The sequence below is a fragment of the Fodinibius salsisoli genome, from assembly GCF_026229185.1.
Classification (GTDB): Bacteria; Bacteroidota; Rhodothermia; order Balneolales; family Balneolaceae; genus Fodinibius; species Fodinibius salsisoli.
The window spans coordinates 457,142-514,812 of record NZ_JAGGJA010000001.1; the positions used below are offsets into that span (position 1 = coordinate 457,142).

The 57,671-nt window shown below is 46.4% G+C and carries 44 protein-coding genes and 1 pseudogene (2 of these 45 running past the window's edge); 18 read left to right on the forward strand and 27 right to left on the reverse strand.

All coding sequences use genetic code 11. The features are described from left to right. Positions 1-341, reverse strand: the 5' portion of a protein-coding gene (locus J6I44_RS01825) for a cupin domain-containing protein (protein ID WP_265764233.1). Its footprint begins 100 nt before the window's first position; the window shows 341 of its 441 coding nt (coding positions 1-341); its start codon is at positions 339-341; its stop codon lies beyond the left edge, outside the window. 35 nt (positions 342-376) lie between these two features. Then, positions 377-811, reverse strand: a complete 435-nt coding sequence (locus J6I44_RS01830) for a carboxymuconolactone decarboxylase family protein (RefSeq protein ID WP_265764234.1) — start codon at positions 809-811, stop codon at positions 377-379. A 96-nt stretch (positions 812-907) separates the two neighbouring features. Here J6I44_RS01830 and pdxR point away from each other — a divergent pair, with 96 nt between their 5' ends. After that, the gene (pdxR, locus tag J6I44_RS01835) at positions 908-2,380 is read left to right on the forward strand and encodes a MocR-like pyridoxine biosynthesis transcription factor PdxR (RefSeq protein WP_265764235.1); all 1,473 of its coding nucleotides are present in this window, start codon (positions 908-910) and stop codon (positions 2,378-2,380) included. Between the two features lie 54 nt (positions 2,381-2,434). Here the strand turns inward: pdxR and J6I44_RS01840 are convergent, their stop codons facing one another. The 4 genes from J6I44_RS01840 to J6I44_RS01855 form a co-directional block, all read right to left on the reverse strand. Then, positions 2,435-3,187, reverse strand: a complete 753-nt coding sequence (locus J6I44_RS01840; RefSeq protein ID WP_265764236.1) for a sulfite exporter TauE/SafE family protein — start codon at positions 3,185-3,187, stop codon at positions 2,435-2,437. 82 nt (positions 3,188-3,269) lie between these two features. Further along, complete coding sequence (locus J6I44_RS01845; RefSeq protein ID WP_265764237.1) at positions 3,270-4,661, reverse strand: MBL fold metallo-hydrolase; 1,392 nt, start codon at positions 4,659-4,661, stop codon at positions 3,270-3,272. 29 nt (positions 4,662-4,690) lie between these two features. Next, entirely contained in the window at positions 4,691-5,107 is a 417-nt protein-coding gene (locus J6I44_RS01850; protein WP_265764238.1) for a DUF6691 family protein, read from the reverse strand. A gap of 26 nt (positions 5,108-5,133) precedes the next feature. Further along, positions 5,134-5,694 carry a YeeE/YedE family protein gene (locus J6I44_RS01855; protein WP_265764239.1) on the reverse strand — a complete coding sequence of 187 codons (561 nt, stop codon included), beginning with the start codon at positions 5,692-5,694 and terminating at the stop codon, positions 5,134-5,136. Positions 5,695-5,908: 214 nt separating this feature from the next. On the opposite strand from J6I44_RS01855, the gene J6I44_RS01860 reads away from it, so the two are divergent. Further along, positions 5,909-6,694 (forward strand): GntR family transcriptional regulator, encoded by a 786-nt coding sequence (locus J6I44_RS01860; RefSeq protein ID WP_265764240.1) that lies wholly within the window; start codon positions 5,909-5,911, stop codon positions 6,692-6,694. A 72-nt stretch (positions 6,695-6,766) separates the two neighbouring features. Here J6I44_RS01860 and J6I44_RS01865 read toward each other — a convergent pair whose 3' ends face one another. Then, positions 6,767-7,906 (reverse strand): baeRF7 domain-containing protein, encoded by a 1,140-nt coding sequence (locus tag J6I44_RS01865; protein ID WP_265764241.1) that lies wholly within the window; start codon positions 7,904-7,906, stop codon positions 6,767-6,769. 169 nt (positions 7,907-8,075) lie between these two features. Here J6I44_RS01865 and J6I44_RS01870 point away from each other — a divergent pair, with 169 nt between their 5' ends. The 6 genes from J6I44_RS01870 (at position 8,076) to J6I44_RS01895 (ending at position 20,530) form a co-directional block, all read left to right on the forward strand. Then, entirely contained in the window at positions 8,076-9,359 is a 1,284-nt protein-coding gene (locus J6I44_RS01870; protein ID WP_265764242.1) for an Nramp family divalent metal transporter, read from the forward strand. Positions 9,360-9,411: 52 nt separating this feature from the next. Next, positions 9,412-9,954, forward strand: a complete 543-nt coding sequence (locus J6I44_RS01875) for a DUF1697 domain-containing protein (RefSeq protein ID WP_265764243.1) — start codon at positions 9,412-9,414, stop codon at positions 9,952-9,954. A 507-nt stretch (positions 9,955-10,461) separates the two neighbouring features. Then, positions 10,462-13,701: a SusC/RagA family TonB-linked outer membrane protein gene (locus J6I44_RS01880; protein ID WP_265764244.1), complete on the forward strand. Its 3,240-nt coding sequence runs from the start codon at positions 10,462-10,464 to the stop codon at positions 13,699-13,701. 35 nt (positions 13,702-13,736) lie between these two features. Beyond that, on the forward strand, positions 13,737-15,038 hold the full coding sequence (locus J6I44_RS01885) for a RagB/SusD family nutrient uptake outer membrane protein (protein ID WP_265764245.1): 1,302 nt from the start codon (positions 13,737-13,739) through the stop codon (positions 15,036-15,038). A 77-nt stretch (positions 15,039-15,115) separates the two neighbouring features. After that, on the forward strand, positions 15,116-17,716 hold the full coding sequence (locus J6I44_RS01890) for a M14 family zinc carboxypeptidase (RefSeq protein ID WP_265764246.1): 2,601 nt from the start codon (positions 15,116-15,118) through the stop codon (positions 17,714-17,716). A gap of 219 nt (positions 17,717-17,935) precedes the next feature. Continuing rightward, positions 17,936-20,530, forward strand: coding sequence for a M14 family metallopeptidase (locus J6I44_RS01895; RefSeq protein ID WP_265764247.1), 2,595 nt, complete (start codon positions 17,936-17,938; stop codon positions 20,528-20,530). 428 nt (positions 20,531-20,958) lie between these two features. Here J6I44_RS01895 and J6I44_RS01900 read toward each other — a convergent pair whose 3' ends face one another. The 5 genes from J6I44_RS01900 to J6I44_RS01920 all read right to left on the reverse strand — a co-directional run bounded on the left by J6I44_RS01900 (position 20,959) and on the right by J6I44_RS01920 (position 25,588). Continuing rightward, complete coding sequence (locus tag J6I44_RS01900; RefSeq protein WP_265764248.1) at positions 20,959-21,666, reverse strand: class I SAM-dependent methyltransferase; 708 nt, start codon at positions 21,664-21,666, stop codon at positions 20,959-20,961. An 81-nt stretch (positions 21,667-21,747) separates the two neighbouring features. Beyond that, positions 21,748-22,896 (reverse strand): methionine adenosyltransferase, encoded by a 1,149-nt coding sequence (gene metK / locus J6I44_RS01905; RefSeq protein WP_265764249.1) that lies wholly within the window; start codon positions 22,894-22,896, stop codon positions 21,748-21,750. Between the two features lie 121 nt (positions 22,897-23,017). Continuing rightward, entirely contained in the window at positions 23,018-24,013 is a 996-nt protein-coding gene (gene ruvB / locus J6I44_RS01910; RefSeq protein WP_265764250.1) for a Holliday junction branch migration DNA helicase RuvB, read from the reverse strand. A 130-nt stretch (positions 24,014-24,143) separates the two neighbouring features. Continuing rightward, on the reverse strand, positions 24,144-24,941 hold the full coding sequence (locus tag J6I44_RS01915) for a tetratricopeptide repeat protein (protein WP_265764251.1): 798 nt from the start codon (positions 24,939-24,941) through the stop codon (positions 24,144-24,146). A gap of 101 nt (positions 24,942-25,042) precedes the next feature. Continuing rightward, the gene (locus tag J6I44_RS01920; RefSeq protein WP_265764252.1) at positions 25,043-25,588 is read right to left on the reverse strand and encodes an RNA polymerase sigma factor; all 546 of its coding nucleotides are present in this window, start codon (positions 25,586-25,588) and stop codon (positions 25,043-25,045) included. A gap of 167 nt (positions 25,589-25,755) precedes the next feature. On the opposite strand from J6I44_RS01920, the gene J6I44_RS01925 reads away from it, so the two are divergent. Both J6I44_RS01925 and J6I44_RS01930 read left to right on the forward strand, forming a co-directional pair. Further along, positions 25,756-26,499 carry a segregation and condensation protein A gene (locus tag J6I44_RS01925; protein WP_265764253.1) on the forward strand — a complete coding sequence of 248 codons (744 nt, stop codon included), beginning with the start codon at positions 25,756-25,758 and terminating at the stop codon, positions 26,497-26,499. 38 nt (positions 26,500-26,537) lie between these two features. After that, on the forward strand, positions 26,538-28,241 hold the full coding sequence (locus J6I44_RS01930) for a M28 family peptidase (protein WP_265764254.1): 1,704 nt from the start codon (positions 26,538-26,540) through the stop codon (positions 28,239-28,241). A 111-nt stretch (positions 28,242-28,352) separates the two neighbouring features. Here the strand turns inward: J6I44_RS01930 and J6I44_RS01935 are convergent, their stop codons facing one another. Next, positions 28,353-29,522, reverse strand: a complete 1,170-nt coding sequence (locus tag J6I44_RS01935) for a glycoside hydrolase family 18 protein (protein WP_265764255.1) — start codon at positions 29,520-29,522, stop codon at positions 28,353-28,355. 379 nt (positions 29,523-29,901) lie between these two features. Here J6I44_RS01935 and J6I44_RS01940 point away from each other — a divergent pair, with 379 nt between their 5' ends. Next, positions 29,902-30,114: a hypothetical protein gene (locus tag J6I44_RS01940; protein ID WP_265764256.1), complete on the forward strand. Its 213-nt coding sequence runs from the start codon at positions 29,902-29,904 to the stop codon at positions 30,112-30,114. A 35-nt stretch (positions 30,115-30,149) separates the two neighbouring features. On the opposite strand, the gene J6I44_RS01945 is transcribed toward J6I44_RS01940, so the two are convergent. The 4 genes from J6I44_RS01945 to J6I44_RS01960 all read right to left on the reverse strand — a co-directional run bounded on the left by J6I44_RS01945 (position 30,150) and on the right by J6I44_RS01960 (position 38,446). Further along, the gene (locus J6I44_RS01945) at positions 30,150-33,068 is read right to left on the reverse strand and encodes a CHAT domain-containing protein (protein WP_265764257.1); all 2,919 of its coding nucleotides are present in this window, start codon (positions 33,066-33,068) and stop codon (positions 30,150-30,152) included. 580 nt (positions 33,069-33,648) lie between these two features. Beyond that, positions 33,649-36,717: a CHAT domain-containing protein gene (locus tag J6I44_RS01950; RefSeq protein WP_265764258.1), complete on the reverse strand. Its 3,069-nt coding sequence runs from the start codon at positions 36,715-36,717 to the stop codon at positions 33,649-33,651. A gap of 111 nt (positions 36,718-36,828) precedes the next feature. Further along, the gene (gene ftsY, locus J6I44_RS01955; protein ID WP_265764259.1) at positions 36,829-37,782 is read right to left on the reverse strand and encodes a signal recognition particle-docking protein FtsY; all 954 of its coding nucleotides are present in this window, start codon (positions 37,780-37,782) and stop codon (positions 36,829-36,831) included. Positions 37,783-37,855: 73 nt separating this feature from the next. Further along, a complete protein-coding gene (locus tag J6I44_RS01960; protein WP_265764260.1) occupies positions 37,856-38,446 on the reverse strand; it encodes a CDP-alcohol phosphatidyltransferase family protein in 591 nt (196 codons plus the stop codon). On the opposite strand from J6I44_RS01960, the gene J6I44_RS01965 reads away from it, so the two are divergent. After that, a complete protein-coding gene (locus tag J6I44_RS01965; protein ID WP_265764261.1) occupies positions 38,446-39,078 on the forward strand; it encodes an NUDIX domain-containing protein in 633 nt (210 codons plus the stop codon). The genes J6I44_RS01960 and J6I44_RS01965 overlap by 1 nt on opposite strands. A gap of 59 nt (positions 39,079-39,137) precedes the next feature. Here the strand turns inward: J6I44_RS01965 and J6I44_RS01970 are convergent, their stop codons facing one another. Both J6I44_RS01970 and J6I44_RS01975 read right to left on the reverse strand, forming a co-directional pair. Then, positions 39,138-39,440, reverse strand: a complete 303-nt coding sequence (locus tag J6I44_RS01970) for a hypothetical protein (protein WP_265764262.1) — start codon at positions 39,438-39,440, stop codon at positions 39,138-39,140. A gap of 53 nt (positions 39,441-39,493) precedes the next feature. Then, a complete protein-coding gene (locus J6I44_RS01975; protein WP_265764263.1) occupies positions 39,494-39,901 on the reverse strand; it encodes a helix-turn-helix domain-containing protein in 408 nt (135 codons plus the stop codon). 369 nt (positions 39,902-40,270) lie between these two features. On the opposite strand from J6I44_RS01975, the gene J6I44_RS01980 reads away from it, so the two are divergent. From J6I44_RS01980 to J6I44_RS01990, 3 genes are all read left to right on the forward strand, one after another. Continuing rightward, positions 40,271-40,744 (forward strand): DinB family protein, encoded by a 474-nt coding sequence (locus J6I44_RS01980; RefSeq protein ID WP_265764264.1) that lies wholly within the window; start codon positions 40,271-40,273, stop codon positions 40,742-40,744. Positions 40,745-41,032: 288 nt separating this feature from the next. After that, entirely contained in the window at positions 41,033-41,410 is a 378-nt protein-coding gene (locus tag J6I44_RS01985) for a DoxX family protein (protein ID WP_350356666.1), read from the forward strand. 189 nt (positions 41,411-41,599) lie between these two features. After that, positions 41,600-42,139 carry a carboxymuconolactone decarboxylase family protein gene (locus tag J6I44_RS01990; protein ID WP_265764266.1) on the forward strand — a complete coding sequence of 180 codons (540 nt, stop codon included), beginning with the start codon at positions 41,600-41,602 and terminating at the stop codon, positions 42,137-42,139. A 77-nt stretch (positions 42,140-42,216) separates the two neighbouring features. On the opposite strand, the gene J6I44_RS01995 is transcribed toward J6I44_RS01990, so the two are convergent. Next, positions 42,217-43,611, reverse strand: a complete 1,395-nt coding sequence (locus J6I44_RS01995; RefSeq protein ID WP_265764267.1) for an alkaline phosphatase PhoX — start codon at positions 43,609-43,611, stop codon at positions 42,217-42,219. Between the two features lie 340 nt (positions 43,612-43,951). On the opposite strand from J6I44_RS01995, the gene J6I44_RS02000 reads away from it, so the two are divergent. Then, positions 43,952-45,124: a 6-bladed beta-propeller gene (locus J6I44_RS02000; RefSeq protein ID WP_265764268.1), complete on the forward strand. Its 1,173-nt coding sequence runs from the start codon at positions 43,952-43,954 to the stop codon at positions 45,122-45,124. An 89-nt stretch (positions 45,125-45,213) separates the two neighbouring features. Here the strand turns inward: J6I44_RS02000 and J6I44_RS02005 are convergent, their stop codons facing one another. Then, positions 45,214-48,330 (reverse strand): efflux RND transporter permease subunit, encoded by a 3,117-nt coding sequence (locus J6I44_RS02005; protein ID WP_265764269.1) that lies wholly within the window; start codon positions 48,328-48,330, stop codon positions 45,214-45,216. A gap of 27 nt (positions 48,331-48,357) precedes the next feature. Next, entirely contained in the window at positions 48,358-49,677 is a 1,320-nt protein-coding gene (locus J6I44_RS02010) for an efflux RND transporter periplasmic adaptor subunit (RefSeq protein ID WP_265764270.1), read from the reverse strand. Between the two features lie 193 nt (positions 49,678-49,870). Between J6I44_RS02010 and J6I44_RS02015 the strand changes: the two genes are divergently transcribed. Next, entirely contained in the window at positions 49,871-50,899 is a 1,029-nt protein-coding gene (locus J6I44_RS02015) for a metal-dependent hydrolase (RefSeq protein ID WP_265764271.1), read from the forward strand. A gap of 771 nt (positions 50,900-51,670) precedes the next feature. Continuing rightward, positions 51,671-52,201: a ferritin gene (locus tag J6I44_RS02020; protein WP_265764272.1), complete on the forward strand. Its 531-nt coding sequence runs from the start codon at positions 51,671-51,673 to the stop codon at positions 52,199-52,201. Between the two features lie 147 nt (positions 52,202-52,348). Here the strand turns inward: J6I44_RS02020 and J6I44_RS20750 are convergent. The 5 genes and pseudogenes from J6I44_RS20750 to J6I44_RS02040 all read right to left on the reverse strand — a co-directional run. Next, positions 52,349-52,522: pseudogene (locus J6I44_RS20750) on the reverse strand (GNAT family N-acetyltransferase); the annotation flags it as partial. 150 nt (positions 52,523-52,672) lie between these two features. After that, on the reverse strand, positions 52,673-53,872 hold the full coding sequence (locus tag J6I44_RS02025; RefSeq protein WP_265764273.1) for a hypothetical protein: 1,200 nt from the start codon (positions 53,870-53,872) through the stop codon (positions 52,673-52,675). A 66-nt stretch (positions 53,873-53,938) separates the two neighbouring features. Then, on the reverse strand, positions 53,939-55,489 hold the full coding sequence (locus J6I44_RS02030; protein ID WP_265764274.1) for an RNA-directed DNA polymerase: 1,551 nt from the start codon (positions 55,487-55,489) through the stop codon (positions 53,939-53,941). 348 nt (positions 55,490-55,837) lie between these two features. After that, positions 55,838-56,539, reverse strand: a complete 702-nt coding sequence (locus tag J6I44_RS02035) for a DNA-binding domain-containing protein (protein ID WP_265764275.1) — start codon at positions 56,537-56,539, stop codon at positions 55,838-55,840. A gap of 896 nt (positions 56,540-57,435) precedes the next feature. Next, positions 57,436-57,671 carry the 3' portion of a hypothetical protein gene (locus J6I44_RS02040; RefSeq protein ID WP_265764277.1) on the reverse strand. It continues 37 nt past the right edge of the window, so 236 of the gene's 273 nt are visible here — the last part of the coding sequence; its start codon lies beyond the right edge, outside the window — the gene reads right to left on this strand; its stop codon occupies positions 57,436-57,438.

The window sequence follows — 57,671 nt, forward strand, 5'->3', positions numbered from 1 at the left end:
GTATGGAGGATGTTGCGTGGCTCATAAAACATTTCGCCCTGGCTAAACACCTCAGCCGGCCTGCCTTTCAACTTTATTTTTACACTGCCCTGCAGCACGTAGCCAAAGAGTTCCGCATCATGCCGGTGCGAGACGGTGTCTGTAAAAGCCGGCGGTACTTTAAGTATCTTACTGAACATTTCATATCCTTCAAGTTCGGGATCAGCAAGTGCCTGCCTCAAAACGGGAATATCTCCCAGCTTTTGATCGGATGATTGAGCGTTGCAGGAATCTGCAGTTAAGGTATCCAGGAAAATGACTGTAAATAATAGTAATAACAAAAAACGAGTATGTGCTCTCATAAACTCAGAGAATCTTTTTACCGGTGGATGGTTTTCTAATCTTCTTCTGGCATCAGGTGAGAAGAAATAGCAATACGATTCCAGCTGTTAATCGTATTTGTTATAAAAACGACTTGTGCAAATCCCCGCTCTCCCAACAGAGCTATGGCTTCTTCATACACCTCATCCGGCATACCTCCATTGGAAATATTCGTGACTTCTTCGGTTACTTTCAGCGCAATTTCTTCCTGCTCAGTAAAAAAAGGCGTCTCCCACCAGGCGCTGAGAGCATAGAGTCGCTGTTCGGTTTCTCCCAGCTCACGGGCGTCTTTGGTGTGCATATTGATACAATATCCACATCCGTTGATCTGCGATGCACGTATTTTGATTAGTTCCTTAAGCTTGGGATCAAGGTCAAATGCCTTTAACTGCTTTTCTGCTTCCGACATGGCCTCGTAAACCCGGGGTTCTGCTTCTTTAAAAAGACTCATTTCGTCTGTTGTTTTGATGCGTGGTTGATTTGCTTGAGTATATCCATTTGTTGGACTATCATGGTAGACCAGTATACATAAAACAGATAGACCAGTATGATTCCATTGAAGGAGCTGATTACTATTGACAAGACAGCTAATACCGCTGTTTACCTGCAGATATCGAATGCCGTGATTCACCATATCCGCAATGGGCGGTTGCGAAAGGGCGTCAAGCTGCCGGGCTCCCGGAAGTTGGCAAAGTCATTAAACATTCATCGCAACACGTTGCTCGCGGCTTATGATGAGCTGGAGGCCCAGGGATGGATAGAAATTGTTCCGCGCAAAGGGACGTTTGTAGCGCGGAATCTGCCGGACCTTCAGCCACGGGGACACGGTCATAAACCCACTACAGAAACGTATCCTGAGGAAACAGCTTTTGCTATTGATGAAGAGCAGTTAATTCGGTTTCCTGTTTCAAACTCAAAACAACCTAACCCAAAGTTAGTCATCGATGATGGTTTTCCCGATATTCGAGAAGCACCGATGGAGGAATTTACCCGCGAACTGCGAAGCCTTTCAAGGCGTAAGGTCTATCGCAAATATTATCAGTATCAGGATGCTAAGGGCATTGCTTATCTCCGAGAAGTATTAGCGGCCCATTTGAACGATACCAGAGGTCTTCCCATTTCTGCTGATAATATCATAATTACCACCGGCGCAAGTATGGGGATTTACTTAGCAGCACGACTGCTGCTCCGCCCGGGAGATAATGTTATCGTCAGTGATCCTTGTTTTTGGGGCGCTACCCACATCCTACAGCAAACGAATGCCCACATCAATAGAGTGCCGGTTGATAGTTCAGGTATGGATATTGACGCGGTAGAACAGCTCTGTGAAGAAAAAGAGATTCGACTGCTGTATGTTATCCCACATCATCAACATCCTACTACCGTTACATTACCTCCTCATCGAAGAATCCGGCTTTTAGAGCTGGCTGCCAAATATAAGTTTGCCATCATCGAGGATGATTATGATTACAGTTTTCATTATGCTAGTGCCCCTGTCTTGCCAATGGCCAGTCTCGATCAACACGGAAATGTTATTTACATCGGAACGCTGAGCAAAACCTTGGTACCCTCAATACGGATAGGGTTTATCGTTGCCCCACAAAATTTAACGGAAGCTGTCTCTCACCTTAGGAGATCGGTTGACTGGCAGGGAGATAGTATGAAAGAGAGAGCTGTTGCCCGACTGTACGATAATGGAACAATGGAGCGACATATCAAAAAAATGGTTCGACTCTACCGAAAACGCCGCGATCATTTCTGTGGATTTCTTCAAGAAAAAGTCGGAGATCGTGTGTTGTTTAAAAAACCGGACGGTGGCATGTCGGTGTGGGCAACTTTTAAAAATACGGACCTCGCTATTGTTGAAAAAAATGCCCGCCATAAGGGGTTAAAAATCAATAATTGTAGAATGTATAATAAAGAATCTACTTATCAATCTATTCGGTTGGGCTTTGCCTCTCTCAATATCGAGGAGCAGAAACAAGCAGTTGACATATTATCAACAGCAGTGCAGGAATGATATTTTCTAAATGTTTTTCAAAGAAAATCACCATATTGGTGAATTGCCGATACTTTAAATATTCATATAAATGATATAGCCGCCCATTACGATCAAGAAGCCGGCAAAGCCTTTTTTAAGCTTTTCGTTAGAAAGCCTCGAGCCCATACTTTTCCCAACAAGGGTTCCCACAGCGCCAATGAGGCTAAATATGGTAACCAGGTGCCAGTTGACAGTGAGGTGTAGTTCGGCAAGGACATCCATGTAGCTGAAAAAACCGCTGAAGCTTTTAAGCGTAATGATGATAAGGCTGGTGCCTATCGCCAAGTTCATCGGTAGTCCACCCAAAAGTACCAGCGCCGGAACAATTAAAAAGCCGCCCCCCACTCCAACGAGACCTGTTAAGATGCCAACAGCGACTCCTTCGAGCACAATTTTCCACCATGCATGGGGAGAGATTTCAGTATCAAGGGTCTGCTTGTTATTACGGAGCATCATAAAAGCAGCTGCTACCATGACGGTTGCAAAAAGCATCAGCTGGAAGGTACCAGAAACATAACCGGCGATGATGGCCCCGGCATATGTCCCGGCCATACCCGGCAAGCCGAAAAGAATGACACTACGCCAATGTACCTGCTTCTTTAAGGCATAAGGGATAAATCCAGCTAAGCTAATGGCACCTACAATGCCCAGAGATTCAGCAATGGCCACTTTTTCCTGCTCTCCTGCTAAATAAATAAGCACGGGGACTGTCAAGATAGATCCACCAGATCCCAGCAAGCCAAGCGAAAGACCAACCAATAGAGCACCAATCCAAGATAGAATCATAGCTTTCCACCTCTCAGTTCAGCCCATGATACCCTGGCCTTGCACAGGCGTCTTAACCAGTATGTTCTGCAGGTTAACATTATTACTGTTTAACCCTTTCCTTCCAATTAGAAAATAGATCGTCTATCCACTTTACCTTAAACCCATGGCGGGCAAGCAGTGCGGTGGCATAGGAGGCCCGCTGACCACTGCCGCAGTGTACAAGCAGCTCTTTGTCTTTGGGTAAATCATCCAGATGAGCGGCCAGCCGGGTGTGAGCAATATTAAGCGAACCGGGCACATGTCCACTGGCGTATTCGGTGGCTTTGCGTACATCCAGCACTTGCACATCATCCCGATGACGCTCTTCTTCCACATCAGCAAAGGTGAGTGACTGGGTTTGTTCCAACTCAATATCTGCTCCTTGCAGCTCTTCGGGCGTGCAGTAGCCTTTAATATTATCCAGCCCAACGCGGATTAAATCACGAACGGCTTCTTCCAGTTTTTCTTCCTCAATAATGAGATATATGTCGCGGTCTGCATCCACATAGGAGCCGGCGATGGTATTGAAGTTGTCATCCAGCGTAGTGAGCAGAGAGCCGGGTACATGTCCTTCGCTAAAGGTATGCCTATCACGGGCATCGAGTATTTCTCCGTCTTGCTTCATAAGCTGAGCGACACTTACTTTGGCGGGCTGAGGAAGTGATGCCAGCACGGCCGGACCTTCTTTATTAACTTTTTTCATGTGCCCGAAGTAAAGCGGAGGTTCCGGCTGGCCATCCAAAATGAAGTCTACAAATTCATTTTCACTGGTTGCAGCGTGGAAAGCAGGGCTGAAGCGCACTTCATAACCCACGGTAGATTCGGGTACGGCACCCAGTGCTTTACCGCAAGCACTTCCGGATCCGTGGGCGGGCCATACCTGCAGATAATCCGGTAGCTTCTTAAAGTCATCAACGGATTGATAGAGCGTTTTTGCGGCCGGCTTCATCGCTCCCTTTTGGCCGGCGGCCGTCTCCAGCAGGTCGGGGCGCCCTACATCACCGACAAAAACAAAATCGCCGGTTAGAATACCCATGGGTTCGTCTGTGGCAGCCCCATCGGTAACTAAGAAGCTGATGGATTCGGGGGTGTGACCGGGCGTATATACAACTTCAAAGCCTATATTTCCGATACTAAAGGTATCCCCATCTGTAACCAGCCGGTTGGGATAATCGCTGTTTGTAAGCCACTCATATTTCCAGTCTGCATCTCCTTCATCCGAAGCATATACCTTGACACCATCCTCTGCAAAAGCGCGCAGTCCAGAAATATAGTCGGCATGGATATGCGTATCGGCTGCTGCGGTGATGGTCAGCCCTTCCTCTTTGGCCAGCTCGTAATACTGATCAATATCACGTAAAGGGTCGATCACTATCGCTTCTCCTGTAGCCTGACAGCCAATCAGGTAAGCGTACTGTGCTAATTTGGGATCAAATAGTTGTTTAAAATACATTAGAATCTATCGTGGTCTTATTTTCGTTTTTAGTGAGGCAAATAGGGTCGTAGCGCTCCATAGACCCAGGTTCCTAAAATAGCTGTTGCAATTGGAACTAAGATAATGCCGTATCCGGCACCGGCCAGCGTAAAAAGGGGGCCAGGACAGGCTCCGGTAAGTGCCCAGCCAAACCCAAAGATCGTTCCGCCGACCAGGTAACGTGTTATCTGTTGAGAATCTTTAGGAGGTATAGAAATGTCATTTCCCTCCTGATCTTTAAGTTGAAATTTATTGATTAACTGAATAGCAATCATCGCTATTACTATGGCCAATCCGATGATGCCGTACATATGAAAAGCATCAAAGCGAAACATCTCCTGGATTCGAAACCAAGATATCACTTCCGATTTTACGAGTACAAATCCGAAAAAAACGCCTGATAACAGATATTTAAAATACTTCATAGCAATAAAGGGCCTTTATAGTAAAGTTAGAGTATCAGTGGATAGATAAAATAGGTGATGATCAGTCCCCCGATGAAGAAACCTACAACGGCCAGCAGGGAAGCAAGCTGAAGGTTTGCCAATCCACTAATGGCATGGCCGGAAGTACATCCACCCGCATAACGAGCTCCAAAGCCCACAAAAAAGCCACCCACTGCCATCATTATAAAGCCAGGCAAGGTGGACAAACTCTGCCAGTTAAAAAATTCTTCGGGCATCATCCCGGAAAAATTGGTGATACCTAAGGCTTGCAAATCATTTACCGTCTGCGCTGATAAGGCAATGGGGTCTGGATTGCTGAAAAGCCATCCTCCCAAGAAGCCACCCAAGACTGTACCGGCAATAAAAACAAGGTTCCACCCTCCGGCTTTTTTCCAGTCGTACTGAAAGAATGTAATATTTCCTGGGAAACAGGCTGCACAGGTGTGCCGAAGATTGGAGGATACACCAAACTGCTTGCCTCCAACTAATAAAAGTATAGGCACGATAAGCCCAATCATAGGACCCGCTACATACCAAGGCCACGGCTGCTGTAAGAAGTCTATCATTTTATATGCACTTAATTAATAACTACATGTTCAACTCTGCTTTAAGATAATAGTATCAACATTACTTGTCAATACAAGTAGATACAAATGAATAATTTTTAATTTATCAGCCCCATAGATAGTGATTATACCAGAAAAACCTTCCTTATACTTGTAATTACAAGTATAAAATTATTATAATAACCCATCAGACAGTTCATGAATAATCCAAATAATGCTGAAAGAAGGAATACCCCGACATACACAAATTAGTCAGTGGCTACGCCAACAAATTGAAGACCATAAATTTAAAGCTGATGAACAACTGCCCTCAGAGAATGAACTCTGTCAAAAATTTGAGGTGAGCCGTGTAACGGTACGCAAAGCCTTACAGACACTGGAAAATGAACAGCTTATTTATCGCTCCCAGGGATTGGGTTCATTCGTCAACGATGACCGTCCCCGACAGTCTCTCATTCAACTAACTGATTTTGAAGAGGATATGCAGCGGGCAGGGATGGAAGCTTCATCATCGGTTATTACATTTAAGCCGGTACCAGTTGTTGAGCCAATCGCTTCGAAACTAAATATTGACCCCGACAGTACGGTTGTCCGACTGGATCGGCTTCGTTTAGGCGATGGGCAACCAATCGCTTTTGATATTACATGGCTGCCGATGTTTTACGGTCAGCTTATTGAAGGGTATGAACTGGACAAAGAAACTATTTACGATATCCTGGAACGTGATTACGAAATCCCAGTCGATAAGGGATATTACCGCATTGAGGCAGAAAGTGCCGATGCGTACCTGGCAAATCATTTACAAGTAGAAGAGCAGGCGGCCTTGCTGCTGATTGATCGTCTTTCACTGACCGTAGGAGAGAAGCCAGTCTATTATCAAAAGAGGTATTATCGGAGCGATCGAATTGTCTATGAGTTAATGGCTGAGCGTAATCGGGACTCCAAAGGGGGGGAGGGCAATATGCCGCTCCGGGAATTTCTGCCGGTCGTTAAAAAGTAGGCTTGTTTCGTATAGAATGAAGCAAATAAAAGTAAAAAAGGGCGTGTAAAAACGCCCTTTTTTATGCACTGTCTAAGCATATCTAAAAATGGCTGCAATCGGTGCCTTATTGGGCATTTCATCCCGATCCAGGGCATACACCGTACCACTTTGGGTAAGTGTTTTAATGGCCGCCATATTGATAAGGTCATGCTCTCCATTTTTAGACTGTTTGCTGTGGTGTACCACATCTCGTTCCTGGTCGAACCATCCCCAGCTGTGTTCACCGATGGGTACAAAGAGCGACTCGATCTTTCCATAATAAGCCGCTTCCACAATCTGAGTCAAATTGTCTGATTGCTTGTCAGAGCCCGATAGATCAGCAAACCGATCCATATCCTTATACATATCTTGCAAGAAGTATGATTTGATGATCTCCCAGCCTTCATCTTTGAGTTCTTCATTACTTTTGGGATCAGGATTCCCCGAGCTGGTTTGATCCAGCAGTCGGCTGTAGTGACTAACCTTCCGGTATTCAGCTACTGCTTCGGTTATCCCGGCGAGAATAAGTGGGTCGTTTCGTTTGCGCATAATGGTAGTGACCTCATTTTCTATCGTTTTTAAATAGTTAATGATCACCTCGGTATCGGTATCTTCAGAACCGCCCTGCCCGTGAAAAATGGCTCTGTTACTGCTACCTTGCCCGGAATGATGCTGCAGGTGCCCTTGGAAAACATCAAACTTTTGAAACTCCTTCAGGCTGACGGGGGCCTCATCAAGGGTGATTTCCTCGACCGAACCGCGAGTGCACTTAAGCAAACGGACGTTCTTTTGGCTCAAGGTAAGCATGCAGAACGTGCCCTCCAACGAAATCATAGGGACAAGCGGTGTAATCAAAAAGTGATCACTGACCATGACCCGTTCTTTAAAGTTGTGGGGAATGCGATAGTAATTGAAGCTCTCATCACTGATAAATAAAGCCAACCCTTTATCATTGTGCTGCCAAAACATCGGCTGTTCTAATAACTTCCGGGGCTCTGTTAATATCCTGTTAATCCGCTTTTCGGATACCTCCCGCTCTTTAAGCTGGCTTTCAGCATCACTTAGCAGATTCTTTAATCGGATCGGATCTTGCTGTACCTCTTCACCCATCTTATGGGTAGGTAAAAAAATTGAAATACATATATCATATTGTTGCTTGGCAAGGTCGAGGATATTATCACGCGTAATCATAGGAACCTCCAGTTATTAGTATTGTTACTTAATCGATAATTAATAAACAATGAATCTAAAGACAAGATTCAAATGCATTAATTTTAACCGCCCCTTAACGGGGTTGTATTTATATTGATTATGAAATTTGGTATATAGTTCCATCATAAAATTTAATGAACGGCTACAGATGGGTAAACAAGGAAAAAAATCAGCAAATATAAACTGGCAGGGAGTAAAACAAAGTTTAGGGCCTGGACTTTTGATGGCTGCCGCCGCTATCGGGGTGTCCCACCTGGTACAATCAACCCGGGCCGGCGCCACTTATGGCTTTGCCATGATCTGGGCTGTAGCACTGGCTAACATTTTTAAATATCCGTTCCTGGAATATGGCCCCCGCTACGCCATTGCCACCGGCGAAAGTATGATCGAAGGCTATAAACGCCTGGGCAATTGGGCTATCGGTATTTTTGCGGTATTCACAATTGGTACCATGTTCATTATTCAGGCTGCCGTTACGGTCGTCAGTGCCAGCCTCGCCGTAGAACTGACGGGAATAGCGCTATCCCCGCTTAGCTGGAGCATCATTTTGTTAGCTATCTGTGTAACATTGCTTATGTCTGGGCAGTATTCGGTGTTGGATGGAGCCATAAAGCTCATCATGGTTGTATTGGCTGTCTCAACCGTTATTGCCGTTGGGGCCGCCCTTCTTAAAGGCGGTCAACAAACGACCGTCAACTTCTATCCGGATATTTGGGATTTTGCAGGTCTCTCTTTTCTTATTGCACTGATGGGATGGATGCCCATCCCGATTGACGCCGCTGCCTGGCATTCGCTCTGGTCCTTGGAACGTGAAAAACAGACCCAGTACAAACCGAAGCTTAGAGAAAGCCTGCTGGATTTTAATATTGGATATATTGGAGCTGCCTTCTTAGCGCTTTGCTTCCTTATGCTTGGCGCCCTGGTCATGTTTGGATCCGGGGAAGAGTATGCCAGCAGTGGGGCTGCGTTTTCGGCCCAGCTGATTAGCTTATTTACGGATAATCTGGGCAACTGGTCTTACCCGATTATCACCATCTGTGCATTTACAACCATGTTTAGTACCACCCTCACGGTCACGGATGCTTATCCCCGGGTCTGTCGTAGGATCCTTAACGTTACAAGACCGGATTTGTTAGAGAGCGATGATAACCTCCCGGTCTATCGGTTTCTACTCATTACCATTTCTTTGTTATCGGTTGGCGTGCTTTACTTTTTAGGCGAATATTTTACCCTGCTCATTGACTTAGCTACGACCATATCTTTTTTAGTTGCTCCCATACTGGCCTACATTAATTATCGTCTGGTCATGGCTGATCACGTGCCTAAATCCTGCCGACCGGCTCCATGGTTACGGTGGCTCAGCTGGGGTGGACTCATCTTCTTGACTGGTTTTGCCTTATTATACCTTTACTGGCAAATACAGTTTGGGTAACTTGCTTAGCTAAGCAATAGTTGAAGATAAGCGGAATTTATCGTATCACATTATGCCAAAATATATAGCCTTATTACGCGGGATCAATGTCGGCGGCCACCGAAAAGTTAAGATGAAAGCCCTTCGGGCACTTTTTGGGTCTATGGGGTTTAAAAATGTAGCCACCTATATTCAGAGCGGAAATGTGGTCTTTGATGCTCCGAAAACGGAGGTAAATAGATTGAGCAATACCATCAAACAGCAGATTGAGGACCAGTTTGGATATGATGTGCCGGTTATTGTACGAACCGCTGCCAATCTGGAAAAAGTGTTGAAAAATATGCCCTTTGAAAAACAAGAGGGCTGGAAACGATATATTACCTTTCTTTCTGAGGAACCGGACGAGTCGCATAAACAAAAGTTGGAGGCCCAATCCAGCAACATTGAGATTTTTAAATTAGGTAATAAAGTGGTCTATGCGCAGGTTGATAAACAAACCAGTGCAAAACCAAAGTTTTCAAGCAACTTTATCCAACAACAGCTTAACATACCCGCAACTAATCGCAACCTTAGGACGATTAACAAAATTTTGGACTTAGCTTTTGCCGACTCTTAGAAGGCACATTCTAAATTTTTTTGAGGAAAGAAAACCAACTGTAATCCTTAACCTTAGAGGGGCAATGCTAAATTTGGCTTCACAACAGTGAACAAAATCCCTCCCTGTAGTCCTTTCCCGTCAAACAGTTTATAGATCTGAGAAATAAAAGGAGAAAGCTTCCAAATGAAGCAAATCGAAAGAAAAAAGTATTTTATTTGATAATTGAAATTAAATGGCCTATCATTAGCGCCTTAACAAAATTGTTGTAGAACAACTTTATGACTTCCAGAAACTATCAAATCAACATGTGTATTATGCCCTTTGGCATGCTTATGTCTATGTGTAGCATGATGATGACATACACCGGTTGGGATGATAGTGGATCCATGAAAGCAACGTAACGTTTTAAGAACGTCAAAAAAGCCCACTCATCTCGCAGGTGAGTGGGCTTTTTTATTGCCCTCTCTCCTGCGAATGTTTGGGACAAACCTTATCACAAACCCAACATCAAATCAGCTTAACATAATGAAACATAAGTTACTCTTAGCAACGCTCGGGATTTTCCTGGCCTCGGCATACAGCGTCCTGGCTCAGGGTACCATTTCGGGTACCGTAATCGAAAATAGTACCGGAGATCCACTGCCGGGCGTAAATGTGGTGATAGAAGGCACAACAAAGGGCGCCGCAACAAGTGTAGACGGGGCATACCAGATTTCTAACCTCGAAGCAGGCACCTATACCTTATCTGCCCAGTTCATTGGATTTAAAAAACAATCCAAAGAAGTGACACTGGCTGCTGACGAGTCCATTACCCTGGACTTCCAGCTTAGAATCAGTTCCGTTAACCTGGATGAAGTAGTCGTAACTGGTGCCGGGGGGCCGGTAGAGGTACGGAAATTGGGGAGCTCTATTGGAAGCGTCAGCGCTGAGGATCTTGATGCCGCACCGACCCAAAGTTTTTCGGATGTCATACAGGGACGTATTCCCGGGCTGGTTGGCCTGCCCTCCAGTGGAGTTACCGGTGAAGGCTCTCGTATCAGGATCCGAGGGTCATCCAGCTTATCCCAAAGCAATGAGCCTATTGTACTCATCGACGGCGTTCGTGTAGATCGCGGCGGTGGATTTGGCGGATCGGTAAGTGCCGGCGGCGGTGCTTCACCATCCCGACTTGATGACCTGAATCCCGATGCCATTGACCGGGTGGAAGTGCTCAAAGGAGCAGCCGCAGCCACGCTTTATGGTACAGAGGCTTCGAATGGAGTCATCCAGGTGTTTACCAAAAAAGGACAGGTGAGTGAGCCGAAATTCAACTTCGAAATTTCGCAGGGGACGATCAACTACCCCAAGACCATCCCGGACAACACCGGTTTTGCCCGAACTACTGCCCAGACCGACACCATGAGCAAATACATTGGTGGAAATATCAGCCCTTACCAGCTGGTGCGCGAAGATTATGTACAACGGCTCTTTGAGACCGGCATTACCCAAGAATATTCCGGATCTGTAAGCGGAGGAACCGAGGGCATTACCTATTTTGTAAACGGACGATGGTCAGGGGAAGACGGACCTATCGGGGGACAAAACCTGGTCTTTCCACAAGGCGCGGGCCCCCAGGCAGAAGATGTGCTTAACAAGGGACAGGCATCGGCAAATCTGAATATCTTTCCGACGGATAACCTTCAGCTCCGTGTTGTGACCGGCTACACGGCCTCCAATTTCAAAACATTCCAGACCGGTAATAATAACTACGGAGTAACGTCAGGTGCGATGCACGGGAAACCGGAGCTGGTTGGCTATAACAATCGTTCAGGAGCTTCTTATTCCGCTACCGTTGAGGAGCGCCTGCAGCAGTCCGTCAGTCAGGAAGTGCAGCACTTTAACGGCAGCGTGGGTGTGAATTACCGTCCCCTCAATAACCTGACACTGGACGGCACCTTCGGCGTGGATTATACCAGCCAGTTTAGTGAGTCAACACGCCCTTTTGGATGGAATATTAATGACTACGCCAGTATAGAGAGCGAAGGGGCACGTCGTACCTCCGACCGCTCTAATTTTAACCTCACGGTGGATGTCAAAGCTACACTTAAAAATCAGCTAAGTGATCGACTTGAGTCGACCCTGATTGGAGGTTTTCAGGTGTTTAACCAGCAGAACCTGATCCGCAGCGCTGAAGGCGTTGATTTTCCCGGTCCGGGACTAAACGTAAGTGGCGCTGCAGCCAACCAAAGCATTACCGAGCAATATGTAGAGGAATCCCAGGCCGGTATTTTCCTGCAGGAGCAAGTCGGCTTTGATGATTACATTTTTGCCACCATTGGTGGACGTTATGATACGCACAGCGCCTTCGGAACGGAATTTAGCGGAGTATTTTATCCTAAAGTTTCACTCTCAGTCGTTCCATCGGATGCCCCTTTCTGGAATAGTCCCGGACCGATATCCTCCCTGCGTTTACGGGCAGCAGTAGGGCAATCCGGCCTGCAACCCGGCGCTTTTGACGCCTTGACGACTTATACTTCACTCACCTCGGCCAACGGCCCTGGTATTGTTCCGGAAAACCTGGGCAACCCGGACCTCAAGCCCGAGATATCCACCGAATATGAAGTTGGACTGGATGTAGGATTGTTCAGCGAGCGATATACGCTGGAAGCCACCTATTGGGATCGCACCGTCCGTGATGCATTAGTCCAGCGACAATTCCCGGTAAGCGGCGGCTTTCTGCAAACCCAGCTTGACAACATTGGGGAACTGAAAGGGCGAGGCCTCGAACTGAACCTCGAAGCACAACTGGTAGAAAATGATAACTGGTCAGTACGTGCTTTTTCCGGAGCAGCCTACCTGTGGGAACAAGTCCGTTCGCTCGGAGGCGCACCGCCGATTAAAGTGGGTGGCACTTATCCACGATATCGTCAGTTCCTCAAAGAAGGCTATGCCCCAGCCACTAACTTCGGAGCTAAACTTCCAAGCGTGCCTGAAGGCTTTCTGCCGCTAGACAAAAGAGGTCTGCTTCAGGCGCTCAATAGAGATGCTTCCGGTGTTGAATCAGGCCAGCCTGCTGAGCGCGCCCTGGTGTTAGACTACCTCAATACCCTCACGCCCGGGACCGCTCGCCTCGAAGAGCTGAACAACTACGTGTTATTGGCAGATGAAAATGGCAATGGAGATCCACTGGACCATCACTTAGGCAAACCAACGCCCGACTGGCAAGGCTCCTTCGGAGGCTCCATCAACTTTAAAAACTTCCGTCTGTATACGTTGTTTGAGTATAAGACCGGAAACTTTTACGTCAATAATCTCACCGATGGATTTCGTCAGCGTAGTGCAGGCATTGGTCGCAACACGCCTGAAGCTGCAAGAGTAGAACGTGACTATATAACCGGAGGCGTTAACGAAAGTTATACTCCCAAAAATGATAGTGAAGTCAGGTTAGCAGCCGCTCGCAAGTGGGTCTATGACCTGTTGGCGCTCGATCCTTTTGCCGGACTCAATGTCATCCAGAAAGCAGATTTTCTGCGATGGAGAGAGTTGAGCCTGACCTACCAAGTACCACAGACTGTCGTTGATCGCATTGGCGTACGTGACCTTTCCTTCTCCATTTCCGGCCGAAATCTAAAGCTTTGGTCCGCCTACCCAGGTATTGACCCCGAAGTAAACGCCGTGGGTCGGGGTGGTGGTAGCGAGCTGGAGAACAACTTTTTGCTGGGTACGGATACCTGGAATATGCCAATTCCACGTCGAGTGCTCTTCACACTCAAGCTCGGTTTATAGCAGTAAGCATTTTAAATATTCAATAACACACTACTATGTTTTTCACGAACACTATTTTTAAACAAATCTGGATAGGAGCACTTTCCCTGCTATTCATAACTGCAGGATGCGATGTTCTAAAAGTAAATAATCCCAATAGCCTGGTAGAAGAAGATCTTGGTAACCCTGCTGCCGCACCAGCTATAGCGAATGGGGCAGAGGCAACTCTGACTGAAGCATTGGGCAATTTGCTCGCTCCCTATTCTACGGCTACCGATGAGTTAACCTGGATCGGTACCCGCGATGCCTGGCAAGATCTGGATCAGGGCGAGCTGGAGAATCCGCTCAACGAGTTTTCGGATGGTGCTTTCAACGCAATCAGCGAGTCGCGATGGACCGCCGACAATGCCATCAGCCGGTTGGAAGGTTTTCGAGAGGAAGGCACCCTGGAACAAGCCCAACCCCTCGTACGAAGCTATCTTTATGGAGCTGTTAACTATCTGGCCATTGCCGCTTCATTTAACAATGTAGTCATCGGTGACCGGCAGGAAGCGGTGCCTCCCGTGGGCGAAGAAAATATGGCTACGCTTTACGACACAGCTATCAGCTATCTTGACCAAGGTCTTGAACTCTCATCATCAGGATCCGAATGGGAAGTACGCTTACTTGCCGTTCGCGCCCGGGCATACTTTGAGCAAGCGCTCTGGAACAAGCTCAACCCCGATGTAGCAACAGGGGATCCACTGGTGCAAAGTACAGAAGCCGTCAATGATGCAAAAGCAGCCCTGGCTCTTGCCGAAAATGGAACCGACTGGAACTATCAGCTGGAAGTTACCTCCGAGACGCCCAGTAATAATATGGCTTTCCAGGTGAATGAGCGATTGGAGTTACGTATCGGCAATACCTTTGTGACCCCCACTGAAGATAACACCAAGGCCGAAAGCGTTTCGCTGGAGGATCCCATCGACGAGGTACCGGCACCCTACCTGGTGAATCGTATAAATACCTTTGTAGAGGCCAATGAATATGCGGATATTACCATCGCTTCGGTCAGAGAGCTTCACCTGATTATTGCCGAGGACGCTCTGGCACGCGACGATGAAGAGGCCTTCCAAACTGCTATCAATAACCTGCGTTCGCTGGATGGTCTCTCCGCTTATGAAAATCAGCTGCCAGCCGTAGATCTCTTAAAACATGAACGGCAAGTGAACCTGTTTTTACAGGGAAGAAGACTGGCGGATCTCTATCGCTTTGAGGAATCTTCTACGGAATGGCTTCTCAGCCGGGTAGAGGCCGGAAACTTCTTTCCTATTACCATTACAGAAATCAGGGCGAATCCAAATATTACACTCGATTAATTTATTCAAGAGGGCTTTGCAAAGTCCGGATAATGACAAACAAGAATAACCAATTAGTTAATTAACCTCTTTATACCATGAAGAAATCAATTCCACAAAAAGTCTGGCAGGCTGTTGTCGCCCTTGCCATTGCTGCGCTGGTGCTACCGACCTGGGGGGTGGCTCAAAACAGCTACTATTTTCCAGATACCAACGAAGCTTCATTTGACGAAGAAATTCCCTCTCCGCAAGAATTTCTGGGATATGAGATTGGTACCCATTATACGCGGCATGATCGTATCGTCGCCTACTTTAAGAAGCTGGCCGAAACTTCAGACAAAGCTACCTTCCAGCAAATCGGTGAAACCTACGAAAAACGTCCCCAGGTTGTTTTGACGGTCACTGCTCCAGAAAATCATGACAACCTTGAGCAGATTTGGCAAGAGCACCTCACCCTCACTGATCCGGATGCGCCCCTACTGGATCCGGACCAAGGCAAGTCGGTCGTCGCATTGGACTACAGCGTCCACGGCGATGAGACATCCAGTGGCGAGGCGGCCCTGCTGACCGCTTATTACCTGATAGCCAACACGGATCAGGAAACGCAAACCTTCCTGGACGAAAGTGTGGTCCTTATCGATCCCGCCCAAAATCCGGATGGGCGTGACCGTGCGGCCCACTGGCATAACAGCTACAAGTCTTTCCCCCCGGTTGCGGATCCTGCCGATGCCGAGCATAATCAAGGCTGGCCTCGCGGACGAACCAATCATTTTCTGCATGACCTGAACCGCGATTGGTTTGCTATCACGCAGCAAGAGAGCGCCAATAGAATAGCATTCTTCCACCAGTGGTATCCAAATGTGCAGATCGACTTTCACGAGATGGGAACCAACAGCACCTATTATTTAGAGCCTACGCAGCCAGTACGAACCTGGAACCCTATTATCCCGGAAGAGCAGTACACCGTCATGAATCCACTGCTGGCTGAATACCAGACTGAGGCCCTGAATAATCTTGGAGCGTTGTATTGGACTAAAGAGATTTTTGATAACATTTCGCCGATCTATGGCTCTACCTATCCCGATATACAGGGCGGGGTGGGCGTAACCTTCGAAGTGGGAAGCTCGCGGGGACTGGTCCAGGAAAGTGACGCCGGCAATGTTACCTTCGGATCAACTATCCGCAAGCACCTGCATACGGGCATTGCGACGGTCCGTGCCGCTGTTAATGAGAAACAGAAACTATTTGAGTATCAGAAAGAGTTTTTCCAGTCGGCCCTGGATGAAGCCGACGATCAGCCGGTAGAAGCCTATCAGTTTGGGGACGCTGAGGATCCCTCTCTGACGCATAAATTCCTTGATCTATTACTGAAGCATCAGCTGGAAGTTTATGAAGTGACTGAAGATGTGGAGCGCAACGACAAACAGTTTGCTGCCGGCAAAAGCTATATTGTTCCTACCGACCAGAAGCATTATCGGGTCATTCACGATATCTTCGAGGCCAATACCTCCTTTCCAGACAGTGTATTTTACGACATCACCGGATGGTCACTGGTACACGGCTATGGTATCCAGTATGATGAGTGGGAAGGCGGTGGATATGGAGATATCCAGGGCACGCAGGTAACTGAACTCCCCAAGCGTGAGGGCAACATTAAAGGTGGAGCCTCAGATTATGCCTATGTATTCAAATGGTCCGATTACAATGCCTCACCAGCGCTTTACGACCTGCTATCTGATGAAATAAGAGCACGTGTAGCCCACAAACCGTTTACCATAAATACAGCCGAAGGCCAGGAATCTTTCAGCTATGGATCGATTGTCATAGCTACGCATGACCAAAATATTTCCTCTTCTAAATTATATGATAAGCTTCAGAAAGTGGCCAGAGAGCATAAGGTTACCGTCTACAGCGTTGACTCAGGCATGACGCCATCCGGTACCGACCTGGGAAGCACCAACAACCAGGTTGTTGAAAAACCTGAAACGGCTCTTGTTATCGGATCCGGTGTAAGCAGCTACGAGGCGGGGGAAGCCTGGTTTCTGCTAAACAAACACGCCGGCATCGGAACGACGAAAATCCGCAAACGCCAGCTACCACAAACCGACCTCAGCCGCTACAACTCGCTTATACTGGTGGATGGCAATTACAATGACTGGCAGGAGTCCACGGTGGATAAGATTAAAACCTGGGTTCGCGCCGGTGGGGTACTTATCACGGATGAAGACGCCTCGCGCTGGGCCATTCAGCAGGAAGTTGTAAGTGAAGACCTGTTGAAAACGTATGAAGACACCACCGAGACGAAGCCTCGTTATGACTACGAAGAGCAAAGCGACCGCTGGAGAGCCAGTACCATTCCGGGAACTATTTTGGAGGCCGATATCGATCCCTCAAACCCCATTGCCTTTGGCGTCAACGACCGTCGCCAGCTTTTTATTAAGGATAACAACCTGTTTTTGAAGCCGAGTAAAAACCCCTATTCGACCATCGCCAAATATAGCGAAGACCCTTTTGTCGGTGGACACATCAGCGATGAAAACCTGGATAAGGTCCGAGGTACGGCAAGCATTATTGCTAAAGGCGAGGGCAATGGTACGGTCATCCTGTTTGCTGAAAATCCCAACTTTCGCAGTTATTGGCATACCACCAGCCGCCTCTTTCTGAATGCTGTCTTCTTTGGACAAAACCTTCGACTATAGCCGGAAGCGTCTTTAGCAGTTATCTACTGATCAAAGGATCAGCTAAAAAATGGAGCCGCATGTCATTTTAACAATGGTGTGCGGCTTTTTTAAATGGTTCATACACTGAAGCTTATTCAAAAGCATTTTTTAAAGATCTTTTGCATTTCTTCTCTTTACACTTAGGTATCTCCTGCTATTTTAGAAGTAGGTATATTTTTAACTAACTGCTATCTATCTATGTCATTGCGATTGCTCTTTATTCTTTTGTCTGTTACGATGCTCTTTGGAAATATCAGAGCTCAAAATCCAGCTGATGCGGAGGCCTCCCTGGATTATTACCTCCCTCAGAATGTCTCTTATAATGAAACTATCCCCACCCCTAAAGAAGTATTGGGAACGGCACCCGGCAAATGGCATGTACGTCATGATCAGCTGGTACGCTATATGTATGCCTTGGCCGAGGCTTCTGATCGCGTGACGCTGCATGAATTCGGCAAAACGTATGAAAATCGCCCGCTGCTTTACCTCACCATTACCTCCCCAGGCAACCAAAGCAATATCGAGCAAATTCGCGAAGATCACCTTGCCCTGACTGATCCTGAACAGTCGTCCGGGCTTGACATCGCAGATATGCCCGTCGTACTTTATATGGGCTACAGTATCCATGGGGATGAATCAAGTGGATCCAATGCCTCCATGCTGGTGGCTTATCATCTGGCGGCAGCACAGGGTAGTGAAATTCAGCAGCAGCTGGAAAATAGTGTCATTCTGCTGGATCCGAGTTTAAATCCCGATGGGCTCAACCGCTTTGCCAGTTGGGCAAACACCCATAAAAGCAAAAACCTGGTAGCCGACCCTAACAGCATGGAGCTCAATCAGCGGTGGCCCAGTGGCCGAACGAATCACTACTGGTTCGATCTTAATCGCGACTGGATGCTGGTACAGCATCCAACGAGCCAGGGGCGAATTGATAACTTCCACCACTGGAAGCCAAACATCCTTACCGATCACCATGAGATGGGTACCGATGCCACCTTTTTCTTTCAGCCCGGCATTCAGTCGAGAACCCATCCCATTACACCGGATAAAAATCAAAGCCTCACAAAATCAATTGCCGAATATCATGCCGAAAAACTGGATGATCAGCAACGGTTGTACTATTCAGAGGAGAGTTTCGATGACTTCTATTATGGCAAAGGTTCCACCTATCCGGATGTAAATGGAGGGATCGGTATTCTGTTTGAGCAAGCCAGTTCCCGCGGGCACGCCCAGGAAAGCATCCACGGGATATTAAAATTCCCTTTCACTATAAAAAACCAGTTTCTGAGCTCTCTTTCGACCCTCGAAGCCGCCCAGGATCTACGAACCGATATCCTCAATTACCAGCGTAGCTTTTTCATAGATAGCAAAGAGGCCGGAGCGGATGCTTCAATCAATGCCTATGTGTTTGGCACGCCTTACGATAAAGCCCGCACCCATCATTTTTTAGAAATGCTTAAGCGCCACCGGGTCGAGGTATATAAATTGTCTGAAAACCTGGAAGCCGACGACGAATCCTTTGAGGCGGGCTCTGCTTATGTGGTACCCACCAACCAGAAACAATACAAATTTGTAAAAGCACTCTTTGAACGCCGTACCTCTTTTACCGATAGCCTATTTTACGACGTATCCACCTGGACGATGCCCTACGCTTTTAACCTGCCATTTGCCGAAATTGAAGGGGCAGTGACTATGGGAGAGGAGGTTGAAGGGGTTCCACCCTTGCCAGAAGGAGAGGTGATTGGCGGCAAGAGCAACTACGCTTACATTTTTGAGTGGGATGAATATTACGCCCCGCGTGCACTTTATCGCCTCTTAAAGGAAGGAGTGCGGGCCAAAGTTACTGCTAAACCTTTTGAAATGCAGACCCCCAGTGGATCAAAGAAATTTGATTATGGTTCCGTTATGGTACCGCTGGGTCCGCAATCCACGGGCCAGGCTGATATTCATCAGCTTATTCAAGAAGCCGCTGAAAAGGATGGGCTCACCATCTATGCCGTTGGAAGTGGCCTGACATCCAGTGGGTTAGACCTGGGAAGCCGTAACTTTGAAAACCTCGAACTGCCCGTTGTCGCTATTCTTTCCGGAGAGGGCAGTAGTAGCTACGAAGTGGGCGAGGCCTGGCACCTATTGGACCAGCGCTATAATATGCAAGCCACCCTGTTTCCCCAGGATCGTATTGGGTATGCCGACCTGGATCGCTACAACGTTATCGTGATGGTAAACGGAAGCTATGGAGATCTTTCTGAAGGTGGGGTCGAAAGCTTAAAGCGGTGGGTACGCAATGGCGGTACCTTGATTACTACAAAATACGCCAACCGCTGGGCCAAGCAGCAGGAGCTGGCCAACATCCAGTTTAAAGAAGAAGAGCAGGATACCACCGAAGTTATGCCCAAGCCGTATGCCGATATGGACAATAGCCGTGGGGCACAGTATATCGGGGGCTCAATTTTTCATACTAAATTGGACCTGACCCATCCCCTCGGATATGGCTATAACGATGACGACCTGACGGTCTTCAGAAACAGTACGCTTTTCTTAGAAAAGGCGGATAATCCTTATGCAACACCACTTTATTATACTGAAGAACCCTTGGCCAGCGGTTATATTTCGGAGGAAAACCTGGAACAACTGGAAAATACAGCCGCTATTATTGTCAGCGATGTTGGCCGTGGACGTGTTATTTCCATGGTTGACAATCCCAACTTCCGAGCCTTTTGGTTTGGAACCAACAAACTGTTTATGAACGCCATTTTCTTCGGTCAGACTATCGACGGCAGCTCAGGAAATTAGCATTTTATTATTGGCAAATATACATACTAATGGAGTCCACCTCGCGGTGGCCTCCATTTTAGTATAAAGACAACACGTTGTGCGGTTGAACAAACATGTAAAACAGGATATGATCTCTCATCGGGCGACTGGGGTTGTCGTCCGATGAATAGATCAAGGGCCCCTTACACTCATCCGAGGTCAACCCCAGAATTCGGATAAGAAGACCGCTTTTAGGATAATCATATGCCATGACCCTTGTTAAAAGCAACCGCATAACGCTTTAAAGACAATGTGAAGTGTAGCTTATACTTTTTATTTACTGGTTGTTTTAAGCGTGGATGCTTAAAACAGCGAACGGCATAACAAGTAATGGGGACAGCATGGAAGCTATCTTACTTTTTTAGAACGTCTGTGGATTTTAACCATACCAATATCTCCGCTACTCATTACTTTATAGCCCCAAAAGCGGCAAAACAGCTATTTTTGTGCAAGACCTCTACCGTTTTAAATCCAACAGATTGCAACAGATTAAGCTGAAACATCAGGGGTTTGGGAGAATCTTCTTTGTCGATATAGGCAAAAACCTTATCTCGGTAGGCCTCGTCTTCTAAATCAACTAAATATGCTCCGTACCGCTCCCACATATGTTGATGAACCTCGGGACTGCTATGCTGTATCAGGTCAGATATCCACAGGGAACCACCCGGTTTTAAGCTTTTATAGAGCTTCCGAAACACCTGTTCCCACTCCTCGTCACTGCGAAGGTGGTGGAGCACGGCCGCTGCCATAATGATATCAAAAGAGGCTTCTTCAAAGTTGCATTCCCGAATATCCGACTGGATGGTATGGATCGTTCCGGATGTTGCAGGGGCTATTCGCTCTTCTGCTCGTTCAAGCATTGGCTGGCTCAGATCAACAAGCGTTGCGTTTACTTCTGGAAGCTTTCCCAGCAGTTGCAACGTATAATTTCCCGCGCCGCACCCGACGTCTAGGACATCTGTAGCCTTGGGGTTAACTTGAGCAGCAGCTTCGGTAATCAAGTCCAACACCAGGGGAGCGTCAATGGTAGCTGACTGTCCCGTCGCAAGGTTAGAAAACCTTTCTACATCATTATCAAAGCGCTGGCGAATTTCGTCAACCGAGGATTTTCCCATATTGTTTTCTTTTGGTATCCAAACCTAAAGGTAGGCTTGAAATACTGTTTTCCACTTCACGTCGCCTTTGACTCTGCTACACTACAAAGCATTGGCAATTTCATCCGTAAAGTCCAGCTGTTCCCAGGGAAACTCTATGCGGCCAAAGTGGCCATAAGCAGCAGTAGCCTGATAAATCGGCCGTTTAAGGTCAAAACGTTCAATAATTCCTGCTGGGGTCAAGTCGAAGGTATTTTTTACTGCCTTAGCTAACTCAACATCCTTAACATCGGACGTTCCATAAGTTTGTACGTTTACCGACACCGGCTCCGGAATACCAATGGCATAGGCCAGCTGTACAAGGCATTCATCAGCTAAATCGGCTCCGACAATATTTTTTGCAATATGTCGAGCAGCATAAGCAGCACTCCGATCTACCTTTGATGGATCTTTACCAGAAAATGCACCGCCACCGTGACCACCATAACCGCCATAGGTGTCAACAATAATCTTTCGTCCCGTTAGGCCCGTATCACTATGTGGCCCTCCAATAACGAACTTACCGGTTGGGTTAACGTGAAAAATAGTTTCATCGTCAATCAGCTTTTCACTAACCACCTGTGGGATCAGGTGCTTCATCAGGTCGCTCTTTATCTGCTTCTGGTCTATTCCGTCCTCATGCTGGGTAGAAATAACAATGGTATCGATACGCTCGGGGTAGCCATCTTCGCCATACTGAACCGTTACCTGACTTTTACTATCCGGACCGAGGTAGGGAAGCAGGTTGGTTTCCTTGCGGATATAGGCCAGCTTTCTGAGTAAATCGTGTGAATACTGCAGCGACATCGGCATATACGTTTCCGTCTCCTTATTCGCATAGCCGAACATCATGCCTTGGTCACCGGCTCCCATCTTTTTGTCGCTTCCCTCATCAACACCTTGAGCGATATCCGGACTTTGCTGGTGAATGGTCGTCAATACACCACACGAGTCAGCGTCAAACTGATACGAATTTTTAGTATAGCCAATATCCCGGATTACCTCTCGGGCAATCTCCTGGACATCAACATAGGCATCCGTGGTTACCTCGCCCGAGATTACTGCAAGTCCGGTCGTAACGAGTGTTTCCACAGCAACTCTTGATTCCGGATCCTGTTCGAGCATGGCATCTAAAATAGCATCAGAAATTTGGTCGGCTACCTTGTCCGGATGTCCTTCTGATACCGATTCTGAAGTAAATAGTTTTTTCATCAGTACTAAAAATTCGTGAAAAGTAATTGAATAATCTAAAGCCTTGAAGCTACAAAAAACTGCTTAATATTGCAGGTTATATCCCAGTGATTTTTATGGGCCAAATGTGCGGTCAGGCCCCTTATTCATCGTTGGGTTTGACGCCTAAATAACGAAATGCTTTCTTAGTAGCTATACGTCCTTTAGGCGTTCGCTGCAAAAACCCTTCCTTGATCAGATATGGTTCGTAAACCTCCTCAATAGTGCCCTTATCCTCGCCGACGGCAACGCCGAGGGTTCCCAGCCCAACCGGTCCGCCTTCATAGTTTTCAATAATGGCTTTCAGGATACGAATATCCATCTCGTCAAAGCCATTCTGGTCTACATCCAGGGCATTAAGGGCGGTATCAGCGATCTCATCCGTGATGGTATTCATCTCCTGGACCTGCGCAAAGTCACGCGTTCGCCGCAGCAGCTTATTGACGATACGGGGTGTCCCCCGGCTTCGGCGGGCAATTTCGTGAGCGCCTTTGTCAGTGATGCCCATATCCAGGATGGCAGCCGTTCGTAAGGCAATTCGTTGCAACAGTTCTACACTGTAGTAATCCAGGCGCATGTCGATACCAAACCGGGCGCGCAGTGGCGCCGTAAGCAGCCCCTTTCGGGTAGTGGCCCCCACCAGGGTAAAATGGTTAAGTTCTATCTGGATACTGCGCGCATTAGGACCGGAGTCAATGACAATATCAAGCTGATAATCTTCCATCGCCGAATACAGGTATTCCTCAACAACGGGATTTAGGCGATGGATTTCATCAATAAAGAGCACATCGCCGTCTTCCAGATTGGTAAGCATCCCCGCAAGGTCGCCCGGTTTTTCAAGTACAGGGCCCGTACTTGGTTTGATCTGAACCCCCATCTCATTGGCAATGATGTGGGCCAGGGTTGTTTTACCCAGCCCTGGAGGTCCCGACAAAATAACGTGATCAAGCGCCTCTTGCCGTTTCTGTGCCGCTTTAATAAATATTGAAAGGTTCTTAATGACCTTTTCCTGTCCAATAAATTCTTGAATACGATTCGGACGCAGTGACTGCTCGTACACTCTGTCACTATCTTCGGCATCTAAAAGGGGATTTTGCACAATGGCTGAGTTAATCAGTTAACAAATCAATAAACGACGGATAAAATTAACTCATTATTTACAAACATTCGAAGCCTAAAATTACGTTCTCTTGTATAACTGCTAAACCCTGCTACTGAATAGCCACATTTCAGAAGTCGTATTCTCTTTCAGGATTTCCCAGCTTTTCATCCAGCTTCTTCAACAAATCGATAGCGGGCTTGTAATAAATGCCCTCTATAGAATAGACTTGCTCTATGGCGGTATGAGCTTGGTTCAGGCTGTCCGTATTTATATAGGCGTTGCCTAGATACCAATATCCTTTTTCCAGGATAAAGGCTTTCGGCTCAGCTTTACGAGTCACTTGCTTAAAAGAAGCAATAGCCCCCTCAAAGCTACGGTCATTAAACTGAATAATGCCCTTATTCATATGGGCTTGTACAGCAGCTGGTTGTTCCGGATGCTCCATGATAATCATATCATAAAACTTCACCGCTCCAGAAATATCTCCCGAAATTGCAGCCTTGAAACCAAGATTAAGCAAAGAATCACTGGGACTCTGCTGTTGCTGAACAGAACGCAGTGTAGGAGCCGATGCAAGATTCTCAGACAGGTTGATATCCTTAAGAGCCAATTCATTCAGTGACTGCTCCGTGTTGAGCTCTAAGACATTAATTGCAACAGCCACAATAACAACGGCTGCAACAGCCACCACCCACTTCCATGAGTTTTGCAGTGTATGAATCACTGCATGGCGATTTTTATCATCTTGTTGTGGCTGTCCAACATCTTCTTGAAGAATCGACTGCACACCTATTTCAGTGTTCAACAGTTCAATATATTCGGGATTTTCAAATAAATTCTCCCACAATTCCTGAGCCTCTTGATCATCCAAATGCCCTTTAATATAGGCATCTATTTGTTTTTCTAATTCTTTATTGCGTACCATATGTGCTTATTTTTTTATAAAAAGTGGTCATCCTCGCTTTTAAAGCATGATTTTGATGATGTCCTCTATAAGTAAGACCGTTTTCAAGGCAAATCCTTACATTATAATTTACTTTTTTTTTGATAGCACTTATTTAATCTCTTTATAAGCCGGTGCTTGCGGGTCCAGGCGCTGCTAACGCTGATCTCAAATTTTTCAGCTACTCTATTGGTATGGGCATCCGGGTGGTCAAACCAAAACTGCATAAACTGCTGATGCTTCTTTTTTAATTGCTGCAGGCACAGCCTCAGTAAACGCATTTGCTCCTTATTTAATAACGCCTGCAACTGATTGGGACCTTGCTCCTGATGCTTTGATATATCAGTCGCCGAAATTTTTTTCTGCTTTTTTAGATACTTAAGATACCTATTTTTGCATATTGACAGCATATACTTAATAACCTGTTGGGGCTCCCTCAATTCATCTTCCTCGATGGTTTCGATTGCTATGATCAAAGAATCTTGTGCTATATCTTTGGCATCGGCCTCGCCGGCATTCATATGGATGCAAAGAAAAGCAATAAGACGGGGACGAATTAAATCAATAAGTTTATTAATTTTACGGGTATCGTTATTATTGATAGCCGTCACCAATTCCGAATAATCCATGTAGTCAAAAAATAGGCGGTAATAAGGTAGAAATAAAAAGTTCAGCTTAAGATAATAAAAACAAGCTGCCTTAATTTTAAAAATTTTGGTAGTATTAACCGGAAATATTTCCTTTTTTCATGGTGTATCGGTACAATAAGCCGTCAAACCACTTCTAATTATTGATTATGTATCGTGTTCAGCTCAAAAATTTTGAAGGTCCTTTAGACCTACTACTCTTTTTCATAAAGAGAGATGAACTTGATATATATGATATCCCCATCTCCTACATCACCAACCAGTTTCTGGAATATATTAGCCTGATGGAAGAGCTGGATCTGGATGTAGCCAGCGAATTTATCCTGATGGCCAGCATGCTGATGTCGATTAAAGCCAAAATGATGCTCCCGCAGGAAGATTCCGGCGAAGAGCTGGACGAGCATGATCCCCGCTATGAACTTGTCCAACAGCTGCTGGAGTACAAGCGCTATAAAGAGATGGCGGAAAAAATGGAATCAATTGAAGAAGAGGCCCAGAAAAAGCACTACCGTGGCTACCTCGAAGCCGACCAGGTCGAAAAACAAGCCAGCGGAGAAGCCCTGAAGGATGTAACCATGTTCGACCTGATGGCAGCCTTTAAAAAGGTGCTGACGGATATCAAAAAACAGAATACGGTTCATCACGTAGAGAAGGTACAGCATACCATTGAGGAGCAGACAGAATATGTGCTTGATCTCCTGCAAAACCGGGGACGTACCGCATTCAGAAAAATGTGCCTGGAACTTCAGAGTCGAACTAAAATCGTGGTCACCTTTTTGGCTATTTTGGAAATGCTGAAAGAGCGCCAAATCAATTTATATGTTGAAAACGACGATCCTACCGATTTCTTTCTCGACCTTAAACCCGTGGATGAAATTATTAGCTCCAACTGATTTCCCCTAATAGTACTTTTAATTCCAATATATCCTATATGAAAATGAAGATACGGATCATAGTCGTTGGTCTCTTGTTAAGTGCCCTTGGTACTGGCTGCAGTCCCACCGAATCCACCCAACAACAAGAGCCCACGCCCTCTACCGACACTGATGCGCTCATTACCTATCAAGACGAAATAACCGTCGATTTTATGCGACCGCGCCTAACAGCATTCGCCGCGGATTCTATGGAAGGACGTGAAACCGGCATGCCCGGCCAAAAAAAAGCGGCGGAGTATCTGTCTGGCCAGTATCGCCAATTGGGATTACAACCGGCCGGTGATGACGGAACCTATTTACAGAAATTCTCCCTTAATGCTAGCCGTAGGGACAGCGTTGTTTTTAAGACCTTTGCTACAAAAGAAGGCCAAAAAGAATTGATTAGCCACTCGGTGGCCAGCGCCAACTCCTCGGCAGAATATATCCGATCATTCGGAGGGACCGACTCCCTGTCAGGAGATATTGTATTTGCAGGTTTTGGCATTAACGATCCGGACCGGGGAGTTAACCATTTAGAAGGAGCCAACCTACAGGGCAAATGGGTGTTGGTCTTTCAACAAATTCCCCATACTGCTAATGGAGACACCTTAGTTGATCCGGAGATTGGCAATCGGGCTCGCTTCAACGCCATCTTCAGCCAGGGAGCAGAAGGGATTTTACTTATTCCGGATATGGACCGCGAAGCCTTTCAACAGTCGGCAACGGGCCAACGAGGTGAGTTCGGCACGCCTTCCAACATGCGACTGGCCTATCGCGAAGGTGACTCCGGCGGATTCAGCAAAGGATATAATATTTTAAGTCCGGCAATGGCAGCCCAATTGCTGCACCTGGATAGTGAAGACGCCTTGAACTCACACCGGGATACCTTGATTGCAAATATTTCGGATTTCACCCCTAAAGAGCTTGAATTTGCGCTCACCCAGATTCCCTATTCATCCGAAACCGAAATTCAAACAGAGAATGTGCTGGCCTTACTGGAGGGGGGCGACCCACAGCTTAAAGACGAAATTATCGTCATGACGTCTCACTACGATCATGTCGGTATTGGCGAACCCGATTCTACCGGCGATCGCATCTATAACGGCGCGGATGACGACGGCAGCGGTACCATTGGCCTGGTCAACGTCGCCAAGGCATTCAGCGAGGCTGCTGAAAACGGCGTTCGACCGAAGCGAAGCATCCTGTTTCTAAATGTTAGTGGTGAAGAAAAAGGACTGCTCGGCTCTCGCTACTATTCCGATCATCCCGTATTTCCGATCAACAAAACCATTGCCAACCTGAATACGGATATGATTGGCCGCATCGATAAAGAGCATGAACAGGAGGGCGTTGAAGATTATGCCTATATCATCGGGAGCGAAATTATTTCTTCCGACCTGGATAGCCTGATCAAAGAGGCTAACAGCCGATCCGGACAGATTGCACTCGATAAAAAATATAATGACCTGCAGGACCCCAACCAGTTTTACCGGCGCAGTGACCACTGGAATTTTGGCCGGCTGGGCATTCCTTTTGCCTTCTTCTTTACGGGCATTCACGAAGACTACCACAGGCCTTCGGATGAAGTCCACAAAATACGCTTCGAGAAAATGGCCAAAATAGTTCGAACCATGTACACATCAGCGGTGCTGCTGGCCAACACGGAAGAGCCCCCGGCCGTAGATAACCAGGAGTTTATTGAAATCACGAAAGGAGATTAGCGTATATGGGTATAGGGGAAACAAGATTTTAAGGGAGTTATGTATGATGAGGCACGAGCGGACGCTCGCGCCATTGTGTGGTTTATTTCCTTTATACCCTTATTTCCCCTTTCACTTAAGCCCGTCATACAGCGTTTCCAGCAATTTTTCTGTGGGATCGTAGCTGTGGTGCCAATACATTACGCCGCCCAACTCTTTCTCTTTAATATAATCTGCCTTATGCTTTAATGATTCAGGATCTTCATATGTTACCATAATCTGCTTATCCGGATTCCACAAATAGGGGGCCTTGGCGCCCTCATCCCAATACCGGCTAAAGCCATTTTTATTGATAAATTCGGCTTGTAGTTTTTCGTAGGAAATAAATTGGTAAAATTCCTCAAAAGGCTGGTAGAGTCCATTATTTTCTGGATGTACGCCCGACCAGCTGCGCCCATAAAAGGCCGCTCCCAAGACGACTTTATTTGCCGGAATTCCGGCATCCAGGTGGCGCTGGATTGCGGCTGTTGTAGTTCGGGTCGGGGCATCCGGCGAGGACTGATACAGCCCGGTATGGTGGCCGGTGGTCTCAGACCCGACGGTAAACATATCGTAGCTCATCACGTTGACGAAGTCCAGGTATTGGTGCACCTCACCCATCTCGGTATGATCAAAAAATGACTGATTATCGTTACTGGCAATCGTAAGCAGATAACGACCATCGCCGGAGAGTCCGCGCTCGTTACTCAGGCTATCCAAATGTGTGCGGAGGGATTTCATCATCAGCGTAAAGTTCTGCTTGTCCTCGGGCCGGTATTTGATCCCCGGTCCCGGCTGACCCGGAAACTCCCAATCGATATCGATGCCATCCAGACCATACGTTTTGATAAGCTCGAGCGCGCTCTCCGAAAAAATATCGCGCGATTCTTTAGTCAGGGCTGCATCCGAAAAACCGTCAGCACCCCATCCGCCCACAGAAACCAAAAGCTTTAAATCAGGATTTTTTGCCTTCAGCTTTTGCAGCCGGGCTAATCGCTGAGCTGCTTCGAGCTCATTGCGGAAATAGATTTCCCCATCTTCATTAACATGAGCAAATGAGTAGTTGATATGGGTCAGCATATCGACGCCCATATTCCAGCTGTTTTTACTGCCATCGGCGTAAGCAATAATGCGATAGGAAGGGGACTCCGATGCACTGGTCTGCTGTGCAATTCCAGAGCCAACAGACAGAAATAGCAACAGCAAAGCGGTTATAGCGAACTGAATGAGTTGCCTGGCAGAGGAAAAAATCGAGTAAATCATGGCTCTAAAATTTGGTTAAAATGGTAATACTATTTTACAAATATTTTTCTTTTGTTCGCAGGCCTTGGACGTAAAAAAATGTTATTGTAAATAGGTTGGGGGTTATAAGTTACAGGTTGAAAACTCATAGACTCATCGGATGAGTAACAAGAGCTCTTATTCGGTGCTAAGCTAAATCACTCATCCGATGAGTGATTACCAGCCTACTTCCCACTTGAGACTCCTCGCTGCGCTTGAAGTGACAACCCGGGTTCCCGTTTACTTGGTCCCGACACTTCGGAATTTGCTCATTCAAAAAAGTAATAGACATACGGCATTGTTTTAAAATAGAGCAATAGTTCTCTATCATCTTTTGGCCATCCCAAAAATGGAACACGTAATGTTTTTATTTTTTCGCCTTTTGTCTTGGCACAACCCCGAAAGTTTTCGGGACCAGCAGAGCTGGAAGAAAAGCCAAGAAGAATTTAACTCCTCGGTGCTAACAGATTTCATTGCCGCTGATAACGGTTTGCAGGCAGCCCCTGGTCAGACAGAAATTCTTCCGGTGGGAGGGCGTCCCTTTGACACGTTTTTAGAAAGGCCTATAAACTAAAAAATAAGACGTCTGCCGTCTTTCACTTGTCTCTTTCACCTTCCCACTACAATAAATGGCGCCCAGTAAACCGGATGATTAAACAAGGGGTGATTGATCATCTGTAGTTTAGCCTGGCGCATAGCCGTTGCTTTCTCTCCAAAAGGAATAGAAGTATCCCAGCCGACCCATCGGAGCGTCGCATCAACCCATCCCTCTTCGCCTTTGCCTTCGATAAGTGCCTTATAAAATTCATTCATCAGCGAAGCTGTTGAGCGGTCATACACACTCCACAAGCTCACCACCACGGTAGAAGCGCCCGCATAAAAGAAAGAACGCTGCATACCCAGCATGCCTTCTCCCCGGACCACTTTCCCCAAGCCCGTATTACAGGCACTGAGTACCACCATATCCGAACTCATGTTGAGCCCAAAAATTTCCGAACTGCGCAGCATCCCATCCTCCCTGGAGGAAGCCGTAATATCTCCTTCTGTTGATAGGGCCAGCCCACTGCGCCCCGGGCGCTCCTCGTCGATGACCCCGTGCGTGGCCATATGCACATACTGATACCGACTCTGCTGCAGCAAATTCTTAAACGCCTGTTCCGAAACCTGTTCATCTTTCAGCATGGACACCTGCTGAAAGTGGGAGGCGATGGAATCGACCTCAATAAGCGTGGAAGGCAAGGCTGAAAGACGGCTCGAACTTAAAGCACTTCCGCCATCTGATGATTGCGATCCTGCTACAGCCAATAGTTCTTTGCGATTTTTGGTCGATGCCTCTTCCAGAAGCTCCAGGCTCGTTAAGGAAGGCTCGTATTTTATTTTAAAGTTTTCAATCAGGTACCGATCATCCTGCAAAAGCGCCTCAAACGGGAGATAAGCCAGCGCGCCGTCCGGAACGATGATCAGGTTTTCGTATTCTTTGAGTGATTGCTCGAAGGGGGCAATGAGAATTTCATACAATTCACCGGACTGCGATTGCAGCTGTGTCTTATCGGCATTGGCTAATATTCCGTCTCTGAATGCCGTTACCCGGGCCGTAAGCGCACTGTCTAAGGACTGATTAGCCGGATACGAAAACTGCTCTACCCGCACCTCATCCTGACCGATAAGAAACAGGATCAACTCGTTGCCCGCTACCGCATACTCGAGTACGGCCGTCTGATCATCGGTGAGGCTTTGGGCCCGCTGCAGGGCGATAGGTTCCGGGAGATCCAGCTTCTGCAACACCGGGTACTCTTCCTTTAATCGGTTTTCATAGGCCGCATAATTAAGCTCTGTGGTACGTATCTGCTCGCTGATTCGAGCCTGTTGCTGCGCGTCTGGCGCCCGCTCCAGTTGGGTGTAGAGGCTGTCGATCCTGTTCTGTTTTTCGTTGCGTTGGATGCGGACCTCCTCGGGCAGCTGCTGCTCAATATTCTGGGTAGCTTTGGCCAGGTCATCACTGAAGGAGCGCGCCTTGGCCTGTTCAACCAGGGTAAAAGCCCGCGGCGTGTCTTGGGTATAATTGAGCACCCAGGAGGCCAGCTCGGTATAAAAGTCAGAATGTTTTTTAAAATAGCCGGTTTTCAGATTAGAGACGGCGCCCGCCTTGCCTCGCCCTTCCTCAATGATATCAACGGCTTTCTGCCCGTACACCACCGCGCTATCGGAATTGAGCTTGTGGTACTGCCGGGCCAGCTGCTTAAGGATCCCCAGCCGGTTGTTTCTAGGCAAATAGGTACTGTAGGCATACGCTTTTTTGTAATGCGTTAAGGCAGATTCATCCTTCCCTTCCGCCGCATTTATTTCGCCCAAATAAGCCGAAGCATTTTCCCGTATCTCATAACTCTCCGTTGAATCGCCTATGGACTTAATCTGGCTGGCATAGACTCGGGCCTGCTCAAATTTTTGCTCCTCCAGCGCCAGCTCCACCATGGTGTTGAGCGAAGAAGCAATGTCGTACGGGTTGCCCACTTCTTTTCGCAACGCCAGAGCCTTCTTAAAATAAGTGGCGGCCTCTTGGGTCTGGCCCTGCTCCCAAAGCAGTTTCCCCAGGTTTTTGGTCGTCGTAGCGATCGATTGCGGCCCCGCCACTTTCTCTTTCATTGCTAAACTTTGCCGGTAATAATCCTTCGCCTTTTCATATTCTCCCAAGGTTTTATAAAGAAGCCCGATGTTGTTCAGTACAAGACCTATTCTCTGTGGGACACCAGCCTGCTGACTATACTTTAAGCTTTTTTGATAGGCAGTCAATGCTTGACTATAATTTCCCAATTCTCTTTGTATGCTTGCTATAGTTCCATAGCTCACCGACATCATAAAAACGTTATTTAGTTCTTTACGAATGCCGATACTTTTTGTGTAATACTCCAACGCCTTTTCGTAAAGAGAAAGGGCTTTATAAATACTCCCAATATTATTTAAAGTAATTGCAATGCTTTTCTTATTACCTAATCCTTGAAAATAAAGAAGTGCTTTTTGGCTATACTCCAATGCCTTACCTAAATTTCCCTTTTTGTTGAACACGCTTCCCAAATTATCATAGACTACTCCAATCAGTAAGCTATCGCCCGATTGCTCTGCCAAAGGCATTGATTTTTGATAAAAAGATAATGCTTCATCTGTTTTTCCAATTCTGCTGGAAGACCAGCCCATACTATTGTACAGATCACCCCGGTTGTAGGCATCATTGGCCGGATGATCGACATTAAGGAGCATTTTATAGAGGGTCATCGCCTCCTCATTTTTCGAGCGATAGACCATTGCGCTGGCATATTCCTTGCCCGCCTCCAGCCATGAGGTAGTATCCTGAAAGTTCCGGTAGATCTGGTAGGCCTCCCGGTAATAAAACTCGGCCTGCTCCATGTTGCCGCCCTGGTCATACTGCTTGCCCTGCTGCAGCAATGAGTCGGCTAACTGTACGCTTTGTCCCCACAAAGCAAGCGGCAGCCCCAAAAGCATCCCAAAGAAGAGTAGCCACCGTTTATTCATGATATTTATTTTAAAGCCCACCGATTGAAATAATTCCCTGCTTTATTTTTTAAAGTACACTAGTAATCCAAGCTGTTTTAAGAGGACTTTAAAACCAACTGTTTACTCTTCAACTACATTCGCCCCTATAAAAATTGGGTCTCACTGCACTCAGCCTGACGTCATATTGAGCGCAGTCCCGATCAGTCGGGAAAATATGTACCAGTATTTCAAAGCCCCCTAAAACCTTTGCTATAAGGCCCATCACATTAAAATATAAAATAGAAGTATCCTAACCATTTAAAAACTGGCATTTGTACCAAAATTATGACACTTTATTATGGTGCTCAGTTTGAAATGGGGTACTTATAGTACAAATAACACTCAACAAATCAGGAGATATTATGTTAGAACCTTTAGATAGTTCCACCTTATTAGCTTTTTCAGCTATACCGGACCAAGAAGAGACCAAGAATGACGATGACGACGATAGCCGGTCAACTTAATTAGATCGTTCATTGATTTAGATAACCAACTTCATTCCGGCCACATGTTGTCTATCAGCATGTGGCTTTTTTGTTGCAAGGAGCCCCTTCTCATATCAGTGGCCAATAAATATAAATGGTGCCCAATATTTGGGATGCGCATACTGAACACCCTTAATCATCTGTCTCTTAGTTCGCTGAAGCGCCAAAGGCATCCCTTCATCCTGTAAATGGTGCCGGTAAAAGTCCTCCATCAACCGGGCTGAGGAACGATCATCGACATCCCAGAGCGAAACCAACAAGTTTTGGGCACCGGCATACTGAAAGGCCCGGCTCAGGCTCATCATCCCTTCTCCCCGTGCCATCGAACCAATACCGGTTTTACAGGCACTGAGCGCTACAAGGCGGGCATCCAGCTGCAGGTTATAAATTTCTGAAGTATATAATACGCCATCATCCTGCGGCTCCGAGGTCGAGAATAAGATGGCCGATTGCCCGGGATCTTCTTCCGACACAACAGCGTGGGTGGCCAGGTGGATATAACGATAGTTCGTAAGCGGAATATCTTTAAAAGCATTTTCAGTCGCTTCATCCTCCAGGAAAAGAGCCGGCTGGCCCTCCGGGGTCAGGAACGAATGTTCTTCCTCAAAAAGCGTTCCCAGTGTTTCCACTTCCCGTTTGCTAAGCGGCAGCGGCGACAGGGGACGATCAGAATGGGGATAACTCCGCTGCCGGCCGGCCTTCTGGTCCGGATCAAATCCGGGTGCGACCCCCAGGAAGGACCGCTGCCGTTCATCCGTCGTGGTGGCCCGGCTAACCTGGAGATAACTGGCGGAAGGAGCGTAACTGATGGTGAAGTCCTTCACCAGGTACGGCAATTCATGAAATCGTTCGGCAGCATCCTCCGTAATTGCGTGGGTTACCAAGCTTTCAAAAGGCAAATGATGCAGTGGCCCATCCGGAATAATGGTCAGCTGGTTACCCTGTATCAAATCCCGCAGGGGATCAAATAACTGGGTATAGAGGTAATAGCTTTCCTCGACAAAGGCCTTTACTGAGTTCACTTCCCGCATCTGTTTGCGATACCGGATGATGCTTTCCTCCAGAAGAGAATCTACAGGCAGCCTTCGCAGCCGGGTCTCTTCTTCGGTCAGTACAAACGCATACAAATCATCAGAACCCCAAAAATATCGGATCATCGTTTGGTTACCGGCCAGCATCTTTCGGCGTACCTCGGCCGCACGTACTACCAGCGGCTGGTACATCAGCTCATAATAGGAGGGATAGCCTTGCTCCACCTGTTCCATATGTTGTGTGAGTGCCTGCCGGCTATGGAAAAGGGAATCCTCAAGAGATCTCCGTCGGAGCGAATCGGTCGATTGGGACGGTTCGGCCTGTACCTTCAGTTTTTCCTGTAAGGTTGTCAGCCGACTTTTAAGCTCATATTCTTGTTCAATAAGCGTATCGGGCACTCCGGCAAACTTCCGGGCCTGCAGGTGTTGTAGCTGCTCAAGCAAGAGCTGTCCACTACTTTTCTCGGCAAAATAAAAGGCATACTCTTTATAATCGGCATTTCCGGTCTTCTGCAACAACTGGCAGGCCGTTGTAAAGCCTTGTTTATAGATCTCAGCACTGCGCTTTCGCAACTGGAGCTTCGATGTTTTGCGATGATAGGATTTTTGGAGATCGCCGACCAGCTGCGTAAGCTTCAGGTACGTTTGCATCGCCTGCTTCAGCGGAGATGTTTCACCGGATTGATCCGCATACTTTTGCAATACCCGGGCCTGCTGCTGCAGGGTCTCTACCAGTTGTGTAGGATAGAGCACCTCCTCAATCGGCAATTGTTGAGCGGCGACCTCACTGCCCGATCCTCTGATAAAAATATCCGCCGCCTGCCTGAAATATTTGAGCGCCTGCTCATAATTCCCGGCCATGCCATGGGTCTCGCCAATTTTGGTGTAGGTATCTCCGATGAAGGGATGGTCCGCCCTCAATTTATCCAAATTTATCTGCAGGTCCTGCTGGTAATAATCGAGTGCTTTGTCATAAGATTGCTTGTTGGCGTAGGCCTGCCCCAGGTTGGCATACGTATTGGCCAGCTCCGGATGTCCCTCGGGAAAGTGATCCAAATATAAGGACTCAGCTTGTTTGTAGTGGGTGATCGCCTCATCATACTGCCCCATATCGTAATGAATAGCCCCCAGATTTTGATAGGCGATAGCAATATCCGGATGGCCATTATCCAGCAGTTTCTTTTTAATGGCAAGTGCTTTCTTGAGGTAATCGGTAGCCTTGTCAAGTTCATCCATCTCCGAATAGACGATGCCCACGTTATTATACCCCGCAGCGACCAAGCGGTGATTTTCGCCATGGAAATCTGCTAACACCTGCGTCGCATTCTTCATATGGTCCAGCGCCCGCTGGTAATCACCCTGATAGTAATAAGTGATGGCCATATTGTTGAAACCCTTGGCCAAGTCGGGATGAGGCCGGGGCAAAATTTCCTGATCGATCTCCAGGGACTGCCGGTAATATTCCAGGGCCGTTTCCCAGTTGCCTTGGCCCTGGTGCACCACCCCGTAACTGTTATAAATGCGGCCCAACAACCGTTTATCCTCAACTCCGTTACGGTGATAGTATGATTCGGCTTTTCCCAACTGCTGCAGCGCCCGGTCATAATTTCCCCGGGACTGATAAACGTCGCCAATACTGGCAAGTAATCGTGTTTGCAGGTTAGGTAACCTTGCACTATCAGCAGACTTTAATCCTTTGCGATACCACTCCAGGGCCTTTTTATAGTCGGCCCGGGCCTCAGCAAGTACGCCCCTGTGATGGTAGGCTTTAACCCGGAAGGAGTGATCATTATGCCCATCCTGCTGGTGTAATACAATCGCTTCCTCCAGCAGTCGTTCGGATTCCCCGGGCTCATCCTGACTGTATTTATTCAGGCTCAGCTTATAAATCGCCATCGCCTTTCGGTGCGAATCATCGGATGCCTCAAATTCCTTAACCGAGCGCTGAAGGTAAGTGTTCGAAGAGTCGTATCGGGCGGCAAAGCGAAGAGCATCTCCTTTTGCATAAGCTGGCGACGTAGATGCCTCATCTTGCCCCTGAACAGCCACAGTGAGGGCCAGAACCCCAAAAAGAGTTGTCAGTAGCCGTGTAAAAGTGTTCGTAATCTGCACGGGGATTGCCCTCGTTTTTGAATATGCTTGAAAAAACTACCTGATTGTCTCCATTAACAGCATCTTCTAAGAGAGGAAATAACTACGATATAAGCTACCTTCTGCTACCTGCTACTCCTTGAACATAGAGTTTACAAACAGCTCGCGGTCGAAGACCTGCAAGTCTTCAATTTCTTCTCCCACGCCGATGTATTTGACCGGTACATCCAGCTCGTTCGAGACGCCAATTACGATACCCCCTTTGGCTGTGCCATCCAGTTTGGTGAGTACCAACCCCGTGATATCTACAAAATCAGTAAAGGCTCTGGCCTGCTGCATCGCATTTTGTCCCGTTGAGGCATCGAGCACCAGCAGCACTTCGTGTGGGGCACCCTCTACCACCTTCCCCATTACACGCTTTATTTTTGCCAGCTCTTCCATCAGCGACTTCTTATTGTGCAAACGTCCGGCGGTGTCTACCAACGCAATATCAGCTTGCTTGGCCTTAGCCGACTCTACGGTATCATAAGCCACAGCAGCGGGATCAGCGTTCTGCCCCTGCTGAATAATGGGCACATCTGCCCGCTCGCTCCATATTTTAAGCTGATCAACGGCAGCTGCCCGAAAGGTATCGGCGGCACCGAGCATTACGTTCTTGCCCGACGTTTTGTACAGGTGGGCCAGCTTACCAATAGTGGTGGTCTTGCCTACGCCATTTACGCCGACGATCATCACGATATGGGGTTTCTGGGGAAATTCCGCATCAAAATCCGCAGGTTTATCGGGAGCATGATCTTTAAGAAGGGCAATGATTTCTTCCCGCAGGATACCCTGCAGCTCACTGCTATTCAAATATTTATCCCGGGCTACCCGTGCCTCAATACGGTCAATAATTTCTACCGTTGTTTTAACCCCTACATCCGAGGTGATAAGGATCTCTTCGAGGTCGTCCAGCACGCCGGCATCCACGGTCTTTTTACCGGCGATAGCCTTCCCGATCTTATTCATGATGCCGGACCGGCTTTTTTCTACCCCTTTCTCAACCTTTTCTTTCTTTTTGAGACCTATTTTTTCTAAAAAACCCATAATTGTTTGCTATTGATGTAGCCACGTATTCACAAAAGGTTCATGCCATAATGTTTTGGTGGCCAATAATGATTCAGTTAAATGCTACGCCTTTACGAATTTCGTTGAAACGATGAAGATAATCAAAGAAGGAGAAAAACATAAGGGCCAGTGAATTGCCCATAAACAACAGGTGGGCCGGCTCAGCGTCGGGAAAGAAAAACACCGACAACCAATACAAGCCTAAGGCATTGACGCTTATTTTACCCGACATGACGGCCATGGCTACTTTGCCATGCATCTGCTGAATGTAGAGGGACCCACTTAGGATCAGCGCATCACGAACCAGTTCCACAATGAAAAACCACAGGGGAATAATACCAATATAGACGGCATATAAAAACAGGATAAAAGCACAGAATTTGTCGGCCACCGGGTCAAGCACTTTACCCCATTCCGAAACCTGATCGGTCTGCCGGGCTATATATCCATCCAGGTAATCTGAGACAATACCATACAGAACGAGCAGGCTAATGGCCCACGTTATCTGCTGACCATTATAATAATGAAGGTAGATAATGGGGATGGCCACCAGGATGCGTGAAAAAGAGATCAGGTTCGACCAGGTAAACAGCACCTGCCGAACGGTTACCTCTTTCTGATCTATGTTGTATGATTTTGTCAATGGAAACCAAATTCTTTCTTATACTTGATCTTCAGCAGCTTAAGATACGCAAAATTCTGCCCATGACCGACTCTCATAAACTGATCGAACAGACCCAATCATCCGAAGAAATCTTTAACGGCCGGTTGTTGCATGTTTTCCTGGACCATGTCCGGCTGCCCGATGGATCTACTTCTACCCGTGAATGGATTAAACATCCGGGGGCTTCTGCAGTAGTGCCGGTATTTGAAAATGGCGATGTAATGCTGGTGCGGCAGTTTCGCTACCCGGTCTCTCAAATATTCCATGAGGTGCCGGCCGGCAAGATCGATCCCGATGAAAATGCAGACACCACTGCCGAGCGCGAACTCAATGAAGAAGCCGGGTTGGTTTGCCAGCAATTCCAGTATATTGGTCACTTTTACCCGGGGATCGGCTATTCGGATGAGATCATCCATATCTATGCCGCCTGGGATATCGAAGCTTTTGATCAACAAGTGGATGACGATGAGTTCCTGCTGAAGGAACGACTGCCCTTCAAAGAAGCCATAGAGATGGTCCATTCCGGCGAAATATCAGACGGCAAAACGATGGTCAGCCTGTTGCGAACGTGGCACTGGTGGCAAAAGGAGGGACCGTTTAGTATTCAGTGAACAAAGGCGAGACGGTAAACGTAAAATATGAGAAATAACTATCACGCCACGTTTGCCGTCTATGAAATAATACCTTCCTCCACGGATAGCTCATACAGGGATTTATGCAAATCAGTATCAGAAATGTCACCACGATTGATCAGCTCTTCCACCTCATCGCCCTGAAGCATCAGGATACAGCCCATTTCGTTGAGCACTTCATCAAATTTTCGGGGATCTGCATTGGATAGCTTGTCGAGATCAATACCCTCCGGATTTTTCCTCACATTCACCAGGCAGTAGAAGTTATCCTCATCGTCGTCGCCGAATCCAAATATCTCGAGTTTAGTATCGTCTTTTTCTAACATAGTACAATCTAACATCCGAAATTATAGTTTATCTGATAAGTAGCAGGGCAGGGCTACCATGCGGGGCGTTATTGATAACGCTCCAGGAAATCCCGGGCCTTGATGAGCTTAACTACTTCGTCGGTACTTTCATCGATCACTTCTACCTGGAAAAGGCTGATGATCGCCTGATTTTCAATACAGCTGATGGTCTCTTCAATGGTATCACACTCTTCCTGCTCACTCACCAAATCGTTAATACCTTTCAAAATATATCGAAAATTTTTAGGAGTATTGGACTTTTCTGACTTGCCCTCGGCCGGCGTATCGAAATATTCTCGCAGGGCCTCTTCGGTAACATACCATTTGACGCCCAGTTTCCGGGCCCGAATTTTCCCCTCCCTCAAATAGGCGCGAATCGTCATTTTGCTAAGGCCGAGTTGTTCATGGAGATCATCAACGGAGTACAGCGTAAGATTACCAATTTTTTTAGGCATAATGCACAAATGATAAAAATATTCGTTCTGGATTACTCAATCACACACCCACTGAAACTAACAATAGTTGTCTATTTAATAAACATAAATTATTGATAATTATATATTACTTATAGGTTAGGCAGTCTATTCCAATTTAACTTGTTCCGTATAGGTCAATAGCTGTATATTATAAACAGTGATTCGAAAGAAAGCTCTGCAACCGCAGGGCTTTTTGTTTTTCTCTCCCGATTTTCACCCTTTTCTCTTTCTGATTTCCTCATCTTCTCCACCCACTCCTGATCTCATATTTTTTGTTCTAAGTACGATCATTACTACATTACTGGTTGATAAGACTCTATCCCAATCTAATATCGAAAGTCACCCACCATGGAACCATCTAAAACCGTTCGATCTCTTCTGCTGGAACAGCTTGAAGGCAAAAACGCCCATGTGGATTTCAATCAGGCCGTCCAGGGATTAACGTACAAACAGTCCAGCATACAGGTCGAGGGCGTGCCGCATACGATCTGGCAGCTCATTGAACATATCCGGATCAGCCAGGATGACATCCTGGAGTTTTGTGAAACCCCCTCTTACCAAGCCCCTGACTGGCCAGATGATTACTGGCCCCAATCGGCTGCCCCAGCCAATAAAGACGAATTTGAGCAGTCGGTGCAGGCAGTACGGGATGGCATCGATGAAATGTGTTCGATGATTCGCGATACCAATAACGACCTCCAAACCTCTTTCTCCCACGGCGATGGCCAGACGCTCTTCCGCGAAGCTATGCTTATCGTCGATCATAACGCTTATCATATCGGCCAGATCGTTCTGATAAGACGGATGCTTGGCAGCTGGTAAGGCTTACTTCCATTATATTTTTAGGAGGCTTTGAAAAACCTCCTCAGAATAAACCTGTCATTGCGAGCCTGCGAAGCAATCTCCGTTTGAAAGCTTAAAATGGAGATCGCCGCGCTCTCCCGAGTACTCGCGAACGATGACAATTAGGTTTTTCAAAGCCTCCTTTTATTATAACTATGCCCTTAAGCCCCTCCCATAGTGGTAACCCTGCCATGCAATTTAACATTAAATGACTTTTATCTATATTACTTAGTTCTAAACATCAATAAAAAAGAGGGAATTATGGATATGTTATCAAAAGCAGGTCGTTTTTTATATGCAATACCATTTGGAATTTTTGGACTATTCCATTTTATGAATGGAAGTCAAATGGCGGGCATGGTTCCAATACCGGGCGGTGTCTTCTGGATTTATTTAACGGGCGTCGCTTTGTTGGCAGCATGTGTCAGCATCATCATTCAGAAGAAAGCACGCCTGGCTTGCCTGTTGCTTGGAGTGATGCTTCTTATTTTTGCACTAAGCATTCACCTGCCGGGAGTTATAGGAGCTGAATCTGGCCAGGCCATGCAGGCATCCATGAGTAGCCTGCTCAAAGACACGGCCTTAGCCGGTGCAGCATGGATTCTTGCAGGTTATTCACCCGCCGATTCAGGAGTTACTGAATAAATCATTGGGCTCTATCACCCATCCGCCGGACGGCAACACCCGCTGTCTGGCGGATCTACCTTGCAGATATGCGACCACCTGGACCTGGAAAAAATAATAGCAAAGCCGTTTAAGCACTTGTTTTAATCCCCAAAAAGTAGAATCATACTTAAAACAGTTTCAAACCATAACATTAGATAAAAGATTCACATGGCTCATATCAACCTTGATAATCAAATGCCGGGCATCGTAGGCTTACTAACCCAATTTAAGGAAACGGCCAAGCCACTCACGGAATTAGCCCAGGTTTTGCTACGCGGAGAGTCAACCCTCTCAGAGGGAGAACGAGAACTAATAGCCAGCCTGGTCTCCTCTCGGAATGAATGCGAATTTTGTATGCGCTCACACAGCGCTACGGCCAGCCATCTTTTGGATGGAAATAAAAAACTGGTGGAACAGGTTCGCGAAGATTTTCGATCAGCCCCCGTAAGCGACAAACTGAAGACACTGCTTAACATTGCAGCGCAGGTTCAGAAAGGTGGACGCCATGTCTCTGAAGAAGATATTGCTGCCGCCCGCCAGGAAGGAGCCACCGATAAAGAAATTCATGATACCGTCCTTATCGCCGCGGCCTTCTGCCTCTATAACCGCTATGTAGATGGACTGGAAACCTTCACGCCCGAAGATGAATCCGCCTATGATGAACATGGAAAAGAGTTAGCTACAGAAGGATATTTAAAATTTAACTAACCTATACCTTCAAATAGGCTGTCTCTTCACCTTTTGTGCGGGCCTTTATGCCCGCGCTCCTGGTGATATTTAACCTACTATCCTTGTCTTTTTTTATTCCATGGGCCGGTAATAGCCAAGGTTATGCCAGAGTGCTGGATGTTCATGAAAAGGGTAGAACCATCCGGTGAAAAAGTCGCACCAGCCAGCTCGGAATTGGACTGAGCATTGCGGCCCAGCTTATAGACATTACCTTCAGGAGTGATGCCATTCAGGTCCTGCTTCTCGCCGGTATCTTCGCAGACAATAAGATCTCCCCAGGGAGCAACGGTCAGGTTATCCGCATTTTCAATAATTGCGCTGTCCATGGATTCCACAAAAAGCTCAAGTTTACCAGGCTGTCCTGCCTCTCCGGGCTTGGCTTCCTCGGGACTCGGTGTGTATTTCCAAATCTGTCCCAATTCTTCAGGTCCGCCATTGGTGCAAGCAAAATAGACAGCTTCATTACCATACCACATGCCCTCGCCCCGTGCAAAGCGGGCCGCGCCGTCATCAAATCCACGGTATCTGAGGTCATCATCAGGACTATCGACCTCCTCAAGGTCAACCCATTCTACCTCCATAGTATTGCCAACCTCTACCGTTCGTGACTCCCAGTTCCGGGTATCCAGGCTGGGCCTGTTTCGGACGGCAAGGGCCTGCAACGTACCGCCATTCAGCAGCTGCCCGGGCGTATCCGGAATAAAGCGATAGAGCAGACTTTCCGAATCATCTTCGGTAAGATAGATGACATTACTTTTGGGATCCACGGCTACTGCTTCATGGTTAAAGCGGCCCATAGCTTTGATAGGAGTGGGGCTCGCCAGACCCATTTCCGTGGAGGCCGGTACTTCAAACACATATCCGTGTCGCTTGGCATAAACGTCATCCGGCTCAGATACAAACTCTTCGCAAGACAACCAGCTGTTCCAGGGCGTTGGTCCACCGGCACAATTCCGGATAGTCCCACCAAGGCTCAAAAACTCGCGAACTACCTCCTGGGTTTCAGTATCATAGACCACCGTGGTGGTTCCACCCTGACCCGGATTATCGTGTCCCGGATCATAAAGATCTTCCAGGTTTATATTATCAGCAAGCTCAAAATTTTCTCCAAAAGCACTTTCAGCACCTCCTTTTGCAGCATTTACTTCGTGGTTCCGTATCAGAATGGTCGTACCGTCAGGACCCGGAAAAGTAGCCATACCATCAGGACGATGAGGAACCTTGAGGCCATCATCCATGGGGTCACCGAACCTGGAAATAATCTTATAGGAAAATCCTTCAGGCAGGTTAAATATCTCGGCTGGATCTGCCTGTAGGGCGCCAAAGGGTTCGGTAATTAATTCGTGGGGCGTTTTGCCCGTTGATGTAAGGTTGCTGAGCATGTGCAGGCCCGAAAAACCAAGGGACAGTGCACCGGCCTGTTTCAGAAAATGCTTGCGTGAGAGCGACATAAATCCACCTTATTTAATCATAATTAGTTGATGCGCTAAGGATAACTAATTGAATATTACCATAAAGTAAAAATACTTTTATGAAAGTATTGACTGAACATAATAGACCTTAGTTATATAGCCACCTGATATAAAGATATTATGGTAGACAAGCCCAAGAAGTGTCCTAACCCTCTATAAGTAGTTTGCCCATAATTGATAAATTAGCCCAAAAAGGGTTAATTAGTATGATTTTAAGTTACATCGCTAAATTTGAGTCGATTTCCCTAATGAATTTTATAAATAGTTATTAAACATACATTTAGCACTTATATTTAATTTCAAGTTAAGTTTAAATGTTATGAAACTTAATATCCATACATTCCGCCCAAAACTATTCTGGCTGACAGCCTTCACTCTGCTTTTTACTGTCAGCGGATTTATATCAAATTGGGCCCCTAAAAAGTTATCTCTCTCTTTTGAGGAATCATTTATCATCGGTGATGATACAAATGCAGCATATTTCCTGGCATCCCCTTATCAAATACGTACGGATAAAAGGCAGAACATTTATATCGCAGAGGGACAGCAAAAAACGATCATGGTGTTTGGGCCGCAGGGCAAATATTTGCGTTCCATTGGTCGATCCGGCAATGGCCCGGGGGAGTTTCCTTCCGGACCCAGATTCCATTTTAATAGTGAAAATGAAGTTGTAGCACTTGATCCGGTGAGTCAGCGTGTCACGTGGTTCTCAAAAAAGGGAGATATTCTCTCAGAGTACGCTCCTTCGCAAGCGGGTATGGTATGGTCGGAAAAGTTTTTCCAAACAGCTGATGAGAATTACATCATGCTAAAAAAGCCACGAGATATTGGGACAAATGATCCCAGTAATTACCGGAAATACGTTTTCCACCGCTACAGTAAATCATTCAAAAATCATATCAATTCTTTTGGGAAGTTTGATCGTTTGGTTCCAAAGGGCGATTCCAAATTTGTTAAGATGGTCAGTAACCGCTTGAATAGCGGAAATTTTATAAAAACAGGGGAAAATAGCTTCTTGTATTCCCCCGGTATTTATGGGGGAAAAGTTTATAAATTTGAACATACAGCAGGTGAATGGAAGCTTGTTAATACGTTAAATGGACACACAAATTGGGAGGAAGCCGTAGTCCTAAACGCAAATGAGGATGAAAGCATGACTATCAACACTTATAAAGATGGGGGTCGACAAAATTCAGCAGGCATAATTAACAGCTATAGCATTGGCCTTGTCCAAATGAACGATGGAAAAGTGCTTCACTTCAGCGGTCAGCGCATACAAAATAAAGATTCACTGCAGACCATGGTTGAGGCTTTCGATCCACAGGGAGATTTGATCGGAACCAGCTCTTTTGATGAAATAGCTATAGACAGAAACCTTTTAGCTTTTACATCTAATGGTCCTGCCGTTTGGATGGATGAAAATAACCGATTTTACTTTATTGATTATGATGAAGTGCCGGTGGTAAGGGTAGGTAAGATTGAGGGTTTATAATAAACCATCCAGAATCAAATAATATTGAGAGCGGTATAACCCCTTCAAAAAAGGATCATCAATCCTTCTCCTCATTAAGCCCAAGGCCATCAGGCCTTAGCCGGCTTAATTTCTCTTTTGGAGAACGGCATCCAGCTCTTGGCACGAATGCGGTTGAAGGCTTGTTCGGATGCAACATAAATGACCGGGATAAAGACCAGCGTCACGAGGGTAGAGGCTGTAAGTCCGCCAATAACGACCCGGGCCAGGGAAGCCTGGAGCTCTGCTCCCGAACCTAATCCAAAGGAAAGGGGCAGTAACCCAAGTACCGTGGTCAGTGTTGTCATAAGGATAGGCCGCAGACGAAGTTTACCCGAATGGATAACCGCCTGCTGTACAGTCATTCCATGCTCGCGCCGCATCAGGTTGATATAGTCAACCAGCACAATGGCGTTGTTCACCACAATACCGATGAGCATCACAATCCCCATCATACTCTGCATGTTGATGGTCGTACCGGTAAGCATGAGCGTGGGCACCACACCGATGACGGCAAGGGGCACTGAAAACATGACAATAAGCGGGTCGAAGAAACGCTCGAACTGGGCCGCCATCACCATATAGATAAGGATAATAGCCATGATGATTGACAGGCGGAAGTCGGCCGCCGCTTTCTGCTGCTCCTCATATTCACCGCCATACACAATAGAGTATCCATCAGGCAGCTGCATATCGGCGAGCTTAGCCTGAATTTTTTCTACGGCCTCACCAAGGGCAACGCCACTCTCCAGGTTAGCGGAAATGTAGGAAACCCGCTGGCTGTTCACCCGATTAATGTCAGTAGGTCCGCGGGCTTTAGTCTTATTTACTACCGCCGACACCGGGAGTACTTCTCCATTGGGCGTACGGATGGAAATATTTTCAAGGTCCGTACTGCTTAACCGATCTTCCGGCTGCAGGCGTACCGTAATAGGATATTCATCGCCGCCTACCCGAAACGTTCCGGCACGGCTTCCTCCCACATTGGTCTGAATAACCTGGGCTACCTCGCGGACTGAAAGACCGAGATCAGCAATCTTTTCGCGGTCAAAAACCAGGTTTTCTTCCGGCTGACCCTCACGGCGGTCCGTACGGACACCGGTCACTTCCGGAATCTCTTCCATCCGGCGCTTAATCTCTTGTGAAATCGTTTGGGCCCGTTCCAGGTTATAGCCTCTTAGTTGCACTTCTACGGCTTCGCCACCGCCCGACCCAAAAATACGTCGTAAAATCCATAAGCCCGACTGTGCACTCACCCGGATATCTCCGCCCGGTACCAGGCCTACCACATTTTCCCGGATTTGATCGGCAACTTTCGAGGTGCTCATTGAACGTTCTGAAGCCTTAACCATCGCTATTTCCACTTCGGCACGGCCATCCCGAACCTCGGTCGTCAAGTGCTCAACATCCTCCATGGGAAGACTGGCCCGTACAACCTTCTCGAGCTCCTGCAGATATTGATTCTGCACCGCAATATTGGTTCCTTCGGCCATCATGAAATCCACATCAATTTCATCGGCATCGGACTGCGGCGTTAGCTCGACGGGGATAAGAGGTATCAGCAGGAAACAGAGAACGACCAGGGCGCCTGTAACGCCAAAGACCGTCGGCTTGTGCCGTAAGGTGGTCTCGATCATCTTGGAGTACTTATGCTCCATGAGCCGGAATATGCGCTGGAACCAGTTTTTCTTTTGGGCCTCTTTCGACTTCTCTGGCTGCACCGTCAAAAATTTACTGCAAAGCATCGGAACCAGCGTGAGGGCCACAAATAATGAACACAGCAGGGCAAAGACCACAACCAGGGCTAACTGCTGGAAGATGGTCCCCGAAATGGTCTGCATAAAAACGACCGGCAAAAATATGACCGAAGTCGTGATGGTCGAGGCCACAATAGCGCCGCCCACTTCCCGGGTTCCCACTAAAGCGCTGGCTTCAAGGTCCTTGCCGCGTTCCTCCCTGAGCCGGATAATATTTTCTAGCACCACAATGGCGTTATCAACAATGAGGCCAACCCCAAGCGCGAGCCCTCCGAAACTCATCTGGTTGAGCGTCAAACCGTTAAAATAGAGCAGGGCAAAAGTTGCAATGATCGATATCGGGATAGAAACGGCTATGATAAAGGTAGACGAGCCGTTCCGCAAAAACAGGTAGAGCACCACGATGGCCAACAGTGCTCCCCATACGGCTGAGCTCTGTACATTATCAATAGAATTTTGGATAAACTCGCTCTGGTCAGTCGTAACAAACAGCTCCATATCTTTACGCTCCGTATTGACCTTCTCCAGCTCGCTGCGGATATTTTCGGCCACAGCTACGGTATTGGCACCGGTCTGTTTACGGATCCCAAAGCGGACCATCGGTTTCTTATCAATCGTTACCAGCCGATTCAGGTCTTCATAGCCCCAGCTTACCTCGGCCACATCTTTCACCCGGATGGGTTTCCCATCCACTACCGTTATAATGGTGTTGGCAATTTGATCGATGGATTTGTATTCACCCAGCGTTCGGACATACAACTCCTGCACGCCCGAATTGACGTTTCCGCCCGGAAGGTTCACATTCTCGCTGGCAATAGCCTGCTGCACCTGTGCCGACGACAAGCCGCTGGCAATAAGACGGTCGCGTTTAAGCTCAACGTGGACTTCCCGATAGACCCCGCCCCAAATATCGATAGAGCCCACCCCGGCAATCTGCTCGAATCGCTTGGTCACCTCACGGTCAAGCACCTGGGTAAGCTCCTGCAGGTTCATATCCGAATTGGCTCCAATAATGACGACAGGGAAATCATTGGGATCAAACTTCCAGATGCGGGGGGCATCGGCCTCCGGCGGCAGGTCATCGCGTACCCGGTCAAGGGCAGCGCGGATGTCATTAGCCGCTACATCAATATCCGTCCCCTGGGCAAATTCGAGAGTAACACGACTTTCGCCCTCTTCCGAGCTGGATCGCACCCGCTCAACGCCCGGAACCCCGGCAATGGTATTTTCAATGCGTTGCGTAATAATTTTCTCGACCTCTTCGGGCCCCACATTGGGATAATCCGTAGCCACCGTAAGCTGAGGAAATTCTACCGGCGGCAGCAAATCAACCGGTAAATAACGAAATGACATAACCCCCAGCACGATGATGATAAGAAACAGCATCGTGGTAGCAATGGGGCGTTTGACAGCAGTTTCAGTGATCTTCATGGCGTTGGGTGTTCGTTACTAATAAAATTATGGATTTGAGGAACTGCCGGTGGTTTGGTTTTCATCCAAAACACGTTGTAGCAGGTCTTGGCGCTGTAGCCCCTGCAGAGTCATAATACGCTCCCAGGAACTCGTTCGTACGCGAGCCTGCCCCAAGGTGCTTCCCGTTAACAGATCTTGTCCAACCGTGACAATCCAACTGCCGGGATCGATACCTTCAATACCGACCTCAAAGCGCCCTTCAGCTATTACATCTACTTCCTGAAACTCCACATCCGTGGGCTCCGTAAGGGGCGGGGGACTATCAGCGTTGACCTGCTCGGCGGGTTCTATCTCCGTTCCCAAAGAGGTAGCCACATAAACGCCATCTTCGCCGGTATCAGGGTCTGTAAAAAGGGCACTGGTGGGAATCAACGTAGCCTGTCGACTTTCTCCATACAGAATATCGACCGGCACAAACATCCCCGGACGGAGCTTTTTGCTATCATTGGAAACGTCAATTTCTCCTTCGGTGCTGCGGGTTACATTATTCAGGAAGGGCGATATTCGGGAGAGCTCGGCTTCTATGATCTCACGGTTATCACCAGAGCCGACGTAAATACGGGCCGTTTGGCCTATTTCTACGTCATCGAGCATACCTTCGGTCAATACAACCTCCACACGCAGGTTTCCAAGGTCGCCAATAGTAAAAAGCCGGCTTCCCGAGCTTACCTGCATGCCCACTTCTGCATTACGCTGGCCCACCGTACCTGTTATGGGAGCACGAATCACCGTTCTTGACAAAATTTCTTTCTGCTCCTGGAGGTTTGATTGCGACTGTTCCAGCTGGGCCTCAGCCAGCTCAACATCCGCCTCAGCCGATGACATCTGAGCCTCTATGGTTTCAATCTCAAGCGCACTCGAAAGGTTTTGATCGCTCAGCTGCTTTGTTCGCTTGTATTGGGCTTCCAATTCCTGGTACTGGGCCTGGGCCTGCTTTAGCCGGGCCCGGTTGATGCGAAGTGTAGCCATGGCCTGGTCAACCTGCTCCTGGTACTGATTGTCTTCCAGCGAAACAATAGGGGCGCCTTTTTGTACCGCTTCCCCATTTTGGACATGAACCTGCGCCAGCTTGCCCGAAATTTCGGGATAGAGATCTACCTGGTTTTGGGCAATGACCGTACCACTTAACCGTTCAGACAAGGGCAGCGAACCATAACGAGCCTGGACAGCTTCCACAGCCGGTATATTGGCTGAAGCCTCAGACATGCCGTCATTATTGGCCGAACTTCCATAGCAAGAGGCCATCGTTACGGCAGCTAAAAGAAGGAGAATATTGTTAATTACTTTTGCCTCTGAAAGCACCATTCGTTTTTATAATTCAATTAATTTTAATTACATAACAGCTTACTGAAAAATGAATAATTTTTGATAAATCTTTCATTAAGAGATGTAATATGTTGTTAGAAATAAAGAAACGATTGAATTCTGAAGAAAAGTTGAACTTTTCTATCCTAACGTGGGTTTTGAGCATTTGTTTAATGTTATTTTACAATAATTTATGGATACAATAACGCAACTGGCCCTCGGTGGTGCTGTCGGCGAAGCCGTTCTGGGAAAAAAGATGGGAAATAAAGGCCCGCTTTGGGGTGCAGCCATAGGCATCGTACCCGACCTTGACGTGGTCGTCCTTCCTTTTGTTTCTCAAGTAGAAGCGTTGGCTATCCACCGGGGCATCAGCCACTCCCTGCTATTTTGCGCCATAGCGGCCCCTCTTTTCGGCTGGCTACTCAACCGAAGATATAAAGAGAAGAATATTGGATGGGGACGCTGGGCCTGGATGGTATGCTTAGCACTGCTCACCCATATCGGCATTGATGTATGTACCACCTACGGCACCCAGATTCTACAGCCGTTTAGCAATCAACTATTTAGCCTCAACTCTATTTTCATCATTGACCCTTTCTATACGGTTCCGCTCATAGCAGGCCTTATTACCGCTCTCTTTATGCAGCGGGATTCTCTGCGCCGACGATGGGTCAACCGGGCGGGCCTTGCCCTCAGCTCCCTCTACCTCATCGCAGGCCTGGCCATAAAAACGCACGTTAACGACGTCTTTGACCAAAACTTAGCAGCCCAGGGTATTCGTGCTGAACAGCAGATGACCACCCCGACACCCTTCAATATTTTCCTGTGGACCGGCTATGCCGTTGAGCAGGATACCATCCACACCGGGCTCTACTCCATTTTTGATAACGATACACAAATTGAATTCCAGTCTGTGGACCGCCAGGCACATCTTCTTGCTTCCTACCGGGAACAGCTGCCGGTAGAGCGACTGCTCTGGTTCTCGCAGGGCTATTTCGTGGCCGATGGGGCGGAGGGCAACCTGCTGGTCCACGACTTGCGTTTCGGGCGATCGGACCTTTGGTTGACGGACCAGCCCGCACCGTATGTATGGAATTATCGCCTCCTCTTTAACGGGGATTCTTCCAAAGTAACGGGCTTTAACCGCTTTGAACCGAACTTTGCCCGCCGTGCGGCTCTCTTTGGTCAGCTAATTGAACGTGTGCTTGGGGAGGACACTTAGGAAGAGTGTAGGGCACAGGGCCGGGATCCCCCATAAGATTTTAACCGGGCCATTGCATGGGAACCTTCATCGGCCTCACATAGGGCCAAACTGCCAATGGACAATATTATTGGGAAACCTCAGCTCAATGTCCTCCTGCTTCTTTTTTACAAGGCTATTTAATATCACTTCCAGCAGTTGTATATCATATTTCTGATTGGGTGCTTTTGGCCATCCCCCTGTATCCCCCTTCAAAGGGGGACTCCGGAGCTTCTTTCTCAATATTCAATTGCTATGCATTATTAATGCTATCTCTTTTCTCTAACTTATGCAATCTATGCAGGCTCAACTTTGAGTCCTCCTTTGAAGAAGAAAAAGGAGGATGGCCCTGCACTGGAATCGTCTATCACGCTTCGGTGGGACAGGGGATGCCTTCCGCCCAATACGAATTCTGCAAAAAGCCGTGGATGCGATCTTCTCGATTATCGGTGATGATATAGTCGCCGTTCTTCCATTTCATGGGTCTATTCTGTATTAAATTTTGAGGATTAAAGGGCTTTACGCTTAAGGAACACTTACATAATGAACGGAGAGCTCAAAAGCCAGGGGGTTAGGTGGGTGGATTTTTGGAAGTGTAAACAGGATTTTTAAAGCCTGATATTACAAGCAGGTCTTTCAATAGAGTCCCACAATGTGTTAAATAATAGGTATATATAGGACAATTTAGCATCATAATGGTATTTTGGTGATAGATATAAATCAGTCACTAACTGAAATTAAATATTTGATACTATGATTAAGCAAAATATAGAAGAAGAAATAAACAATCAGATTCAAGAAGAATTTCAGTCGGCGTATGCTTATTTGGCAATGTCAGCGTGGTTTGAAGAGAAAAACCTTGGTGGTTTTGCAAGCTGGCTGAAAGCCCAGTGGCAAGAGGAAATAGAACATGCCATGAAATTTTACAATCACCTTATTCAAAGAGACGGACGACCAATATTACAAGATATTGAAAAGCCAAAAGGGCAATTTGATTCTCCACGGAAAGCGTTCGAGTCGGCTCTTGAACAGGAGCAGCATATTACCAAACGTATTCATAAACTGTATAAGCTTGCCCGGGAGGAAGACGATTATCCGCTCGAAAGTTTGTTACTTTGGTTTATTGATGAACAGGTGGAGGAAGAAGAGATGGTGCAAGATATTATTGATAAGCTAAAATTAGTTGGAGAAGATGGCTCTGGATTGTACCTCCTGGACCGCGAGATGGGAGAAAGACAAGGCCAGAATGAAAATGAAGCAGAACAAGGCGACGACCAAAAATAACCAACCTATTACTAGTTGGCTATAAACGAACACCCCTCTGATTTAAGGGGGAATATTTTCAAAGTTGAATCGCTGAATCGGGTAATCCCGAGGGCCGGGACATCCTAAAATACATTCGCAGCATCAGCATTAAAGCCGGTCTCGAAAGCGCCACAGTTTTTGGCGATCGGGGTGCTCCCGGATGCAGGAAACCAGCCACTTGCCCAGCCCGCGTCCATGGTAGTCGTGGATCACAAACACATCGGCAAGGTAGCCGAAGGTGGCCCGGTCGGTTACGGCGCGGGCGAACCCTATTTGCCGGGCCTCGTGGAATAGCCCAAATCAGAGGGAGTGCTCGATCGACTGCTCCACATCTAAATCGTCTCGATTATCGGTGATGGTATAGTTGGCTTTCTACCATTCCATGGGGTTGTGTTAATTTTTTTGGAGGAGTAGTCTAAAGGAGGGTTAGGTTGTTATTGATTTAAGATTTTATTTTCTAACATCCTCACCTTTGAATTCTGGAACCATATCAACCATATGAGAAGGAAAAAGTATTCCTGGCCTTCCATCACCTACATTCCATCCAGGGTCTTTTGTATTCATAAAGTCTTTAACAATTTTAGCAGCATCTTTTTCTAGGCATACCAAAAGATAGGAAAGAAAATTTTGTACAGTCTGATAATCTTTAATAGCTAAATCTGGAGTCACATTTTTTATAGAGGCTTCCCAAGAATAGAAACTAAAATCACGGAATTTTGTAAACAATGGGATTTTTCCATCAAAATAAACTGTATCATAAAAGCTTTTAGTAGGATCAATATTTCCATGTAAAAGATCATTTCTGTTATTCATCAATGAATGAAACTCTTTACATATTTCAACATTGTTGTAATCTACTGGTTGATAAAACCCATTACAGTATTGATGCAATGTTTTAACTCTTATATCAATTTGTTGTCTTATTATTGATTCATATAAACGTTTGTCATTTTTGATATTTTGCTTTGCAAGTAGAAATATTAATAGATTAATGAATGATTCGGCATAGATTGGTGCCAACATACGAATGTTAAGGCCTAACGAAATAGCTTCAGTATACAGTTTGCCAGTTTCCCTTGTTTTTTCTTTCCATTCTTCAAGCTGTTCAGGATTATGTGGATGTGGTGGGTGGTCATTTTCTTCAAGTGCTAATGAATCCAATTTTTCAAGTTGGTGCTCAATAACAGATTTTATTCTATAAAATGGATTTACAAATAACTTCCACTTCTCAATCTGATTTCGGATTTTTGAAATTTTCTTATGATGGTTAGAGAAATCATCTTTTAATTTTGTTATGAATCTTTTCTTTGCTGTATCTGGATTTTGTAATTGGATATGATGCATGATTTCAAGCCGAAAAGTCATACACATTATATCCATTCTACTTCCTTTATATTTCAATGTGTAATGCCAGTGGATAAGATTGTCTGAATCATCACTTCTTAGAATCATTTGAAAACCATTGGGCGGTCCAAATCTACCATATAGATAACAATATAAATCTACAGGTTGAATTCCTTCACGAATTATCCATAAAGTGCCAGATTCTTTGTCTGACAAAGTATTTTGTGTTTTTGGCCTATCCGTAAACTCTTTGATATTCTCTTCAAGAGGAGAGTATTCTAGATTTTTAATAATATCTTCAATCATTTTCTCTGCTAATATTTTTAAGCAACCTAAGAAACATAAACACGAGAGGCCTACAGAGGTTGCAACTTATAATTCAGCTAAAGTTTCATTTAAGAATGTCACATCGCTACCATTTAGATCCATATAAAAATCTTTGTAGTCAATTTGATTAAATACTGGTTTGTTGGGCTGGTCAATAAAAGTCTGATAAATATAAATCCACCAATCGTCTTCGCTCTTCTCGTCTATTATTTGTGGTATCATGTCCAAATACTTGGATATATCTAAATCATTCTTTTTTGCATATAAGTAGGACATTAATGAAGGCAAGCAGTCTCGATCTTCAATTAACTGTTCTGAAATAGACTCATAATTTTTTATTTCCAGTTCATATTTTATCGCAATATATAGGGACCAAAGGGCAACATCTGAACGCCTATATTGAATATGCTCTTCACTAATCCTATTGATTTCGTTTTCAATTAAACCCTTTATGCTGTTGCCAAGCTCATCTTTGTTTTTAGACAAAAAACTGTTAAAGACATCAATAAAGTATGGATGTTGAAAGCAAATTCTGGACAGGTATAAAAAAGTAAATGAGAAAACTTCTTCATCAGAATATTTTTTACTCGATAAAACTTTGACTGCATATTTTAAAGCTGATTCCCCAGGATTATTTTCAGCTAGATTAATAGCCAAATCTAAAAATTCACTGATTCTATTAATTGATTTCTTTGTCAGCTTACTTTCCGATAAAAAATGATTTGAGTACTCTCGTAGCCTTCTTACCCAATTGGGATCCAAAGCTTTTGGTAATTCTCCAACAACTGTTTTTCTAGTGTTAAGCCTCAAGTGATATTTTTCTAGACTTCTGCTCAAATCAATGAGAAAACTGTCAGCTTCTTCTTTGGTGCTACAGTAGCATTTATAATCATCAACGAATCTTAAATAATCATAGTCATTTAATTCTTTATCTACTCTAGAAAGAACCAATTCAGATACTATATTGGAAGTGTCTGGTCCAATTGGGATTCCAATAGTTTCATTTCTTTGCATTGATCTTATGGCAATATCAAGTTTGTTAAACCACCGCCGATTATCATCTTGATGTTTTTTTGCTTTTGAATGGCCAACTAGTGCCCAGCAAACTGAATGCGAATAAATGCTGGGATAAAACTTAGATATATCTGCATGGACAAAATATTTTGCATCTGATTGTTTATCTAAGTGAAGGAATTTTTCGTCATCTCGTAGATTGTAAGATAACATTGAAAATAACCTATTGTTGAGGTTATTAGGTTTAGGAATAATCATACTTCTATCTTCATAATCCTCGACTTCTCCAATCTTATTTACTATCCTGTCCCAATTTATTCTAATAGAATCACACAAAAGATAGTATGCGATAGGGTGGGGAATACTAAGAATTCTTGGGGCGTTGTTGTTTCTCGTTAAACGATATTGAACAAGTGAGAAGCTTCTTTTCTTATATCGGTTTACTCCATTTTCTATCGCCCATTCACCGAAACTTTTGCTTTGGAAAATGTCGTCTATGGTTTCGGAGAAAAGACCGTATTTAAGAAGTCTTTTATAAACAAAATTAGTCCCTAGTATATCTTCTATATTGATTTCAGCCAACTATGATTTTTTTCTTAGGTAAAATTTATTGGGTATTGTAACCTAACATACTCTTATTTGTACTCTTTCCATGGTACGTACCAGATGCCTAACATTCAAGAAGCGGTCGTGTAGGGAGTTAGGCGTTTTATGTAGTCCCGGAAGAATAGATAGGGAAACTAAATTTGTGTGGTTAGTACATGACGACACTTTGACATCTGTAAATAGGCCTTATCACACCCCCTATAGTAAAGTAGACCACTTCACTATAGTGAGGAAGGGTTGTTCACTACCCTGAAGTACCCTGCTTCAGGTAAGTAAAGCGGTCTACTTGAGGTTATGAGCTAAAAAGCGACAAAATGGCACTTTCTATTCTACGGTTAATTCAGGCGCAAAAAGGCCCGTCCGCAGGCTATCACTATTGTAGGTGGTATTTCGCACCTCGATCCGGTAGGTACCGGCCGTCAGTCCCTCGGGCACCTGCAGGGTCAGCGTCTTGGGCTCGCTGGTACGGATATGCGTGGCGGCCGTCTCGGTGCTGTCGGCCTGGTTGACGAAAAAGACGCCCTCTTCTTCGATGTTGTTGTGGATCTTCAGGTGGGTTCCTTTAATCTCCAGCACGCCGCCGGGCGTCAGGATATCGTCGTCGGTACCGCTGCCCCAGTCGTATATGGTCTCCACTTCGGGGCGGATGGCCTGCCCGTCCACCTTCTGCAGGTTAATGTCATCGGCGGCATCGGTGACGCTGTCTTTGGGCACAATGCTGATGAGCACCTGGTGGCGCGCCGGGTCGTACTGGTCCTCATCATTCTGGAAGACCCCGCTGATGCCAAAGCGCGTACGGATGTAGTCGTCCCGGTAGGCCTCCCCGTCACGAATGTAGCCGGTGATGCGCTGCCAGTAGTTGTCGATGACGGCATTGGTCTCGGTGGGCTTCAGGATGGAGCCCGGACTGGTAATGTCGTCAATCAGGTCTTCCCGCGTATTGATGGGCACGTTTACGGGGCGGGCCAGTCGGTCGTCGGGGTTATCGGCGGTAAAGTGGTTATTATATAAAGTGTATTCTAACATCTTCTTGATATTTTATTATGATTGTATTGCTCTCTCTAAAGGCCGTTATAAGCCTCTGTAGATGTATATATAGCCAACGCAGCGGGCAGCGCGGGGTAAGCTTTTGTATGTGGAACAAGGCGTTCCGGGCCGCCGGTAGCGCCAACGTATATAGGTAAGTACCTTTGGGAGGGCAATCCTTACAAAGTTTTTTGAAAAGGGTTGAGGAAGAGGTGGCCTATACTCATCGGATGAGTAACAGGATCTTATTTCATGGACATGGGCATTTTCACTCATCCGATGAGTGGTGAAAGTCCCGAAATAGGAATCAAGCAACATCTTTGGGATGCTCCACACCGTCATCTCGACCAACGGAAGAAATCTTTTACTCTCAAAGCAAAGAGCTCAAAAGAGTGATAGGAGGTTGGCATTGTTTCAAAATGGAGCAACATATTAATATTTACCACATCCCCCTGCCCCCCTTCAAAGGGGGACTTTGTGAATAGTAATTAAAAGATAAGCTTGTACTCTCTTCCCTGCTCGGAGGGAAGGGCCGGCCTGCACTACGAAGTACAGCCTACGTAGCCACGCCTGTTCAAGAAATTTCTACATTTGTTAAGCTACTTTAGCGTAGTGGGCTTTTAACGCAGTGGTGGGATGGGTCAGTTATTTTACTCATCCGATGAGTGGTGAAAGCCCCGAACAGGAATCAAGTAATATCTTTGGTATGCTTCATACCGTCATCTCGACCAACGGGAGAGATCTTTTACTCTCAAAGAAAGAGTTCAAAGAGTAGAAGATTTCTCCCCCGACAGTAGTCGGGATCGAAATGACAATGAGAGGATTTCATACCTCTTATCCTTTACCTTTCGCAGGTCGACAGATCACTGTTGGATGCTTTTAAGTATTCTTCCGGCCTAAATAAATTCTGCTGGGAAAGTGACCGAAGCCGGAGCGTAAAAAATCATTTCCTGTTTGAAAGTTGCCGCTTCTGGGCAACTTGAGTTAAATGATTTTAGCGTGGGCAGAGAGAACGGCAGCAGTAATTTATTCAGTCGGTGAGTTTTTGGATTACTTTTTTGCTCATTCAAAAAAGTGATAGAAGCAGGGCATTCCCTAAAAATGAGCCCTTTGTTCTTTTCGCCTTTTGGCG

Coding starts and splice junctions, on each gene's coding strand:
- J6I44_RS01830 (WP_265764234.1), bottom strand. CDS start 811: ATGAGTCTTTTTAAAGAAGCAGAACCCCGGGTTTACGAGGCCATGTCG.
- pdxR (WP_265764235.1), top strand. CDS start 908: ATGATTCCATTGAAGGAGCTGATTACTATTGACAAGACAGCTAATACC.
- J6I44_RS01840 (WP_265764236.1), bottom strand. CDS start 3,187: ATGATTCTATCTTGGATTGGTGCTCTATTGGTTGGTCTTTCGCTTGGC.
- J6I44_RS01845 (WP_265764237.1), bottom strand. CDS start 4,661: ATGTATTTTAAACAACTATTTGATCCCAAATTAGCACAGTACGCTTAC.
- J6I44_RS01850 (WP_265764238.1), bottom strand. CDS start 5,107: ATGAAGTATTTTAAATATCTGTTATCAGGCGTTTTTTTCGGATTTGTA.
- J6I44_RS01855 (WP_265764239.1), bottom strand. CDS start 5,694: ATGATAGACTTCTTACAGCAGCCGTGGCCTTGGTATGTAGCGGGTCCT.
- J6I44_RS01860 (WP_265764240.1), top strand. CDS start 5,909: ATGCTGAAAGAAGGAATACCCCGACATACACAAATTAGTCAGTGGCTA.
- J6I44_RS01865 (WP_265764241.1), bottom strand. CDS start 7,906: ATGATTACGCGTGATAATATCCTCGACCTTGCCAAGCAACAATATGAT.
- J6I44_RS01870 (WP_265764242.1), top strand. CDS start 8,076: ATGGGTAAACAAGGAAAAAAATCAGCAAATATAAACTGGCAGGGAGTA.
- J6I44_RS01875 (WP_265764243.1), top strand. CDS start 9,412: ATGCCAAAATATATAGCCTTATTACGCGGGATCAATGTCGGCGGCCAC.
- J6I44_RS01880 (WP_265764244.1), top strand. CDS start 10,462: ATGAAACATAAGTTACTCTTAGCAACGCTCGGGATTTTCCTGGCCTCG.
- J6I44_RS01885 (WP_265764245.1), top strand. CDS start 13,737: ATGTTTTTCACGAACACTATTTTTAAACAAATCTGGATAGGAGCACTT.
- J6I44_RS01890 (WP_265764246.1), top strand. CDS start 15,116: ATGAAGAAATCAATTCCACAAAAAGTCTGGCAGGCTGTTGTCGCCCTT.
- J6I44_RS01895 (WP_265764247.1), top strand. CDS start 17,936: ATGTCATTGCGATTGCTCTTTATTCTTTTGTCTGTTACGATGCTCTTT.
- J6I44_RS01900 (WP_265764248.1), bottom strand. CDS start 21,666: ATGGGAAAATCCTCGGTTGACGAAATTCGCCAGCGCTTTGATAATGAT.
- metK (WP_265764249.1), bottom strand. CDS start 22,896: ATGAAAAAACTATTTACTTCAGAATCGGTATCAGAAGGACATCCGGAC.
- J6I44_RS01915 (WP_265764251.1), bottom strand. CDS start 24,941: ATGGTACGCAATAAAGAATTAGAAAAACAAATAGATGCCTATATTAAA.
- J6I44_RS01920 (WP_265764252.1), bottom strand. CDS start 25,588: ATGGATTATTCGGAATTGGTGACGGCTATCAATAATAACGATACCCGT.
- J6I44_RS01925 (WP_265764253.1), top strand. CDS start 25,756: ATGTATCGTGTTCAGCTCAAAAATTTTGAAGGTCCTTTAGACCTACTA.
- J6I44_RS01930 (WP_265764254.1), top strand. CDS start 26,538: ATGAAAATGAAGATACGGATCATAGTCGTTGGTCTCTTGTTAAGTGCC.
- J6I44_RS01935 (WP_265764255.1), bottom strand. CDS start 29,522: ATGATTTACTCGATTTTTTCCTCTGCCAGGCAACTCATTCAGTTCGCT.
- J6I44_RS01940 (WP_265764256.1), top strand. CDS start 29,902: ATGTTTTTATTTTTTCGCCTTTTGTCTTGGCACAACCCCGAAAGTTTT.
- J6I44_RS01945 (WP_265764257.1), bottom strand. CDS start 33,068: ATGAATAAACGGTGGCTACTCTTCTTTGGGATGCTTTTGGGGCTGCCG.
- ftsY (WP_265764259.1), bottom strand. CDS start 37,782: ATGGGTTTTTTAGAAAAAATAGGTCTCAAAAAGAAAGAAAAGGTTGAG.
- J6I44_RS01965 (WP_265764261.1), top strand. CDS start 38,446: ATGGAAACCAAATTCTTTCTTATACTTGATCTTCAGCAGCTTAAGATA.
- J6I44_RS01970 (WP_265764262.1), bottom strand. CDS start 39,440: ATGTTAGATTGTACTATGTTAGAAAAAGACGATACTAAACTCGAGATA.
- J6I44_RS01975 (WP_265764263.1), bottom strand. CDS start 39,901: ATGCCTAAAAAAATTGGTAATCTTACGCTGTACTCCGTTGATGATCTC.
- J6I44_RS01980 (WP_265764264.1), top strand. CDS start 40,271: ATGGAACCATCTAAAACCGTTCGATCTCTTCTGCTGGAACAGCTTGAA.
- J6I44_RS01985 (WP_350356666.1), top strand. CDS start 41,033: ATGTTATCAAAAGCAGGTCGTTTTTTATATGCAATACCATTTGGAATT.
- J6I44_RS01990 (WP_265764266.1), top strand. CDS start 41,600: ATGGCTCATATCAACCTTGATAATCAAATGCCGGGCATCGTAGGCTTA.
- J6I44_RS01995 (WP_265764267.1), bottom strand. CDS start 43,611: ATGTCGCTCTCACGCAAGCATTTTCTGAAACAGGCCGGTGCACTGTCC.
- J6I44_RS02000 (WP_265764268.1), top strand. CDS start 43,952: ATGAAACTTAATATCCATACATTCCGCCCAAAACTATTCTGGCTGACA.
- J6I44_RS02005 (WP_265764269.1), bottom strand. CDS start 48,330: ATGAAGATCACTGAAACTGCTGTCAAACGCCCCATTGCTACCACGATG.
- J6I44_RS02010 (WP_265764270.1), bottom strand. CDS start 49,677: ATGGTGCTTTCAGAGGCAAAAGTAATTAACAATATTCTCCTTCTTTTA.
- J6I44_RS02015 (WP_265764271.1), top strand. CDS start 49,871: ATGGATACAATAACGCAACTGGCCCTCGGTGGTGCTGTCGGCGAAGCC.
- J6I44_RS02020 (WP_265764272.1), top strand. CDS start 51,671: ATGATTAAGCAAAATATAGAAGAAGAAATAAACAATCAGATTCAAGAA.
- J6I44_RS02025 (WP_265764273.1), bottom strand. CDS start 53,872: ATGATTGAAGATATTATTAAAAATCTAGAATACTCTCCTCTTGAAGAG.
- J6I44_RS02035 (WP_265764275.1), bottom strand. CDS start 56,539: ATGTTAGAATACACTTTATATAATAACCACTTTACCGCCGATAACCCC.